Raw genomic sequence first — 57671 nt, 5'->3', positions numbered from 1 at the left:
CCACAGGCCGAGCGAGACCAGATCGACGACCCGGGCCGGAAAGCTGCGGTCGAGTTCCGACTGCTGCGGCAGATAGGCGGCGCGCACGCCAGGCGCCCGCGTCACAGCGCCGGCCATCGGCTTCAGCACGCCGACGATACCCTTCATCAACGTCGACTTGCCCGAACCATTGGCGCCAACGACGGCGGTCAGCGAGCCTTTGCGTATGATGCCGTCCAGATGATGGATCGCCGGATGGCTGTTATAGCCAAGCGTCAAGTCACGGAATGTCAGGCAGGTTTCGGTCATTTGACGGTCCGTGGGGCGGTAGTGCGGCTGCCGGGCAGCGCCGATTGGATATGTGATGTTATTACATTAGTCAACAAGCCAATCGAGCGGAATTGTGGCTGCCGGCTCAACTTGCCGTGACTCTCCGGCGCCGCTGGTCCAAGGGGATTTGGAACGCTCGGCCTTGCCCGAAGCCGGTGCCAACTTTAAAGAGGCGCGATCACAAAGGAAGGAAACTCCCATGAGCATTCGTCGCATCGATGTTGGCCCACGCATGAGCCAGATCGTCATTCACGGCAATACCGTCTATCTGGCCGGCCAGGTTGGGGAGCCGGGCGGTAATGTCGCCTCGCAGACCCGCGATATTCTGGCGACGATCGACGAATTGTTGGCCAAGGCCGGCACCGACAAGACCAAGATCGTCCAGGCGATCATCTGGCTGGCCGACATGGGTACTTTCGCCGAGATGAACTCGGAATGGGACAAGTGGGTGCCCCAGGGCCACACGCCCGCTCGCGCCACCGGCGAAGCCAAGCTCGCCGGTCCGGAATATCTGGTCGAGATCATTATCACCGCGGCGATCTGAGGCGCTGCGCTTTCCCTTCTCCCCTTCCTTGCGAGGCAAAAAGGGGAGAAGGGAAGAGATGCTATCCGTGTGACGGCGTGAATCTTGCCACCAACGTGTGGCTCTCGGCTGCATAGGTGAAGCGCACATGGGTGACCGGGTGCTCGGCACTCCATGTCCGGCGCTCGACCACAAGACAGGCCGCACCAAGGCCGATGTCGAGGGCATCGGCAACACGCTCGTCGGCGGCAACAGCACGAATGCGATGCTCGGCCTCGCTCCACGGCACACGGCCGATCAGCCACGGGCCCGGTGCAATGTCGAGGAACTCTTCCTCGCCGGCTTCCGTGACGGCGGAGAGATTGATCAGCCGCTCTTCGAGCGCGAACGGCCGCTCTCCGGCGAAATGCAGGCATTCCAGCGATAGTACCCAACCCGAGGCAGAAAGCCCGAGCAGCGACCGGTCTTGCGCGCTGCTGCGCCGCTTCAGGCGCGCCAGCCGCTCATAGCGATAGGGCAGGCCGAGCGCTTCGACCTCGATCCTGATGTCGTGGATTTCCAGCACCGCCGCTTGCGATTGCGGCTGACGCACGAAGCTGCCTGAGCGCCGGCGGCGTTCGATCAGTCCTGACTTGGCAAGCTGCGACAGCGCCTTGTTCACCGTCATGCGCGAGCAATCATATTCGGCCGTCAGCTCGTGCTCGAACGGGATGCGATGCCCCGGCGCCCAGGCGCCGGACAGGATTTTCTCGCTTATGTCCGACAGGATGCGCTGATGCAGCGACACCGTCTCGCCGCCCTCCGTCTCCGCTGTCGCCACCATGCTCATGGGCTGTCCCTGATCAGCCTGCCGAAAGCGCGGTCATGACATTGCGGAAACACGCCGCGATGGCGTCGCGCCTGGCGTGCCTGCCGCCGCTGACTTGCTTTTGGCCGTGCACCCAGACGCAATCGACCTTGGTGCCGTTGGCGAAGATCCAGGCGTCGAGGATCGCGTCTCCGGTCTTGCCGGCAAGCGAAGCCTGGCTGTGGTCGAGCGATACGAGGTCGGCGGATGCGCCAATGGCGATCCGCGAGGCGCCGGCGCCAAGGGCGACGCTGCCGCCGTCAAGCGCTGCGTCGAACAGCGCGCGGCCGGTCGAGCCGCCGGCGACCGCCAGCACGTTGCGGGCGCGGTGGGCAAGACGCTGCGAATATTCGAGTTGCCGAAGTTCGTCCGGCAGCCCGATCAGCACGTTGGAATCGGAGCCGACGCCGAAGCGGCCGCCATGTTGCGCGAACAGCGGCGCCGCAAAAATGCCATCGCCGAGATTGGCTTCGGTGATCGGGCACAGCCCCGCGATCGCGCCGCTTTTTGCCATCGCCATGGTCTCGGCATCGGTCATATGGGTGGCATGGATCAGGCACCAGCGCCGGTCGACATTGGCATGGCCAAGCAGAAACTCGACTGGACGCGCGCCCGACCAGGCGATGCAGTCCTCGACCTCCTTCACTTGTTCCGCGACGTGGATGTGGATCGGTCCCTCCGGCGTCATCGCAGCGACTTGTCGCAACTCCTCGACCGTCGCCGCACGCAAACTATGGGGGGCGACGCCGATGACCGCTTGATTCAAGGTGCGAACGCATTCGCGACTTTTCTCAACCAGGCGTGAGAACCGGTTAACATCATTGAGAAATCTGCGCTGACCTTCGTTGGGAGCCGCGCCGCCGAAAGAAGAGTGTGCATAGAAGACCGGCAGCAGCGTCAAGCCTATGCCGGTTTCTGCGGCGGCGGCCGCGATGCGCTCGGCCATTTCGGCAATGTTGGCGTAGGGCTTTCCGTCGCGGTCGTGATGCAGATAATGAAATTCGCCCACACGCGAAAAGCCGGCCTCCAGCATCTCGACATAGAGCTGGGCGGCTACCGCCTCGACCTGGTCGGGCGTCATCGACAGCGCGAAACGGTACATCACCTCGCGCCAACTCCAGAAACTGTCGGCCGACGGGCCGCGCAACTCGGCAAGTCCGGCCATGCCGCGCTGGAACGCGTGGCTATGCAGGTTGGGCATGCCCGGCAGGACGATGGCGTGGCGCTCGTCGCCGGTGTTCGGCGCAACCCCGGCGTCGATTGCCGCAACGCGGCCTCCGCCCAGGGCGATGCGCACATTGCTTCGCCAGCCTTCCGGCAGAAGCGCCTGTTCCGCAAAGATCGCCGTCACGTTGTTCTCCGAATCCTGGCTTATGATGACAATAGCACTTGCGGTGCTTTTTAATATGTATATACATAACCGCCATCCTTTCAAAGGGAAAATATGATGGCTGGAGAAAGCAGGAGCCGGGCGGCGGCGGTTCGCATATGGCGCAATGCGCGCCTGGCGACTTTTGCCGAAGGGGCAGGGCAGGGCGTCGTCGAAAAGGGCGCCGTCGCCGCGCGTGACGGCATCATCGTCTATGCCGGCGCCGAAGCCGATATTCCGGCGGCGTTCGAGCAGCGTGCCGAGATCGTCGATTGCGAGGGCCGCTGGATCACGCCCGGCCTGATCGACTGCCACACCCATCTCGTCCATGCCGGCGACCGCGCCAACGAGTTCGAGATGCGGCTGGCCGGCGCCACCTATGAGGAGGTCGCCAGGGCCGGCGGCGGCATCGTCTCGTCGGTTAGGGCCTTGCGTGCCGCGGGTGAGGACGAACTGGTCGCTCAGACACTGCCGCGTCTCGATGCGCTGATCGCCGAGGGCGCCACCACCGTCGAGGTCAAGTCCGGCTATGGCCTTGACCTGGAAAACGAGAAAAAGTCGCTGCGCGCGGCGCGCCGCCTGGGCGCCGAGCGCCCGGTGACGATCCGCACGACCTTTCTCGGCGCCCATGCCTTGCCGCCGGAAGCCAAGGGCGACAAGGACGCCTTCATCGATCTCATCACCGCCACGATCCTGCCGGCCATTGCTGCCGACGGGCTTGCCGACGCCGTCGATGGTTTCTGCGAAGGCATCGCGTTTTCGGTCGAGCAGATGGCACGGGTCTTCGAAGCCGCAAAGGCGCTTGGCCTGCCGGTAAAGCTCCATGCCGACCAATTGTCGAACCTGCATGGCGCCGAACTCGCCGCGCGCTATGGCGCGTTGTCGGCCGATCATCTCGAATACACCGATGAGGCAGGCGCGGCGGCAATGGCTGCATCGGGCAGCGTGGCGACGATCCTGCCCGGCGCCTACTATTTTATTCGCGAAACGAAGAAACCTCCGATCGAATTATTCCGCAGGCATGACGTCAGGATGGCCGTCGCCACCGACAACAATCCCGGCACCTCGCCGCTGACGTCGTTGCTGCTGACCATGAACATGGCGGCGACCTTGTTCGGCATGACGGTCGATGAATGCCTCGCGGGCGTGACCCGCGAAGCCGCCCGCGCACTGGGTCTGCTCGGACAGACCGGCACGCTGGAGGCGGGGAAATCCGCCGATCTAGCGATCTGGAGCATCGAGCGCCCTGCCGAACTCGTCTACCGCATGGGCTTCAACCCCTTGCACGCGCGCATCTGGAGAGGACAATGACCGAACTCGTACTGAAACCCGGCAACGTGACCCTGGCCGACTGGCGCGCCATCTATCGCGGCGCCGTGCCCAGGCTCGACGATGCCTGCCGGCCAAGGATCAAGGCGAGTGCGGAGGCTGTCGCACGCATCGTCGCCAAGGGCGAGCCGGTCTATGGCATCAACACCGGTTTCGGCAAACTGGCCAGCGTCCGCATTCCTGCCCAGGATCTCGAAACGCTCCAGCGCAACATCGTGCTCTCGCACGCCGCCGGCGTCGGCGAGCCGATGCCGGTCGCTGTTTGCAGGCTGATGATGGCCCTGAAGCTTGCCAGCCTGGCGCAAGGCGCCTCCGGTGTGCGGTCGCGCACCATCGAGCTGCTGGAAGCGATGCTGGCCAACGATGTCATCCCGGTGGTGCCGGCGCAAGGTTCGGTCGGCGCCTCCGGCGACCTCGCGCCGCTGTCACACATGACGGCCGTGATGATCGGCGTCGGCGAATGCTTCACGCCGCATGGCCGCTTCCCGGCCAAGGTCGCCTTCGTCTCGCATGGGCTGGAGCCTGTCATCCTTGGCGCCAAGGAAGGGCTGGCGCTGCTTAACGGCACGCAATTCTCGACCGCCTACGCGCTGGCGGGCTTGTTCGAGGCCGAAGTTCTCTACCAGTCGGCACTGGTCGCGGGTGCACTGTCCACCGACGCCGCCAGGGGCTCGGACGCCCCCTTCGATCCGCGCATCCATCTCTTGAGGAAGCATCGCGGCCAGATCGAGACGGCGAATGCGCTACGCAGTCTGATGGCCGGCAGCGCCATCCGCGAATCCCACCGCGTCGGCGACGAGCGCGTGCAGGATCCCTATTGCCTGCGCTGCCAGCCGCAGGTGATGGGGGCCGCTCTGGACGTGTTGCGCAAGGCGGCTGACACGCTCGGCACGGAAGCCAATGGCGTCACCGACAATCCCTTGATCTTCGCCGAGGACGACACCGCCTTGTCGGGCGGCAATTTCCATGCCGAGCCGGTGGCTTTCGCTGCCGACATGATCGCACTCGCCGTCTGCGAGATCGGCTCGCTGTCGGAGCGCCGCATCGCCATGCTGGTCGACCCTGCGCTGTCGGGCATGCCCGCCTTTTTGACGCCGAAGCCCGGCCTGAATTCCGGCTTCATGATCCCGCAGGTGACGGCGGCAGCGCTGGTTTCCGAAAACAAGCAGAAGGCCTATCCAGCAAGCGTCGATTCGATCCCGACCTCGGCCAACCAGGAGGATCACGTCTCGATGGCCGCACATGGTGCGCGCCGGCTGATCGGCATGGTCGAGAACGCCACGGCCGTCATCGGCATCGAGTTGCTGGCCGCGACCCAGGGCTGCGATTTCCACGCGCCGCTTGCTTCCAGCGCCGCACTCGAAGCGGTGCGCAAATTGGTCAGGGCCGAGGTGCCGCATCTCGACAACGACCGGCATTTCCATCCCGACATGGAGAAAGCCATCGCCATGGTGCGAAGCGGTGCGGCGGTGAAGGCGGCGAGCGCGGTGGCGCTGCCGGGGATTGCCTCATGAGAGTGCTTGGCATGATAGGTCTCGTTCCTTCGCATCCCAGCCGTAGAGCTCCAACTTGCGGAGATCTCGCATGACACCTCCTTGGCTGACGGTAAATCAAGGCACCGCACCGCTGCTGGTTTCCATGCCGCACACCGGCATCGATCTCGCCGGTCTCGACAACCGGCTGGTCTCGAGCTGGCTTGGCCAGCGCGACTGCGACTGGTGGATCGACAAGCTCTATGATTTTGCCGCAGGTCTTGGCGCCACCGTCGTGCACACCGCCATCTCGCGCACCGTCATCGACGTCAATCGCGATCCGTCCGGGGCCTCGCTCTACCCTGGTCAGGCGACGACCGGCCTCTGCCCGACCGAAACCTTCGATGGCGATCCGCTCTACCGTACAGGCGAGGAACCGGGACCGTCGGAAATCGACGAGCGCCGCCGAAAATTCTTCATGCCCTATCATGCCGCGCTCCAGGCCGAGATCGACCGGCTGCGCGGATTGCATGGCAAAATCGTCCTCTATGACTGCCACTCGATCCGCTCTGTGCTGCCGCGCCTGTTCGATGGCACGCTGCCGGTCTTCAATCTCGGCACCAATGACGGCAAGAGCACGGATCCGGCGCTGCAGGAAAAGGTCGCCGGGATCCTGGCCGAGACCGGCGAGACCTTCGTGGTCAATGGCCGCTTCAAGGGCGGGTGGATCACGCGCCATTTCGGCCAGCCGCAAAACGGCGTCCATGCGCTGCAGATGGAACTGTCCAACCGCGGCTACATGCGAGAGCCCGAAGGCAAGGGCGCGCCCGACAACTGGCCGGTGCCTTACGACGCCGCCTTCGCCGCGCCGATCCGCGCCACGCTGACATCCATCCTCGAGACCGCGATTTCGTGGGTCGAGAGCTGACGCCTCGCCGCACTCATCTGAAAGGGAAGTGACGACATGACCGATCCTCGCCACAACATCCGCGAAGTGCGCAGCCCCCGCGGCGACAAGCTCAATGCCAGGTATTGGACGACCGAAGCGCCGCTGCGCATGCTGATGAACAATCTCGATCCCGATGTCGCCGAAAATCCCAACGAACTGGTCGTCTATGGCGGCATCGGCCGGGCCGCGCGCACCTGGAACGATTTCGACCGCATCGCCGCTTCGCTGAAGACGCTTGGCGAGGACGAGACGCTGCTGGTGCAGTCCGGCAAGCCGGTCGGCGTCTTCCGCACCCATCCGGACGCGCCGCGCGTTTTGATCGCCAACTCCAATTTGGTGCCGCATTGGGCGACCTGGGAGAAATTCAACGAGCTCGATAGGAAAGGCCTGATGATGTACGGCCAGATGACGGCCGGCTCGTGGATCTATATCGGCACGCAAGGCATCGTGCAGGGCACCTACGAGACCTTCGTCGAAGCCGGACGCCAGCACTATGGCGGCGATCTCAGGGGCAAATGGATCCTGACTGGCGGCCTCGGCGGCATGGGCGGCGCGCAGCCTCTCGCCGCCGTCATGGCCGGCGCCTGCTGCCTGGCCGTCGAATGCGATCCCGACCGCATCGATTTCCGGCTGCGCACCCGCTATGTCGACGAGCGGGCGGACACGCTTGACGAGGCGCTGGAGAAGATCGAGCGCTGGACCAGGGCGGGCGAGGCGAAATCGGTCGGCCTGGTCGGCAACACCGCCGATATCGTGCCGGAACTGGTGCGGCGCGGCGTGCGCCCCGACATGGTCACCGACCAGACCTCGGCGCACGATCCGTTGAACGGCTATCTGCCCAAGGGCTGGACGCTCGCCGAGTGGCGCGAGAAGCGCACGTCCGACCCGAAAGCAGTCGAGAAAGCCGCCCGCGCCTCGATGCGCGAGCATGTCGAGGCGATGGTGGCCTTCTGGAACGCCGGCGTGCCGACGCTCGACTACGGCAACAACATCCGCCAGGTCGCCAAGGAAGAAGGCTTCGAGAACGCCTTTGCCTTTCCCGGTTTCGTGCCGGCCTATATCCGCCCGCTGTTCTGCCGCGGCATCGGCCCGTTCCGCTGGGCGGCCCTTTCCGGCGACCCGCAGGACATCTATAAGACCGATGCCAAGGTGCGCGAACTGACGCCCGGCAACACCCATTTGCACAACTGGCTGGACATGGCGCGCGAGCGCATCGCCTTCCAGGGCTTGCCGGCGCGCATCTGCTGGGTCGGCCTCGGCGACCGCCACCGGCTGGGCCTGGCCTTCAACGAGATGGTCGCCAGAGGCGAACTCAAGGCGCCTGTCGTCATTGGCCGCGACCATCTCGATTCCGGCTCGGTCGCGTCGCCAAACCGCGAGACGGAGGCGATGAAGGACGGCTCGGACGCGGTGTCCGACTGGCCGCTGCTCAACGCCTTGCTCAACACGGCGTCGGGCGCCACCTGGGTGTCGCTGCACCATGGCGGCGGCGTCGGGATGGGCTTTTCCCAGCATGCCGGCATGGTCATCGTCGCGGACGGCACGCCTGAGGCAGCCAGGCGCCTGGAGCGGGTGCTGTGGAATGATCCGGCGACCGGCGTCATGAGGCACGCCGACGCCGGCTACGACATCGCCATCGACTGCGCCAGGGAGCATCAGCTCAATTTGCCCGGCATTCTGGGATAACAGGCCGACCGATGCGCGTCCTGCGGGCAGCCGAATACAAATCGATGCCATGGAAGAACGGCGGCGGCGTGACGACGGAAATCGCCGTCTCGCCGGCCGATGCCGGGCCCGACACCTTCGATTGGCGTGTCTCCATGGCCCGCGTCGAAGGCAGCGGGCCGTTCTCCAGCTTTGCCGGCATTGACCGCACCCTGTCGGTATTGGAAGGCGAGGGGATCATTCTTGATGTCGCCGGCGAGCCGCCGGCGTGCCTGACCGCCGCTTCAGCGCCGTTTTCCTTTCCAGCCGACCGGCCGACCAGTGCCGAACTGATCGCCGGTCCGATCACCGATCTCAACGTGATGACCCGGCGTGGCCGCATGAGGCATTCCGTCGAACGCCTCGTAATGTCGAACCCTTTGGAAATCGGGATTGAAAGCAGAGCGACCCTCGTCCTGTGCCTGGGTGGGGAAGTCTTGGTTTCCGCCGCAGAGCCTATTCGCCTTAGCCACCTCGACGCACTCCTGACTGCCTCAGCCACAGCTGGCCTGCGCATCAAGCCCATCGACCACCCGACAGTATTCGTGGTCCGGATCGATGGCATTCGACCCAACGATTAACGCTTGTTTCCAAACATGATCGTGATGCCGGCGAAATATAGGGTAAGCTCCAGCCGGGATCACGAAAAAGCCTGAATCCTTTCCGTCGATCGGTCTCGGCGGGAGTGAGGGGCGTTCGTCTTTGAAACTGTCGAAAGACGATGCCTTGTCGTGGTGCGGAAACAATTTTCGGCAAAAGCTGGGCATGCAACCAATTGCATTTGAATCGGTTTTAGGGCCATTGCCGTGGCGGTGACGCCGCTGAGTGCCCGCTTACGGAATTTTCAATGAATATTCAGACGAATCCAGCACAAATCGAAAAGACTAGCGCGAGCTTCCCGCCCATCACGGAAGAACCGATAAGATCCATTTTCCTGCCGGAGGAACGCCTTCGGCTGCTCGGTGAAAGCCTGGCCAAGGGCGATCTCGCGGATCTGTTCGGCCTGACACCGTTCGATTTCCAGGCCCGCATCCGCGACAGCGCCAAGAAGATCCTCGAGGTCTACCGTTCGACCAACGCCGCGCAGGCGAGGGGCGAGACCATCACGCCCGCGGCGCAATGGCTGCTCGACAACAACTATCTGGTCGAGGAAACCATTTTCCAGGTCAAGCGCGACCTGCCGCGCCGCTTCTATCGTCAACTGCCGACGCTGAAGCTGCCGGACGGCGGCGGCGTGCCGCGCGCGCTGGCGCTGGCCTGGACTTATGTGGCGCATTCCGACAGTTCCGTCTCCGCGACCATGTTCAAGGCCATCGTCCAGGGCTTCCAGTCGGTCGAGCCGCTGAAGATCGGCGAACTCTGGGCGCTGCCGTCGCTGTTGCGCTTCGTTCTGATCGAAAATCTTCGCCGCCTTGCGGTCAGGGTCAACCGCACCCGGCAGATGCGCCAGATCGCCAATGATGTCGCGGACAAGGTGCTGGCGACCGACGATACCCGCGACCGGCAAGCGATCCTGGCCAATTTCAGCGCGCACGCCCAGGACACCACCTTTGCCACGCAACTGCTCTACCGCTTGCGCGACGGCTCGCAGAATGCAGGCAAGGCGCTGGAGTGGCTGGAAGGCGAACTCGAGAAGACCGGCTCGGACGCCGAGGAAATCATCATTTCCGAGCATCATACGCTGTCCAGCGGCAATGTGACGACCGGCAACATCATACGCGGCCTGCGTCTCATCAACGATATCGACTGGACGGTGTGGTTCGAGGGCGTCAGCCGTATCGACACGGTGCTGCGCGAGCGCACCGACTTCGCCGCGCTCGATTTCTTCTCGCGTGACCAGTACCGGACCGCGATCGAAGAGCTGGCCCGCCGCTCGAATCTGTCGGAATATCGCGTCGCCGAAAAGGCGATCGAACTGGCCGGCCAGATCACCAACGAAATTGCATCCGCCGCCGACGGCGCAGATGGCCTTGCGGCTCCTTTAGCGCACACGGATGTCGGTTTTTTCCTTGTCGGGCCACGCCGGCTGGAGCTGGAAAAGGCGATCGGCTACCGACCGACCGTCAGTCAGACCGTCAAGCGCACCTTTGCCAAGACCGGATGGCTGGGCATCGTCCTGCCGGTCTTTGCGCTGACCGTGCTGCTGCTGGTGGTTTCCGGCAATGCCCTTGCCAATCTCGGCCTGTCTGTGCCTTCGATCGTCTTGATGCTGGCGCTGTTTGCCGTGCCGGCCAGCGAAGGCGCGCTCGCTTTCTTCAATACCGTTGTCTCGCTGTTCCTCAAGCCGACGCGCCTTATCGGCTATGACTACAGGCACGGCGTGCCGTCCGAGGCACGCACGCTGGTGGTGGTGCCGTCGCTGATCGGCTCGCGCGACGACGTCGAGGAAAACATCCGCAACATCGAAGTGCACTACCTCGCCAATCTGGCGGACGAGATCCACTTCGCCCTGCTGTCGGACTGGCCCGACAGCAAGACCGAGATCGACGCAGCCGACACCGAGATCCTCGAATTCGCCCGTGACGAGATCGCCCGCCTCAACGCCCGCTATCCCGCCGAAGGCGCACCGCGCTTTTATCTCCTGCACCGGCGCCGGCTCTACAATGCCGCGCAGGGATGCTGGATGGGCTGGGAGCGCAAACGCGGCAAGCTGCACGAGCTTGACCTGCTGCTGCGCGGCGACAGCGACACCACCTTCCTGCCGCTCGATGTGCCGCTGCCGGAAAAAGTCGTTCACGTAATGACGCTCGACGCCGACACGCGCACCACCCGCGACGCGGTCGCTACGCTTGTCGGCAAGCTTTGCCACCCGCTCAACCGACCGCATTTCGATGCCACCAGGCGCATCGTCACCTCGGGCTACACGATCCTGCAGCCACGCATTACCGCCTCGCTGACCAGCGGCGACGAGGCGTCGTTCTTCCAACGGGTCTTCTCGGCCAATCGCGGCCTCGATCCTTATGTCTTTGCGGTGTCCGACCTGTACCAGGACGTCTTCGGCGACGGTTCCTTTACTGGCAAGGGCCTCTACCACGTGGACGCCTTCGAGGCCGCGTTGCAGGGCCGCATCGAGGAAAACACCATCCTCAGCCACGATCTGCTCGAAGGCGCGCTGGCGCGTTCGGCGCTCGTCACCGACGTCGAACTGGTCGAGGATTACCCGACCCGCTACTCGGTCGACGCCTCACGCCATCATCGCTGGGCGCGGGGCGACTGGCAACTCCTGGGCTTCATCCTCGATCCGCGCTCCGGCGTCCCGGCACTGTCGCGCTGGAAGATGGTCGACAATCTGCGCCGCTCCCTGACGCCGATCTTCTGGGTGATGGCGGCGATCGCCGGCTGGACGCTGCTGCCCTTCACGCAGGCAGCACAATGGCAGGCATTGCTGATCCTCAGCCTGTTCATGGCGCCCACTTTCGACGTCGTCAACGCCATACTGCCCAAGAGCGGTGACCAGACGCCGCGCGGCCATTTCTCCGCACTGGCGCGCGACGTCGCCTTCGGCACCGCCATGGTGGCATTGAAGATCGTGCTTATGGCGCATAACGCCTGGATGATGGGCGACGCCATCGTGCGCACGCTCTACCGGCTGTTCGTCTCCCGGCAGAACCTGCTGGAATGGCGCACCGCCTCGCAGGCGCACAAGGCCGGCGACAACGACATCGGCTCCTACTACGGCATGATGTACGGCGCCGTGATCATCGGCTTCGTCGGCCTCGCCATTCCGGTGCTGGCCGATTCCACCGGCGCCTTCGTCGCCTTTTTCTTCGCTCTGTTCTGGATTGGCTCCCCGGCGATCGCAAGCTGGATCAGCCGCTCGGCCGAGACCGAGGACCGGCTGCGCATCTCGCAGGCCGACATCCACGCGCTGCGCACCGTGGCGCGCCGCACCTGGCACTATTTCGAAACCTTCGTCACGGCCGAGCATCATCATCTGCCGCCGGACAATTTCCAGGAGAGCCCGGCGCCAGTCGTTGCGCCGCGCACCTCCCCGACCAATATCGGCGTCTATCTCCTGTCGGTCGTCTCGGCCCGCGATTTCGGCTGGATCAGCCTGTCCGACGCCATCACCCGCATCGATGCCACCATGACGACCATCGAGAGCATGCCGCGTAGCCGCGGCCATCTCTTCAACTGGTACGACACCACCACACTGAAGCCGCTCTATCCGCTCTACATCTCGGCTGTCGACAGCGGCAATCTCGCCGGCCATCTGGTGGCGGTGGCGGCGGCCTGCGCCGAATGGGCCGAGGCGCCGTCCGTTCATCTCCAGGGCGATTTCGAGGGCATCCTCGACACAGTGACCATCCTCGGCGAGAGCCTGGATGAGCTGCCCGACGACCGCCGTCAGCTGCGGCCGCTGCGCCAGCGCCTTGCCGACCGCCTCGACGGCATGCGGCGCGCCGTCGACACCATCAAGGCGCAGCCGGAAATGGCCTCGATCCGCACCATCAATTTGGCTGTGCTGGCCGGCGAGATCCGCAAGCTCGCCACCGCCATCCACACCGAGGCGGCATCGCCACAGAGCGATGTCATCGTCGACTGGGCGGCCAGGCTCGAAGCGACCTGCGAGGCGCATGTCCACGACGCTCACAGCGACGACAACGCGGTCGAGGCGCTGCGGGCCAAGCTGCTCACCCTGCGCGAGCGCACGCGCCGCTTCGCCTTCGAGATGGAGTTCTCGTTCCTGATGCGGCCGGAGCGCAAGCTGCTGTCGATCGGCTACCGGGTCGAGGAGCACCAGCTCGACGAGAGCTGCTACGATCTTCTGGCCTCCGAGGCGCGGCTGACCAGCCTGTTCGCCATCGCAAAGGGCGACCTGCCGACTGAGCACTGGTTCCGGCTTGGCCGGCCGATCGTCGAGATCGGCTTCCAGGGCGCGCTGATGTCCTGGTCCGGCTCGATGTTCGAGTATCTGATGCCGCCGCTGGTGATGAAGGAACCGCAAGGTTCGATTCTCAACCAGACCAGCAAGCTGATCATCAAGCGCCAGATCCAGTATGGCCGTCAGAAGAATGTGCCCTGGGGCATTTCGGAAGCGGCCTACAATGCCCGCGACCGCGAGCTGACCTACCAGTACACCAATTTCGGCGTGCCCGGTCTCGGGCTGAAGCGCGGTCTTGGCCAGAACACGGTGATCGCGCCTTACGCCACCGTGCTGGCCGCGCAGTTCAACCCGCGTGAAGCGGTGCAGAACCTAGCGCGCCTGCGGGAACTCGGCGCGCTTGGCCGCCATGGTTACTACGACGCGGTCGATTTCACGCCGCAGCGCGTGCCGGAAGGCACCGATCACGTCGTCGTGCAGAACTACATGGCCCACCATTCCGGCATGTCGATCGCGGCGGTGGCCGATGCCATTTTCGAGGGTCGCCTGCGCGACCGTTTCCACAGCGATCCGGTCATCGAGTCGGCCGAACTTCTGCTCCAGGAGAGGGCGCCGCGCGACATCCCGACCGCGACCGTCAGGACCGAGGCGGACGAACGGGCGAAGGACGAGACCGAAACCGAGAGTCCCGACACCCGCATCGTGCTCGATCCTGTGCGGGCGCTGCGTTCGACCAACGTGATGTCGAACGGCCGCTATTCGGTGATGGTCACCGCGACAGGCTCCGGCTACAGCCGGTGGGGCGATCTGTCCGTCACGCGCTGGCAGCCGGACCCGACCGAGGACCGGCTCGGCTCCTACATTTTCCTGCGCGACGCCGGCACTGGTGATTGGTGGTCGGCGACGGCGGAGCCCAAGCGCGCGGCCGAGGAGCGCACCCAGACGCTGTTCTCCGACGACAAGGCGAGCTTCGTCAAACTGGTCGGCACGCTGCGCTCCGAGGTCGAATGCATCGTCATCTCGGAAGGCAATGGCGAAGGCCGGCGCGTGACGCTGTTCAACGAGGGACCGACCGACCGCCACATCGAAGTGACCTCCTTCGCCGAGCTCGTGCTGGGCCTGGAGGTATCTGACAATGCCCATCCCGCCTTCTCGAAAATGTTCGTGGAGACCGAAATTGCCCCCAACAATGGGGCGATCTTCGCCACGCGGCGCAAGCGTGAGACTAGCGAGCCAGACGTGACGATGGTGCATTTCGTCACCGACCCGTCCGGTCCGGCGCGCGACGCCGAAGCCGAGACCGACAGGCGCGCCTTCATCGGCCGCGGCCGCACCATCGTCGACGCTGCGGCGTTCGATCCGGGCGCCCGGCTTGGCGGCCATTCCGGCTTCACCCTCGATCCCGTCGCCTCGCTGCGCCGCCAGGTTCGCGTGCCCGCCAACAAGAAGATATCGCTGACCTTCTGGACCGTCGTCGGTTCCAACCGCGCGGAGCTGGAGGAGGCCATTGCCCGGCTCGACCACCCGGAGAGCTTTGCCCGACAGGCAATGCTTGCCTGGACGCGCAGCCAGGTGCAGACCCGGCATCTCGGCCTCAGCCTGGCCGACGCCGCCAACGTACAGAAGCTGGCGCGCTATCTGATCTATCCCGATCCGTTCCTGCGCCTGCCGGCCGAATCCATCGCTTCGGGACTGGGCAAGCAGTCGAGCCTGTGGCCGACCAGCATCTCCGGCGATTTCCCGATCTTCCTGGTCAGGATCGGCGACGTCGCCGATCTCGAAATCGTCGCCCAGGCGCTGCGTTTCCAGGAGTACATGCGCACCCGTGGCATGATGATCGATTTCGTCGTCGTCAACGAACAGGCCTCGTCCTATGTGCAGGACCTGCAGCGAGCAGTCGAATCCCTGTGCGAGAACAGCCGCTTGCGCGGCAAGGAGCTCGGACCGCGCCAGCACATATTCGCCGTGCGCCGCGACCTGATGGACGAGACCACCTACAAGACGCTGCTTGCGGTTGCCCGCGTGGTTCTGCACACGCGCAACGGCACCATCTTCGATCAGATCGAGCGGGCCGAAGTGGCCGCCTTGCAGGCGCGCGATGCCCAGCAGCCGGCGGCATTGCCCGAATTGGGGTCTATGACGCATTCCTTTGGCTCGCAGGCCCTGGCGGCGGACGGGCACGGGCTCAGCCAATGGAACGGGTTCGGTGGTTTCGAGGGCGACGGGCGGCATTATGTCGTGCGCCTGGCCGGCCGCAGCACCACGCCCCAACCCTGGATCAATGTTATTTCCAACGCCTCGTTCGGCTTCCACGTCTCCGCCGAAGGCGCTGCCTTCACCTGGAGCCGCAACAGCCGCGATTACCAACTGACGCCGTGGTCGAACGATCCGGTTTCGAACCGGCCCGGTGAGGGCATCTATATCTATGATCACGCCAGTGGCCGGGCATTCTCGCCGCTCGCCGCCGTGGTGCGCGATCCGTCGATGACTTACGAGACGTGGCACGGCCAAGGGTTCTCCACCTTCCGGTCGAAGCGCGGCTCATTGTCGATGGACCTCACCCATGTCGTCGACCCGGTCGACCCGGTGAAGATTTCCCGCCTGCGCATCCAGAATGCCGGCCCGGCGCCGGCCAGGCTGCGCGTCTATGCCTATGCCGAATGGGTGCTGGGCGGACATCGCTCGCGCACGGCGGCGACCATCGTTCCGTCGCGCGATGCCGCCACCGGCGCCTTGCTGGCACAGAACCCCTACGGGCTCGATTTCGGGGAGCGCGTCGCCTTCCTCGCCGCCGATGACGGCGTGCATTCGGTGACAGCAGACCGGACTGAATTCCTGGGCCGGCACGGCACCAGCGAGTTTCCGCAGGCGGTGCTGAGCGGCGCGGGACTGTCAGGCCGCGTGGAGGCCGGCGACGATCCCTGCGCTGCAATCGCCCGCGACATCGATGTTCCGGCCGGCGGCGACGTCACGCTGTTCTGGCTGCTCGGGGACGCCGGCTCGGCCGCGGAAGCGAGCGCCCTGGTGCGCAAGCATCGGGGCAGGGATTTCGACCAGCGTCTGGCCGACAACGAGCGCGAGTGGCGCGGCTTCCTCGACACCATTCAGGTCGAAACGCCGGACAAGGCGCTCGACGCCATGGTCAACCACTGGCTGCCCTACCAGAGCCTCGCCTGCCGCATCCGCGCCCGCTCTGCCTTCTATCAGGCCAGTGGCGCCTTCGGCTTCCGCGACCAGTTGCAGGACACGCTGGCTCTGCTGGCGCACGATCCCAAACTGGCGCGAGACCAGATCCTCAACGCGGCGCGTCGGCAGTTCCCTGAAGGCGACGTGCAGCATTGGTGGCTGCCGCGCACCGGGGCGGGTGTGCGTACGCTGATCTCCGACGACGTGGTCTGGCTGGCCCATGCCACCGCGCGCTACCTGCTGGTGACGGGTGACGCCACCATCCTGAAGGAGCAGCTGCCCTTCATCGATGGACAGCCGCTGGGCGAGGGCGAGCACGATGCTTTCTTCACGCCCGAAATTTCGAAAAAGACGGCGTCCCTTTACGAGCATTGCGCGCGTGCGCTCGATCTTGCCATTGCGCGCAGCAGTCCCGCCGGGCTGCCGCTGATCCTCGGCGGCGACTGGAATGACGGCATGAACCGCGTCGGCGAGCAAGGCAAGGGCGAGAGCGTCTGGCTCGGATGGTTCCTGCTGCGGACGCTGGGCGACTTCGCCGCCGTGGCCAAGACGGAGGGTGATGCCAAGCACGCGCAGGCCTGGGCAAAGCATGCCGACGCGCTGAAACGCGCGCTGGAGAGCACGGCATGGGACGGCGAATGGTATCGGCGCGGCAGTTTTGACGATGGCACGCCGCTCGGTTCGCGCTCATCCCAGGAGTGCAGGATCGACTCCATCGCCCAGTCCTGGAGCGTGCTCTCGGGCGAGGGCGATCCGGCGCGTTCGACGACGGCGATGCAGCAGGCAACCAAGCTGCTCGTCGACGACGAACTCAAGATCCTCAAGCTGTTCACGCCGCCCTTTTCGAAGACGAAGAAGGACCCGGGCTACATCAAGAGCTACCCGCCGGGCGTTCGCGAGAATGGCGGCCAGTATACTCATGCCGCCACCTGGTTCGTCATCGCGCTGGCCGAAATGGGGCTGAACGACGAAGCCTATCGCTGCTTCTCGATGCTGAACCCGGTCAACCACGCATTGGACGAGGCCTCGGCAGAGCGCTACCGTGTCGAGCCCTACGTCGTTGCGGCCGATATCTACGCCGGCGACGGCAATGCCAGCGACAACAAGGGCGGTCGCGGTGGCTGGACGTGGTACACGGGCTCGGCGGGCTGGCTGTACCGGGCGGCGGTCGAAGGCATTCTCGGCATCGAGCGGCGTGGAAAGCAGATCACGTTTAGGCCGAAACTGCCCAGCCATTGGGATGGCTACGCCGCCACGCTCAAAATGCTGGGGGCCGAAGTCACGGTGCGTGTCGTCCGCGACAAAAAGACCAAGTCGATCTCGCTTGAAGTTGATGGTTCGAAGACGAAATCCGCGTCTTTCCAACCGAAGGCTGGTAGCAAGGTCGAAGTTGTCGTGAAGATACCCTCGTAAAATCAACAGCTTCAACCCTGTCCCGCGCATCCTCCGGAATGCGCGGGACAGTCTTTTGTCTATTTGCAGATCTCCACTTGGGCAGCCGGCGGATCCGGTCGGGCCATGCCGGGCAAGATCGCCGTGATTAAAAATGTGGCAGCGCTCAGCGGCTGCCATGATTTTGCCGCAAGGCTGACATTTCACCTTTTATCTCAACCCGTTAGGTGATCACGTGAGATTTCGCATCGTCGTCATCTTTTGTTCGCTAAACGGGAACGGAAGGGATAGACGGGCATTGTTTTGCGACGCGTTAACCGATACGTGTCAAGAAATGGTGCGGTGCACAATAAATGTTTTGGCGGAGTAGCTGAAGTGTCCCTTCTGCAAATCTACTGGCGAGCGCTCGGTTATTTGGCAGCTGACAGGAAACGCGTGGCGCTGATCTGCTCAGCCAATGTCGCGCTGGCCATCATCGCCATCCTGGAGCCGATCATGTTCGGTCGCGTGATCGACGCGATTTCCGCACACGGCTCCGTCTTTTCGACGCTCGCCCTCTGGGCCGGCCTCGGCGCCTTCAACATCATCGCGTTCGTTCTTGTGGCGCGCGGCGCCGACCGCTTCGCCCACGCCCGGCGCAGCGAAGTGCTCTGCGACTCCTTCGAGCGCGTCATCACCATGCCGCTCGCCTGGCATCATCAGCGCGGCACGTCCAATTCGCTGCACACGCTGCTGCGTGCCGTGGAGACCTTGTTCAGCCTCTGGCTCGAATTCATGCGCCAGCATCTGTCCACCGCCGTCGCGCTGTTCCTGTTGATCCCGACCGCGCTCAGCATGGACGTGCGCATGTCGATGGTGCTGCTGGCTCTCGGCGTGCTCTATGTCGGCATCGGCCGGCTGGTGATGAAGCGGACCAAGGCGGGCCAGGCCGCCGTGGAGCGCCACTATCATACCGTATTCGCCCATGTGACGGACTCGGTCAGCAACGTCGCCGTTTTGCAGAGCTACAACCGCCTCGGCCATGAGGCCGATACGCTGCGCCGCTACGTCAAGAACCTGCTCGATGCGCAGAACCCTGTGCTCGACTGGTGGGCCATGGCCAATGCGCTGCATCGCCTGTCGTCGACGATTTCGATGATGGTGGTGCTTTTGATCGGCGCCTATCTGGTCACCCACGGCCAGCTGCGCATCGGCGACGTCATCGCCTTCACCGGTTTTGCAACGCTGCTGATCGCCCGTCTCGACCAGATGTCGGCATTCGCCAACCAGATTTCGGAGGCCCGCGCCAAGCTCGAGGATTTCTACCATCTCGAGGACTCAGCGGCCGACGCCGCCGAACCGGACGGGCTGCGCGATCTCACGAACGTCACCGGCCATGTCCGTTTCGAGAATGTCGGCTTCGAATTCGCCAATTCGGGGCAGGGCATCCACGACGTCTCCTTCGAGGTCCAGGCGGGCCAGACCGTAGCCATCGTTGGGCCGACCGGCGCCGGCAAGACCACGCTCATCAATCTGTTGCAGCGCGTCTTCTCGCCGTCCACCGGCCGTATCCTGATCGACGGCATCGACACCCGCACCGTGACCCGCAAGTCGCTGCGCCATTCGATCGCCACCGTGTTCCAGGATGCAGGCCTGCTCAACCGCTCGATCGAGGACAACATCCGCGTCGGCCGCTCCGATGCGACCAACGACGAGATCCATGCCGCCGCCGACGCGGCTGCCGCACAGGACTTCATCCTGGCCAAGAGCAATGGCTACGACACGGTGGTCGGCGAACGCGGCGGCCAGTTGTCTGGCGGCGAGCGCCAGCGCATCGCCATTGCCCGCGCCGTGCTGAAGGATGCTCCGATCCTGGTGCTGGATGAGGCGACCAGCGCCCTCGACGTCGAGACAGAAGACCGCGTCAAGGAAGCGATCGACGAATTGCGCCGCGACCGCACCACCTTCATCATCGCCCACCGCCTGACTACCGTCCGCGACGCCGATCTGGTCGTGTTCATGGACAAGGGCAGGGTGGTCGAAATGGGTGGCTTCGCCGAGCTGTCGCTGCGCAACGGCCGTTTCGCCAGCCTGCTGCGCGCCGGCGGCCTGCTCAACGACGAAGAGGTCCGCCGCCTCAGCCGCTCGATACAGGGCGAGGCCGCCTGAGCGGGTTCTTTTACCTCCCCCCGTGGGAGGTCGGACCGAAGGTCCGGTCGGGGAGCGCCGCCGTCCTCACCCGCTGCTTCGCAGCGACCCTCCCCAAGGGGAGGTGACAAGGCCTGCGACACTCCCTCGATTGCCCCAGACGCATAGCCGGGCTATTTAAAGCGGCATGAGCGACAGCACTTCACGCCTGAGCGGCTGGACCGATCTTGCCAACCCGACACGGTTCGTGGCGCTTGCCGACCGGGTGGTGCCGTGGCTGGCGACGATTGCGGCGCTGACCCTTGCCGCCGGCCTCTATATGAGCTTCACCGCGCCCGAGGACTTCCAGCAAGGCATCACCGTCCGCATCATGTACATCCATGTGCCTTTCGCCTGGTTGGCCATGATGTGCTACACGCTGATGGCGCTCTCGGCGCTCGGCACATTGGTCTGGCGCCATCCGCTGGCCGATGTCGCACTGAAATCGGCGGCCCCCATAGGTGCCGTCTTCACCGCGCTGGCGCTGGTCACCGGTTCGATCTGGGGCAAGCCGATGTGGGGCACCTGGTGGGTGTGGGACGCGCGGCTGACTTCGGTTTTCGTGCTGTTCCTGATGTATCTCGGCATCATCGCGCTGACCCGCGCGCTCGATGATGCCGGCCGCGCCGCCTGGGCCGCCGCCATCATTACGCTGGTCGGCTTCATCAACATCCCGATCATAAAATTCTCGGTCGATTGGTGGAACACGCTGCATCAGCCGGCCTCGGTGTTCCGCATGGGCGGATCGACCATCGACCCCTCGATGCTATGGCCGCTGCTGGTGATGGCCATCGGCTTCACGGTGCTGTTCTTCGCGCTGCACCTGATGGCGATGCGTACCGAAATCCACCGGCGGCGGGTGATTGCGATGCGCAGGGTCGCGGCCCGGCAGGCTGAGCGTCAGCCGGCTTGAATCACCCGCGCCTGGCCAAAGAAGTCATCCCATCCGCCCACGTGCGGCCACCGGCAGGGTTTCCAGCACCGTCTCGCCGTCGATCAAATTGACCTCATTGAACAGGTTGGTGACGACGCAGCAATGGTCGGGCACCACGCGCACGCGCTCGCCGATGCGAAGCTTGCCATCGCCTGAGAGCGTGACCGTGCCGTGTTCCTCGCTCAGGCCCGTCACCCGCGCTCCCGCAACGCCGAGCAACTCGCCGAAATCGGCGAGCCCCAGCGTATCGCTCGACAGCGCCTTGCTGCCGGCGTCGAGGATGGCACGCGTCCGCGTCGGATGGCTGACCACGGTCGACAGCACGCTCAGCGCGCAATCGTCGAGGCTGCCGACGCCCTTGGCGACCTGGTAGCGGTCGAGATAGATGTAGGTGCCGGGGCGGTATTCCGTGACGACGCTGTCTTCGCCCGAGCGCCACATGTCGGGCGTGCCGCCGCTGGAGATGCGCGCGCAGGCGAGACCGCAGGCGGCCAGCGCCTGCCTGGCGCCGGCGAGCCAGGCCTCGGCCTCCGCCGCACGGCCCGCGGCCGGATAGGTCATCAACCCGCCGAAGACGAGGCCCTTGGCCGTGTCGATCTGTCTTGCCAGCCCAACCGCTTCACCAGCCGTCTGCACGCCGCAACGCCCCATGCCGGTGTCGCATTCGACCAGGACCGGCAGGGGATTGCCGGCATCGGTGAAGGTGGCGGCCAGCCCGTCGATCGTCTCCACGCTGTCCGCCGTCACCGACAGGGTTACGCGCATGTGCAGCGCCTTCAGCCGCTCCAGCTTGGCGCGGCCAAGAATGTTGTAGGGGAGAAAAATGTCGGTCAGCCCGGCATCGGCCATCACCTCGGCCTCCCCGATCTTCTGGCAGGTGATGCCGACCGCGCCCGCCGCCACCTGCTTCTTCGCCCAATAGGGCAGCTTATGCGTCTTGATGTGCGGCCTGAGCTTCAACCCGTGGCGGTCGGCATGCGCTTGCGCGCGGGCAATATTGGCTTCGGCGCGCGCTGCGTCGATCAGGATCGATGGCGTATCGAGGTCGTGAATGGTCGGCATCATCTGTCACCCTGTGGAATCCGCAGCGGTTATGGCCTTGAAACCGCCTTATGTCACGCGGCCAGCCGAGCGGACCCGTGGTTCCATGCGGCCACGCCGCAAGCCGGGGCGGGCAATACGGATCGACACCGCATCGGCGTTGGGCTATGCGACTTATCGGAAAAGTCGACACGAGGACCACGATCATGAAACGCTCCGCCATCAACGACATCATCCGCGAAGCCGACGCTTTCATCCGATCGTTCGGCTACATCATGCCGCCCTTCGCCTACTGGTCGCCGGAAGAGATGAAGGCGCGCCAGATCGATTCTTCGGCCATCTTCACCTCGCGGCTCGGCTGGGACATCACCGATTACGGCCAGGAAAAATTCAAGGAGCTCGGCCTGTTCCTGTTCACAGTGCGCAACGGCCGCTACGAGGACATGAAGAAGGGCATGGGCATGCTCTATGCCGAGAAGATCATGATCTCGCGCAAGGACCAGTTGTCGCCGATGCACCGCCACAACATCAAAGCCGAGGACATCATCAACCGTGGCGGCGGCAAGCTGGTGCTGGAACTGTTCATGCACGATCGCGACGGCGGCATCGATCCCAAGGCCGAGGTGTCGGTGCCTGTCGACGGCACCATCCACCGGTTGCCGGCGGGCGGGCTGCTGAAGCTTGATCCGGGCCAGAGCGTCACGCTGCTGCCCGGCGTCTGGCATGCCTTCTGGGCCGAAGGCAAGGACGTACTGATCGGCGAGGTGTCGACCGTCAATGACGATCTCACCGACAATGTATTTCGCGAGCCGATCGGTCGCTTCTCCAACATCGACGAGGACGTCGCCCCGCTGCACCTGCTGGTGTCCGACTATGAGAAGTGGCTGGGGTAACTTCGCAGTAAACTGAGGCGCCGGCCGGCTAACGGCCAAGGCCGGCAGCGCCTCAATGGCAGCAGCCAAGTGAAAGTGAGTCCCCCGGTTGCCTCTACGGCGATCCCTGGTCGATCGATCCCACCGCTTCGCCGGTGAAGATGACCTTCGTGCCCTCGTGCACTTCGGAGGCGACATCTTCGGCGTCCCAATTGGTCAGCCTGATGCAGCCATGCGAGAAGGTTTTCCCGATCTTGCTCGGGTCCGGAGTCCCGTGAATGCCGTAACTTTCGATGGACAAATCAATCCACACCGATCCCACCGGATTGTTTGGCCCGGCGGCGATCGTGAAGGGGCGCTTGGTCCTGACCCCCTTGAAGGCGAAGTCGGGATCGTAGTGATAGGTCGGGTTGTGCACCACGCGTTTGACCTCTGCCTGGCCGCTCGGCGCCGGCTTCTCCTGGCTGCCGATCGAGGCGGGGTACACCGCAAGCACTTTGCCGGACGGGTCGAGCACGCGAAGCTGGCGCGCGCCCTTGTCGACCTCGACCTCAGCAACACCCGCGGGCGGATCGCCTCGGGTGACGGCAGGCACCAGCACCTTTTGCCCGGCCTTCCTGAAGCCGACGCCAGGGTTGAGCCGTTGAAGCAACTGTTGGCTGACGTGGAAGCGCTCCGCTATTTTTTCCGCCGCGTTGTGGTAGCCGAGCCTGCGCAGGCGGGCCATTTTCTCCATGCGCGCCGGAATTCGCCTGGTAAACGGTCCGCGCACATCCTTGCGCGTCAGCTCGTACGTCTCGAGCGCCGGGCTCGGGGAGGTCGCGACCAGCTTGTCCCAGGTCTGGCGGGTGAGCTTACCATCGGCGGGCAGCCCGTTGGCCGCCTGAAACGCCCGGACCGCCTTGGCGAAGTTCTCTGCTGCGCGGCCGTCGATCAGGCCCGGCGAGAAGCGCGCGCGATCCAGAAGGATCTGTGCCTTCAGCACGGTCGCACTGACGCCTTTTGCTTCGCTGTCGTCGAATTGCACGTTGTTGACGGCTGCGACGTCCAGCTTTGCCGCCGCCGATACGTCACATGCCATGGCGAGCACGACAGCCGCGACGAGAAGGAGCCTGGTCATCGACGTCACACTCCTGCATGAGCACCTGCTTCTATGACGTTGCAGGGCCGATCTGGTTCCATCCCCCCTGCATTTGAGCCGCGATCACCGACCGCCAGTATGCGAATACGGATCGGGACGTCCGGCAGTCGCGCGGATGCATGTGATGATAGACTTAACGGCAAGAACTCGGCGCCGGCTGCACGCTCGTCCTGCACACAGGCATGACGAACTGATCGGTACATCCGCCTTGGCCATCGCCGTGGCGAGCTTTGCCAGCAGCACCGGCAACTCCTCGCTTCGCCGCGCCGTGTCAGGCATTCCACCAGCCCGTGCAGCGCCTATGGCAACGCCGGGCTCACACGCACCGGTGTCGAACGCCATTAACTGCCAGGCCTGGCCTTGCTTTGTTTGCGGGCATAGACGACGCATGCGTCGACGGCGCTGACACACAGCCCATCGCGGCGGTTTGGAAGGTTGTTATCGCCCGCATAGGCGACCTCAGCCACACGGCCATCGACGATGCGAACCTGTGTGTTGCAATAACCTCCCGGAGCGACATTCAACGACCCGCCGACGGAAGGGATGGGGCCTACCGCGAAGGTAGGAAGCACGACATTGACATTGCCCCGCTGCACCGCGCGCTCGTAGCTCCAGATTTGCCCCGATGCTCCTTCGTCGGCGGTGGCGGTGGGGAACCCCGCGCACATTCGCAGGTCCGCTTCGCTGAGACCGACCATTTCCTTTTGGGCGGCCGCCGTCGTGGGATCCTCTTTCGCAAGCTTGGACGTATCGTCGGGAACGACGCAGGACCAGAGCGTGACCGTGCCGGTGAGAAGAAACAGGATAGCCGGTAGTCGAATCCCGCAAGACGCCAAAACCGCTCTCCGATCTGCTGGATTGTTCGCCCGCCCTTCACCGAGGTAAGAGGCCGTCCCGATATTTCAACCCGTGATCGGGCTGCCTGTTCGATCGCGAGACGGGCGAATCAGGCCGGTTGGTCTGGTGCGGACGGTGAGAATGAAGCTGGCTGGGGAACCTGGATTCGAACCAGGACTAACGGAGTCAGAGTCCGTGGGTCTACCGTTAACCTATTCCCCAGCAGGCGTGACTATCACGACAAACGTGAAAACCGCGCGGGCCGAGCGGGCGAACCGCTGTGAGCGCTGCCTTGTAGCCGCCAGCAGAAAATAGTCAAGCCTGCCGGTGTTTCAATTGTGATGTTTCGGCGCGGCTTTTCAATTGCCTGTCCGCCCGAACTGCGAGCGCTCGAAATAGAGCACGATGCCCAGGCCCAGAAACAGCGGGACGATGAGATAAAACAGCCGGAATACCAGCAGGGCCGCCAGCACGCCCACGGGGTCCATGTCGGAGAGCCCGGCCAGGAACACCACCTCGAACACGCCCAGCCCACCCGGCGCGTGCGAGATCTGCGCGATCGAGAAGGAGACGAGGAACACGCCGAGCACCACGAAATAGCCGGGGTTATGGGTCCCGGGGAGGGCAAAGAAGATGATCGCGGCTGCCGCCAGGAGTTCGATCGGGCCGATCAGTAATTGTCGCGCCACGATCGGCAGGGCCGGATAGTGAATCTGAAAGCTGCCGATCTTCAGCGGCCGCAGATGCAGCCAGCTGCCGAAGATATAGGCGGCGACGACGGCAAGCATGACGATGCCCGCAGCCCGCGACAGGCCGTGATGGGCTATGCCGGAGAAGCGGTCGATGATCTGCGGTTCGAGCACCAGAACGAGGCCGGAGGCAAGTACCGTCGACAGCACGAAGGTAATCCAGCAGATCGCCACCAGCACGCCGACGTCCTGTCCGCTCAATCCCCTCGTGCCATAGGCGCGATAACGGATGACGGCGCCCGAAAACACCGAGCCGCCGATATTGTGCGACAGCGCGTAGGTGGTGAAGGAGCACAGCGTGACGAACAGCCACGACACGCGTTTGCCGATATGCAGGAGCGCGATGTGGTCGTAGCCGGCGAGCGAGGCATAGGCGACAACCGAGCTCAGCCCCGCGAGGATCCAGCCGCGGGCCGGGATCGCCGCAATACCGTCCCAGACATCGTCCAGCGAAATGCCGCGCAATTCGTGCCAGAGCAGCAGGAGCGAGAAAATCACCGCCCCGACGCCGACGACCGGCCAGAAATAGCGTCTCCAGTTCATTGCCTGACTGCCATGCGTTGCGGGCCCGTTGCCTTCGCTGTCATTGCGGGAAAGCGGTCGGCGATTCCGATCGCTTTGCCCCCTCTATTTCAGAGATGCCTCATCGAAGCCGGCTATTCAACCGCCGGCCCTTGCCGCCATGGCAAGCCGCAATCGTTATCGTCGTCGAGAGGCGGAAAATCGACAGCCGAGCGGGAATATCGGCCCGGCCATGCGACCGTCCCCACACGCATTTGTGCTGAAAGTCGCTGTTTACCCCCACTTTGCGTAAGACGCGGCAGCGGGCGGTTTGCGGACAGCCCGGCAAAATTCGTGCCACGCGGCACTTGGTGATCCGGGCCGGCGCTGTTAGTCTGGCGGCAACTTGAAACAAAGAAGCGCCTGCTGCGTCCGTTCGCCGGTTCGCGCGGCGCCGGAAGGAACGACAGTGGAAGACCGCGACACCGGCGCCGGCGCGCCGGAGGTGGGCGCGTCCAGCGCTTCCCCGAGGCCGGCAGGCCCGGGGACCGCCAAATGGCAGCAACGCCGCCCGACGGAGCCACGCTCCGCCGACGGGCAGGCGAGCGACGCGAACCACCACCAAAAGGGCAAGGCCAAGAAAAGGCGCAAACGCCGGCGCGGGCGCAAGGTTTTTGCGCGCGACGATATCCGTCCCGCGGCGAATGGGGCGCCGGCGCCACGCGCCGCCGCGGCTGGCGCGGCGCCTGCAGGCATAGCCACACCGCCCATCGCGGTGGCTCGGCCCGAACCGGGGGCCCGTCGCCCGACGATGCCGGAATTGCCGGTATTTGCCGCGCTCGATCTCGGCACCAACAATTGCCGGCTGCTGGTCGCCGTGCCGGCGCGTCATGGCCAGTTTCGTGTCATCGACGCCTTTTCGCGCATCGTGCGACTGGGCGAGGGGCTCACGGCCAGCGGCCGCCTCGGCCAACCGGCGATGGACCGCGCGGTCGAGGCCCTGAAGGTCTGCGGCGAGAAACTGCGCAACCGCAAGATCAGGAAGGCGCGGCTGATCGCCACCGAGGCCTGCCGCTCGGCGGCGAACGGCGTCGAGTTCCTGGAGCGCGTCGAGCGCGAGGCTGGCCTCAAGCTCGAAATCATCGACCGACAGACCGAAGCGCGGCTGGCGGTGTCCGGCTGCGGTTCGCTGGTCGAGCGCGACACGCAGGGCGTCGTGCTGTTCGACATCGGCGGCGGCTCCTCCGAGATCGCGCTGATCGATCTCACCGGCCGCCGCTCGCCGCGGCTCGCCAACCATATCGTGTCGTGGACGTCGCTGCCGGTCGGCGTCGTCTCGCTGGCCGAGCGTTTCGGCGGCCGCACGGTGACGCGCGAGATTTTTGGCGCCATGGTCGACGACGTCGCCGCCCGGCTCGCCGCCTTCGATGGCCGCGATCGGCTTAGCCACCTCAAGGCCAGCCCGAAATTTCATCTGCTGGGCACTTCCGGAACGGTGACGACGCTGGCTGGCGTCCATCTCGATCTCGAGCGCTACGACCGCCGCCGCGTCGACGGCCTGTGGATGGACAGGGACAGCGTCGACCGCATGGTCGAAAAGCTGGTCGGCTGGGATTTCCAGCAGCGTGTCGCCAATCCCTGCATCGGCGCGGACCGCGCCGACCTGGTGCTGGCCGGCTGCGCCATTCTGGAAGCGATCCGCGCCGTGTGGCCGTCGGAGCGGCTGCGCGTTGCCGACCGTGGCTTGCGCGAGGGCATATTGAGCGAGCTGATGGCCGATGACGGCGTCTGGCGCAACGATGGGCGCGGCAGAACATGATCCCGAACCGCAGGACCGCGTCAGCGAAAAGTGGCGACCGGTTTTCGCGGACAAACGGTTCCGTTTGTCCAGAAGTCACGCTCGGGCAAGCTGGCGCAAGCGTTGCTCCGGTGAGCAGTCGACCCCCACTCCGTCGAGCTTCGCTCGACACCTCTCCCCCGATCGACGGGGGAGAGGATTGGCGCGAGCTAGCCAATCTTGGCGCCCTTCCTCTCCCTCCGGAGGGGGGAGAGGTGGCGCTGCGAAGCAGCGACGGAGTGGGGGAAGCCGTTTGCCAAACGCGCTGCCGCCGAAAAACGGCCACAACCCGGCAAGCGAGAAAACTTGGACAAGAAGTCAACCAATGACCAAGAAACCGGAAAAGCCGGGCTCGGCCGGCATTCGCGTGCTGAAGACGCGGATCAAGAAGAAAAGCGGGCTGAAGGAATCGTCGCGCCGCTGGCTGCAGCGTCACATCAACGATCCCTACGTCCAGCGCTCCAAGGCTGACGGCTACCGCTCGCGCGCGGCCTACAAGCTGATCGAGATCGACGACAAGCACCATCTGCTGAAACCCGGCATGAAGGTGATCGACCTTGGTGCGGCCCCCGGCGGCTGGTGCCAGGTCGCGGCCGCGCGGACCAAATCGACCGCGGAAAATCCGCATGTCGTAGGCATCGACTATCTCGAGATGGACGCGGTGCCCGGCGCGCCGGTGCTGTTGATGGATTTCCTCGATCCCGAGGCGCCGCGGAAGCTGGCCGAGGCGCTTGGCGGCGATCCCGATGTCGTGCTGTCCGACATGGCGGCGCCCACCACCGGCCACAAGCGGACCGACCACATCCGCACCATGCATCTGTGCGAGGTGGCCGCCGATTTCGCGCTGTCGGTGCTGAAGCCGGGCGGCCACTTCCTGGCCAAGACGTTCCAGGGCGGCGCCGAAAACGAGCTGCTCTCGATGCTGAAGAAGAATTTCCGGTCCGTCCACCACGTCAAGCCGCCTGCGTCGCGCGATGAGTCGGTGGAGCTGTATCTACTGGCGAAGGATTTCAAAGGGCGAGAATCCGGTCCGCCATCAGGCGGATCGGAACGTCCAGTGGATGTCTCGAAGAACTTGAGCGCACGGAGCCATGGCGAAGGGCCGGCGGACGGCGACGGCTGAACCGTCTCACTCCCCCGGCGACCTCACCGGTTCCAGCGGCTTGGGCATGGTCAGGCGGCCGTGGCCCGATACGGCGTTGCCGGCATCGGGCGCCAGCCGCATGAACGACAGCGATGCGGCGGCGGAAATTGCCGCGACGATGAAGAAGGCGGTATGGAAGTCCGGCAATGTCAACGGGCCGCCGTGGATACCCGTCGATACTTCCAGGATGCCGCCGGCAACCGCCACGCCCAGCGCGATCGACAGTTGCTGGAACACGGCGGCGATCGGTGTTGCCTTGCTCGTGTCCTCGGCTGAAACCTCGGCGTAGGCGAGGGCGTTGATGCCGGTAAAGAACATCGAGCGGATGAAGCCGCCCACCAGCAGCATGGCCAGCATCAAGAGATAGGGCGTATCGGGCGTGAACAGGCCGTTGACGGCGATCGACGCGGCGGCCACCAGCGAGCCGACGATCAGCACGCGACGAAAGCCGACGACGCGGAAGATCAGCGCTGTGACGAATTTCATGCCGATGGCGCCGATCGCGGAGACGAAGGTAATCATGCCGGACTGGAACGGCGTCAGCCCGAAACCGATCTGGAACATCAGCGGCAGCAGGAACGGCACGGCGCCGATGCCGATGCGGAAAAGTCCGCCGCCAAGCACGGAGGAGCGGAATACCTGGTTGCGGAACAAGTCGAGCGCCAGCAGGGGGTTCCTGGCACGGCGCGCATGCATGAGGTAGAGAGCGCCCGACACCAGCCCGACGCCCACGGTGATGAAGCCGGTCGCCGGCGGCAGATAGGGCAAGCTGATCACTGACAGGCCGAACACGACGCCGGACGCCGCCAGCCCGCTCAGCACGAAGCCGACGAAATCGAGCGGCGGCGTCTCCATCGATTCGGTTTCCGGCAGGAAGCGGGTGGCCAGCCAGATGCCGATCAGGCCGATCGGCACATTGATCAGGAAGATCCAGTGCCAGGTGAAGTAGGTGGTGATGAAGCCGCCGATCGGCGGTCCGACCAGCGGGCCCACCAATGCCGGCACGGTCAGCCAGGACATCGCCGCGACAAGTTCGCTCTTGGGCGTGGCGCGCACCAGCACCAGGCGCCCGACCGGCGTCATCATGGCGCCGCCTATGCCTTGCAGAAAGCGCGACACCACGAAGGCCGGCAGCGAGCCCGAAACGGCGCAGGCGACCGAACCGACGATGAACACCGCGATCGCGGCGCGGAAAACGTTCTTGGCGCCGAAGCGATCCGCCATCCAGCCGCTGATGGGAATGAAGATCGCCAGCGACACAAGATAGGAGGTCAACGCCAGCTTGAGCGCGATCGGGCTGGTGTGGATGTCGAGGGCGATCGCCGGCAGCGATGTGGCGATGACGGTCGAATCCATGTTTTCCATGAAAAGAGCGACCGCCAATATGAGCGGAATGGTTCGGTTCAAAGGAACGCGTCCGGGCTTGATTCCAGATGTTGCCGACCGGGAGTTTGCCGGCAGGCAGGGCGGTTATCACGGCTGGACACCAATGTCGTGTTAAATTGCTGTCACTTTTATGCGACCGCAACCTCCGGTGGCGGCTGCGATACACGATTGCTTGCAAAAAGCGGACACTATCCCTATTGTAGTGAAAATAACTACAGGACGTTATGATCATGGAAGAGGCCGTTTCGGCAGCCGATGCCAATCGCAGATTTTCTCGCATCCTGCGTGAGGTACGCGAGGGCCAGAGCTACGTCGTGACAAGCCATGGTCGGCCGGTGGCACGGATCGTGCCTGCGGAGAGGCACGAGGGTGTGGCCTCCCGCTCGCGCGCGGCATTGCTGTCGCGACTCGAACGGCAGCCAGTTGCCGATGCAGGACGCTGGACCCGCGATGAGCTCTACGAGGATGACCTGTGAGGGTCGCGCTCGACACCAACATTCTTGCCTACGCAGAGGGCGTTAACAACGTAGACAAACGCGACCACGTTCTCGAACTGCTGCGCAAGGTTCCACAAGACGCTGCCATTGTTCCGGTCCAGGTGCTGGGTGAACTGTTCAATGTCCTCGTCCGCAAAGCCGGAAGGTCGCGCCAGGAGGCTCGGGATGCGCTGCTTAGCTGGCGCGACGCGTTCCCGGTTGCTGGGACGACGCCGGAGGTGATGACGATGGCTGTCGATCTTGCGGCGGACCATCGCTTCGGCATCTGGGATGCCGTCATTCTTTCGGCTGCATCCCAAACGGGTTGCCGGCTGCTTCTGTCGGAAGACCTGCAGGACGGCTTCACCTGGGGCGGTGTAACCGTCGTCAACCCCTTTGCATCGCCGCGTCACGCTTTGCTGGATGCTTTCCTTGGTTCGCAATAGAAGCTGAAGCGTCCGCAACGATCGGCTTTTCTTCCGTGCTGGGACGTGGTACCAGCCACCGCCAATCCTGAAAGGGAAGAAGAGAGTCGCGCTGTCCATCCCGGTCCAGCGCTTTTCCCGCATTCAAAGGGCTGGCCATGGCAAAAATCATCGAAACGTCCACCGGCGCGCTGGCGCTGACCTTTGACGACGTGCTTTTGCAGCCCGGCCATTCCGAAGTCATGCCCGGCCAGACCGACATCCGCACCCGGATTGCCGGCGACATCGACCTCAACGTGCCGATCCTGTCGGCGGCCATGGATACCGTCACGGAGGCAAGGCTTGCCATCGCCATGGCGCAGGCCGGCGGCATCGGCGTCATCCACCGCAATTTCTCGCCGGCCGAGCAGGCCGAGCAGGTGCGGCAGGTGAAGAAATTCGAATCCGGCATGGTGGTCAACCCGGTCACCATCGGTCCCGACGCGACGCTGGCCGACGCGTTGTCGCTGATGCGCACCTACTCGATCTCGGGTATTCCGGTGGTCGAGAATGGCGGCTCCGGCGGCCACAAGAGCGGCCGGCTGGTCGGCATCCTGACCAATCGCGACGTGCGCTTCGCCTCCGATCCGGCGCAGAAGGTCTACGAATTGATGACCCGTGAGAACCTGATCACGGTCAAGGAGAATGTCGACCAGGACGAGGCCAAGCGGCTTCTGCATCAGCACCGCATCGAAAAGCTCGTCGTCGTCGACAAGCAGGGCAATTGCGTGGGGCTGATCACCGTCAAGGACATCGAGAAATCGCAGCTCAACCCGCACGCCACCAAGGACGCGCAGGGGCGTCTGCGCGCCGCGGCCGCCACCAGCGTCGGCGACGACGGTTTCGAGCGCGCCGAGCGCCTGATCGAGGCGGGCGTCGACCTTCTGGTCATCGACACCGCGCATGGCCATTCGCAGCGTGTCCTCGATGCCGTCACGCGGGCGAAAAAACTCTCCAATTCGGTGCGCATCCTGGCCGGCAACGTCGCCACCGCCGAGGGCACCCAGGCGCTGATCGATGCCGGCGCCGATGCCGTCAAGGTCGGCATCGGCCCCGGCTCCATCTGCACCACCCGCATCGTCGCCGGCGTCGGCGTGCCGCAGCTGTCGGCCATCATGTCGGCGGTGGAAACTGCGCACAAATCGGGCGCCTCGGTGATCGCCGATGGCGGCATCAAATATTCCGGCGATCTGGCCAAGGCGCTTGCCGCCGGCGCCAGTGCCGCCATGATCGGCTCGCTGCTTGCCGGCACCGACGAAAGCCCGGGCGAGGTCTATCTGCACCAGGGCCGCTCCTTCAAGGCCTATCGCGGCATGGGTTCGGTCGGCGCCATGGCGCGCGGCTCGGCCGACCGATACTTCCAGGCGGAGGTTCGCGACACGCTGAAACTGGTGCCGGAAGGCATCGAGGGGCAGGTCCCCTACAAAGGACCTGTGTCTGGCGTGCTGCACCAGCTTGCAGGCGGCCTGAAAGCCGCTATGGGTTATGTTGGTGGCCGCGACCTTGCCGATTTCCGCGAACGCGCCACCTTTGTGCGCATATCCAACGCCGGACTTCGTGAAAGCCACGCCCATGACGTCACGATCACCCGCGAAAGCCCCAACTATCCCGGCGGAGCCTGATCGGCCCGACCAGTACACGTTCTGGCGCAATCTGGCCGCGACCATCTTGCGGCTATCGCGCCACGCTGCCGCCCTTTGCACCGCATCGGTGGCGGTTTTCATCGCCATGACGCTCATGGAATTCTTCTATTTCCGCCAGTTGAGTGGCGGTTTGCCGTCGCTCGACATGCGCGTTTTTGGCTTCACGCCGGATGAAGGCATGGCCTGGCTGACGGCGCTCGGCCGGCGCGGCGGCGAGATCATCCTGGTCTGGCACTATCTGACCTTCGATCTTCTGTTCCCCGCGCTGTTGTCGGTGACGCTGGTCAGCCTGATCCTGGCAACGGGAAGGCGGTTGAGGAATTTCCGCGTGCTTCCGGGCCAGATGCAATCGATCTTCGCACTGATCCTGGTGCTGCCCTACACGATCGCCAACTACGCCCAGAACATCGCCGTGGCCCGCCTTCTGTCGGATTTCCTGTCGGCCAATCCCGATTCCCTGGGTCTCGCCTCGGCGCTGATCGTCACCAAATTCGCGCTGCTCGCAATTCCGGTGATCGTCATCGCCGTCTTCTGGCTGGCGGGTCAGAAACAGAATTGATCTGACCCGGCACCGGGCGGGGAGGATTCATGAACCAGACATCGATTTTCTGGCCTGTTCTGGCGCACGTGTTGCTGGTCTACATCGTCTATGGCGCCATGGCCCGGCGCAGGTATGTCGCCATCCAGTCGGGCGAAGCCAAAGTCAGCCAGTACAAGGCGCGCTCGACCGAGCCGGCCTCCTGCGTGACAGTTGCCAGCAACCTCAGCAACCAGTTCGAACTGCCGGTGCTTTTCTATGTGCTGTGCCTGATGTTGCACCTGACCAACGGCGTCAACTATCTGACCTTGGCCCTGATGTGGATCTTTGTCGCGACCCGCTATTTTCATGCCTGGGTTCACCTGACCAGCAACAATCTGCTCCTGCGCAGCCGGTCTTTCTCCCTGGGGGCAGTGATTCTTTTGCTGGGCTGGATCTGGTTCGCGCTGCACCTGCTCCGGGTGGTTTGAGCAGTACTCCCCTTCGTTGGGGCGCTCCGCCTACAAATCGAACACCGCTATTTTGCGCTTGTCGAACTTGATGCCGATCTCGCCGCGCACCAGCTTCAGCGCCGCCTCGCCGAAAACGGCGCGGCGCCAGCCCTGCAGCGCCGGCACGTCGGCGGCTTCGCCTTCGGCAGCGATGCGGTCGATGTCGTCGCTGGAAGCCAGGACCTTCGATGCGACGCCTTGCTTTTCGGCCACGATCCTGAGCAGCACCTTCAACAGCTCCGCGGCGGCGCTCGATCCCTCGGGCGGCTGAAAACTCTTTGGCAGCTTCGGCAATTGCTCCTTGGGCAGAGCTAGTGCGGTGTTGACCGCGCCAAGCAGCGCCGCCGCGGTCGAGGAGCGCTCCCAGCCCTTCGGTATCGTGCGCAGCTTGGCCAGCGCGGCCGCGTCGCGCGGCGCCTGCTGCGCCACCTCGTAGATGGCGTCGTCCTTGAGCACGCGGCCGCGGGGTACGTCGCGTTCGCGCGCCTCGCGCTCGCGCCATGCCGCCACGGCCTGCACGATCGCCAGCTCCTGCGGCTTGCGCAGCCGCATCTTCAGCCGCTTCCAGGCATCCTCGGGGTGCGGATCGTAGGTTTCGCGCGAGGTCAGGACGTCCATCTCCTCGTTCAGCCAGTGGGCGCGGTTCTCCCGCTCCAGTTCGGCGCTGAGATGCTGGTAGACCTCGATAAGATGGGTGACGTCGGCAAGCGCATAGTCGAGCTGCTTTTCGGACAGCGGCCGGTGGCGCCAGTCGGTGAAGCGCGAGGACTTGTCGAGCCGCGCGCCGGTGACGCGCTGCACGAGCTGATCGTAGGAAACGCTGTCGCCGAACCCGCAGACCATCGCCGCAACCTGGGTATCGAACACCGGATGGGGAACGAGATCGCCCAGATGGACGATGATTTCGATGTCCTGCCGCGCGGCATGGAAGACTTTGACGACAGATTCATTGGCCATCAGCCTGAAAAACGGCTTCAGGTCGATGTCTGGCGACAGCGGATCGATCAGCGCCGTTATTCCGGGCGCCGCCATCTGGATCAGGCACAGGATCGGCCAGAAGGTCGTTTCCCGGATGAATTCGGTGTCGACGGTGACGAAGTCCGATTTTTCGAAAGCGGCGAGAACGGTCTCGAGTTCTTTTTGGGTGGTGATGACGTGCATCAAATCGCTTTTGGCAGGAGTAGGGTCTTCCTAGATTTCAGCCGGGAAGGCTTTCGTCAAGCGTTGGCGCTCGCATCACGGCCCGTCCGGCCCGTCCGGATCGCCGTTTCTTCTCGCCAGCCGGGCGAAAACCGTCGAGGTGCGCAACAGCGCGGTGAAGCGGCTGCGCTTGCCAGCCGGCACGCCCGATCGTGCCCGCATCCGATAGAGGATGACGGCGATGAAGATTGCATAGACCAGCGCGCTGAACACGAACAGCGCGCTTGGGCCAAAATACTGCATCGCCGTCGATGCGGCGAAAGGGCCGCCAATGGCGCCGAAGGAATAAAACAGCATCAAGGCGGCGTTGATCAGAACGAACTCGCCCGCGCCGGCGCGGTCGTTGGAGTGCGCCGCCGACAGCGAGTAGAGCGGCATGGCGAAACAGCCGAAGATGAAGATGATGAGGAAGTTGAGAAACGGGTCGGCTCCCGCCACGAACGCAAGCGCCAGCGCTGCCAGCATGGCGCAGCATGTCGTCGCCAGCAGCACCGAGCGCCGGTCCCAGCGATCGGAGAGATAGCCTAGCGGGTATTGGATGAGTGCGCCGCCGAAGATACCGACGCTGACGAAGGTGACGACATCGGCGACAGACATGCCGATCTGCTCGGCATAGACCGGCGACAGCGTGCGGAACGCGCTGTTGGTGACGCCGACGGCGATGCAGCCGAAACAGCCGAGCGGCGAGATGCGCCAGACCCGCGCCAGGTCGAGCTTGACGTCTTCCGGCGGCGTCGGGTTGGAGCGATCGCCCAGCGATACCGGCACCAGCGACAGCGTGATCATCATCGATATGATGGCGAATATGGCGAAGCCGCCCGCTCCGAAGATCGGGATGAGGAACTGCGCGCCGGTGACCGAGCCGATGTCGACCATGCGGTAGATGGCAAGCACGCGGGCGCGGTCCTTGTTGCTGACCCCGGAGTTGAGCCAGGCCTCCATCACCGTGAACAGGCCGGCGAAGCAGAAACCGCCGGCAAAACGCACCGCGCACCACATCACCGGGTCGATGACCAGAACCAGGAGCAATGTGCCGGCCGAGGCGGCCGCGGCCAGCGCCGAGAAGGTCCTGACATGGCCGACCGCCTTCAGGATGCGGGTGACGGCCAGGCAGCCGAGCAGGAAGCCGGCGAAATAGAACGTGCCCATCAGGCCGATGTCGGAAGCCGAAAAACCTTCCTGCGCGCCGCGCAGCGCGATCAGCGTGCTTTGCAGCCCATTGCCGCCGAGCAGGATGCCTGCGGCGATGAGGAGCGGGATCAGCGGACGGATGGAGGACATTAAGAGGCGATCACATGTCTGTGATCCCTTCTTGAACCATCGCTTCCGTCAATACCAGCGGCAATTCCCCGCGCCAACAGGATGTGTCCGCCTTTCCGTTCAAGGAAGTCGGCGCCTGCCTCCTCGACGTCCCACGGCGAACCGCCCGGCTGCTCCCGACGCGATGGCTATTCCCGCGAGGACAGCGATGAGCCCGACAATTAGGTTTGCATTGATTTGCTCACCGAGAAAGACGGCGCCGAAGATCGATGCCGTCACGGGGTTCACGGCAACTGAAACGGCAACCAGCGTTGGCGGCGCACGTTCAAGCGCGAACGCCCAGAGGAAGAAGATCAGGGCGCCGCAAATTACGGCCAGGTATCCGCTGGCAACCCATTGCGACGCCTCAAGCGCGGCAAGTCGCGTCAGGCCTCCAGTCAAAGTCGACAGCGCCAACAGGCAGGCCGTGCCGACGGCCATGCCAAACGCGGCGAATGATGTCGGCGCGCAGCGGGTGAGAAAAGGTCGCGACCAGACATTGTAGAGCGCCATGCAGAATGCCGCCGCGATCATCAGGAGGTCTCCGCGCCAGGCGCCCTGGGGAGCTGTCGTCAGGCTGCTGCCAAGCGCGACAGCCACTCCGGCCATCGCGACCAGGACGCCGACGATCTTGCGCGTCGTCGGCGGTTCGATCCCTAGAACCGCGCCTGCGAGCATTGTGAGCACAGGCAGCGTCGAAAGCGCCAGAGCTCCTCGCGCCGCCGTCGTGTAGACAAGGGCTCCGTTGAAGAGCACCGGGAATAGGCCGAAGAACAGCAGGCCCAATGCGGCGGCGCCCGGCCAATCGCTTTTCGCAGGCCACTTGTCCCGCCGCAGAAGCGCTAGGGCGGCGAGCACTAGAAAACCACCCCCGAACCGGATCGCGCCGATGGTGAGCGGATCCAGCGAACGCGCGAGATAGCGCGTTGCACCGACAGCGGTGCCGCCAAAGGCGCTGGAGAGAATCGCCGCGAGCACGCCTCCAGTTTCCATCGCTTCCCCTCTGCCAGTTCGGAGTCCAGCGGTATCGGGCAAACCGGGTAAAAGGAATCGAATAAATGCAATGAGCTTGATAAGCTTGCGCAATGAGCAGTCGGAGTCTCGATCCGGAATTGTTGCGGACTTTCGTCGTCGTTGCCGAGCGGCTCTCTTTCACGCGAGCCGCCGAGCAGCTCAATCGAACGCAAGCCACCGTCAGCTTGCAGGTGAAGCGCCTTGAAGAGCGCCTTGACATTTCGCTGTTCCGTCGATCGACGGCCCATGTCGAGCTTACGGCCGCCGGCGAGGGGTTTCTGATCGACGCACGCCGCATTCTTGCACTTAACGAGCAGGCGATTGCCCGTGTCTCCAACCAACGGGTAGCGGGACGCATCCGGATAGGCGTCATGGAGGACTACGGCACCAAGATCCTGCCACGCCTCCTCGCCGATATCGCCGTGCGATTTCCGCTCATGCAGGTCGAAATGGAGATCGGCCTCACGGCGCGGCTGCTGAAACGGCTCGGCTCATCATTTGACGCGGTCATCGCCATGCATCCGGAAGGTGTGGCCGAGGGCGATCTGATATGCCGCGAAAGAGCGATATGGGCGGCGGCGAGGACCCACTCTGTCGAAGAACTCGATCCGCTGCCCGTCGCGTTGTCGGACCCTGATTGCTTGTTTCGCGCATGGGCGACTGACGCGCTCGACAGAGCGGGCCGGCCGTGGCGACTGGCCTATGTCAGCCCGAGCCTTGGCGCGACGGAGGCGATCGTCGAGCAGGGCCTTGCGGTTACCGTGGTCAAGGGCAGCATGCTCGCGCCCGGCCTGCGCGATGTCCATCCTGGCCCTTATGTGCCGCCGCTGCCCGGGGCGGAGATCCGCCTTCATCGGGCCACAACGTCTTCCGCAAGCGCCGCATTGGTCGTCGATCACCTCGCGCATCGCCTGCGGTTGTCAAGCCTTGGTTCATAGGGCGACCTGCGCGCCGGCGAATGCTCCGAAAGAACCCGTCAACCCGGGTTCGTTGCCCTGGCCCTCCGCCCACTCGCCTTGACAAACCGGGCCTCCCATGCGCTTTTCGCGCAAATTTTTCAGGCCGGGCCGCGATGCTTCGGCCGGCAACCCAACATCCCGGACTTTTGCCCATGACAATGCACCGTTACCGCAGCCATACCTGTGCCCAGTTGAGAAAGAGCGACGTCGGCGCTTCCGTTCGCCTGTCGGGCTGGGTGCATCGCGTGCGCGACCATGGCGGCCTGCTGTTCATCGACCTGCGCGACCACTATGGCATGACCCAAATCGTCGCCGATCCCGATTCGCCGGCCTTCAAGATCGCCGAAACAGTGCGCGGCGAATGGGTGATCCGCGTCGACGGCGAGGTCAAGGCGCGCCTGCCTGAAACCACCAATGCCAACCTGCCGACCGGCGAGATCGAGATTTTCGCGCGCGAGATCGAAGTGCTTTCGGCGGCCAAGGAATTGCCGCTGCCGGTCTTCGGCGAGCCGGACTATCCCGAGGACATCAGGCTGAAATACCGCTTCCTCGACCTGCGCCGCGAGACGCTGCACAGGAACATCGTGGCGCGCACGAAGATCATCGCCGAGATGCGCAAGCGCATGGGCGAGGTCGGCTTCACCGAATTCTCGACGCCGATCCTCACAGCATCGTCGCCCGAAGGCGCGCGCGACTTCCTGGTGCCGTCGCGCATTCACCCCGGCACTTTCTATGCGCTGCCGCAGGCGCCGCAGCAATACAAGCAGCTGATCATGGTCTCGGGTTTCGATCGTTATTTCCAGATCGCGCCCTGCTTCCGCGACGAGGATCCGCGCGCCGACCGCCTGCCCGGCGAATTCTACCAGCTCGACCTCGAAATGAGCTTTGTCGAGCAGGATGACGTGCTTTCCACCATGGCGCCGGTGATGACATCGGTCTTCGAGGCCTTTGCCAACGGCAAGCCCGTCACGAAGGACTGGCCGCGCATTCCCTATGATGTTGCGATGCGCAAATACGGTACCGACAAGCCGGATCTGCGCAACCCGATCGAGATGCAGGCGGTCTCCGACCATTTTCGTGATTCCGGCTTCAAGGTCTTCGCCAACATCCTGGCCAACGATCCCAAGGCCGAGGTCTGGGCCATTCCGGCCAAGACCGGGGGCAGCCGTGCCTTCTGCGACCGCATGAACAGCTGGGCGCAAGGCGAGGGGCAGCCCGGATTGGGCTACATCTTCTGGCGCAAGGAAGGCGAGAAACTCGAAGGCGCGGGTCCGCTTGCCAAGAACATCGGCGAGGAGCGCACCGAGGCGATCCGCCTTCAGCTGGGCCTTGCCGATGGCGATGCCGCCTTCTTCGTCGCCGGCGATCCCAAGAAATTCGTCTCCTTCGCGGGTGCTGCGCGCACCCGCGCCGGCGAGGAACTGAACCTGGTCGACCGCGACCGTTTCGAGCTGTGCTGGATCGTCGACTTTCCGTTCTTCGAGTGGAACGAGGACGAGAAGAAGATCGATTTCGCCCACAATCCGTTTTCGATGCCGCAGGGCGGCATCGACGCCCTCAACAACCAGGAGCCGCTCGGCATCAAGGCATTCCAGTACGACGCCGTGTGCAACGGCTTCGAGATCGCCTCGGGCGGCATCCGCAACCATTTGCCCGAAACCATGGTCAGGGCCTTCGAGATGGTCGGACTGGATCGCCAGACCGTCGAGGAGCGCTTTGGCGGCCTTTACCGTGCGTTTCAGTACGGCGCCCCGCCGCACGGCGGAGCGGCATTCGGCATCGACCGCGTCGTGATGTTGCTGGTGGGCGCCAAGAACCTGCGCGAGATCACCATGTTCCCGATGAACCAGCAGGCTTACGACCTGTTGATGAATGCGCCGTCGGAAGCCACGCCGCAGCAGCTTCGCGACTTGTCGCTGCGTGTCGCACCGATCAAGAAAGAGGCATGATGGCGCTTCGGACGGCGCTTTAAAGAAGCCTCCGAAGTGACTCGTTCGATTGAGAATCGCAGACAAAAGCCCGGCATCGCTGCCGGGCTTTTCGTATCTTGAAGCAAGTCGAGGTCGCTTCGATCAGTCTTCGTTGGCCTTGACGGTGACGCCGAGCGTCTTCGGCAGGTCGGTCGGATTGGACATGGCGCCCGCCATGATCAGTGCGAACGGCACCGACGCCGGCGGCTTAGCCGAGATTTCGAGGCTCTTCGGATCGTCGAGATATTTGCCGACCGCCGCCGTTACCTGCGCCGTCAGCTCGGGATTGTTGAGCTGCGCCATGCCGAACGGCACGATCGCCTTGGCCTGGTTGGCGATATCCTTGCCCGACATGCCTTGCTGCTTGCCGACATAGTCCAGCACCTTGCCCGTCAGCGAATCGTCGTCGAAACGGATCGAGGCGCTGTTGAAGGAAAGCTGCTGCAACAGGCCGAGCATGGCCATGCCTTGCGCCGAGTTGTCGGCCCCTTCGGGCTGCGCGGCCATCTTCTTCTGCATTTCCTGCAGCGACTTGATGAAGTCGAGCGTGTAGCCGCCGAGATCGAAGGTCATGCCGAGCGTGCCGGCATTCTCGACCGAAATGTTGTATTTCGACAGCTCCATCTTGCCGTCAGTGGGCTGCCAGGTGCCGGCCATCTCGAAATTGCCCGCAATGTTCTGGTAGCCGAGTGCGTTGATGACTTCCTTCGACTTGGGATCCTCGACCAGCGTCAGGTCGGCATTGAACTTCTCGGTGGTGCCGGTGAATTTCATCGCTTGGCCGTCGGCCGGCGGCGTGATTTCGATGGCAAGCCCGTCCATCGAGAAAGCGGTCTTGTCGGCGATCTTGACCCTCATGTTCGAGAGTTCGGCGGACTTGTACATCATCAGCGAGCCCAGCGGGCCGCTGGCGCCGCTGGCCGGAACCATCATGTCGTGGATGACGAGGGGGCTTAAATTGAGGGTGACGCCGTCCTTGCTATGTTCGAATGCCGAGGTCGACACGGTTGCGATATCATAGCCGCCATTGGCTTCGGTCACGCCCTCGAGTTTGACGTCGCCGATCGCAAGGGCTTCTTTTTCCGCGCCCGGTTTGATGGATACGCCCTGCAACACCATGCTGGCGTTGTCGCCGGTCACGCCGGTCCAGGAGATGTTGACGCCCTGCGCGGCAAGTGCCGCCTTCAGCCGGTCGGCGACCGCGGTGTCCTGGGCGAGCGCCGCGTTCAGCGGCAATGTGAGCAAGAAGGTCGAAAAGGCGAATTTCCTGAGAGTCGAGCGTTTGATTGTCATCGCGAATGCCCCTGCGAGTGTCCTGAAAATTATTTTTCAATTTTTGGCGCCATCACCCTTCAGTGACGAACTGGACGGGAAAAAGGCGCATCCCGCCACAATGGTCAAAAATCGCGGCGAAAGGCAAACTCGATCCGAACATGCTGGAGACCGGGCCGCCGAGCGTCGTCGCGCTTCGCAATAGAGACGGCATGTAACGGATTGATGTTGGCTGGCGGGCTTGCCTGCGACTTCGTATTGCAGGGCAGGGCATGCACCCACTTCAAGGCTTGCCCTCTTGCCGCGAATCACCCGCTCGGCTAGTTCCAGCCCATGGGAAAAAGGCTTTTGCCGCCTGACAATGGTGGCGGCGATCACATCGAACCGGTCGATCTGAAGAAGGCGCTCGAAGAGCGCTATCTTGCCTATGCGCTGTCGACCATCATGCACCGGGCGCTGCCCGATGTCCGCGACGGGCTGAAGCCGGTCCATCGCCGCATCATGCACGCCATGCGCCTGCTGCGCCTGAACCCCGACCAGGGCTTCGCCAAATGCGCTCGTATCGTCGGCGAGGTGATGGGCAAGTTCCACCCGCATGGCGACCAGTCGATCTACGATGCGCTGGTGCGGCTGGCGCAGGATTTCTCGATGCGCTACCCCTTGGTCGACGGCCAGGGCAATTTCGGCAACATTGACGGCGATAACGCCGCCGCCATGCGCTACACCGAAGCGCGCATGACCGATGTGGCGACCGAGCTGCTCGCGGGCATCACCGAGGATGCCGTCGACTACCGGCCGACCTACAATGAGGAGGACGAGGAGCCGGTGGTGCTCCCGGGCGCCTTCCCCAATCTGCTGGCCAATGGCTCGTCCGGCATCGCTGTCGGCATGGCGACATCGATCCCGCCGCACAACGCGGCCGAACTTTGCGACGCCGCCCTTCACCTGATCGAGCATCGGGACGCGCCGGTGGCCAAGCTGATGGATTTCGTCCAGGGCCCGGATTTCCCGACCGGCGGCATCATCGTCGATAGCCGAGCCTCCATCCTCGAATCCTATGAAACCGGCCGTGGCGGCTTTCGCGTGCGGGCAAAATGGAGCCAGGAAGACCAGGGCAGGGGCACCTGGAGCATCGTCGTCACCGAAATCCCCTATGGCGTGCAGAAGGCGCGCCTGATCGAGAAGATCGCCGAGCTCCTGATGGCGCGCAAATTGCCGCTGCTCGAGGACATCAGGGACGAGAGCGCCGAGGACATCCGCGTCGTGCTGGTGCCCAAGAGCCGTTCCGTCGATCCCGGCATCCTGATGGAGTCGCTGTTCAAGCTCACCGAGCTTGAAAGCCGTTTCCCGCTCAACATGAACGTGCTGTCGCGCGGCAAGGTGCCTAACGTCCTGTCACTGAAAGGCGTGCTGCAGGAATGGCTCGAGCATCGTCGCGACGTGCTGATCCGCCGCTCGAAACACCGCCTCGGCGAGATCGAAAGACGGCTGGAGATCCTTGCCGGCTACCTGATCGCCTATCTCAATATCGACGAGGTGATCAAGATCATCCGTGAGGAGGATGAGCCAAAGCAGGTCATGATGGCCCGCTGGTCGCTCACCGACACCCAGGCCGAAGCCATTCTCAACATGCGCCTGCGCGCCCTGCGCAAGCTGGAAGAATTCGAGATCCGCAAGGAATTCGACGGCCTCACTGCCGAAAAGAAGCAGATCGAGGCGCTGCTTGCGTCCGAAGCCAAGCAATGGGGGACGATCAAGTGGGAGGTTGCGAGCCTGCGGGACAAATTCGGCCCCGAGACCGAGCTCGGTAAGCGCCGCACCCAGTTCGCCGATGCGCCCGAGCATGACCTGACCGACATCGCACATGCCATGATCGAGCGCGAGCCGGTCACCGTGGTGGTCTCGGAAAAGGGCTGGCTGCGTGCGATGAAGGGTCATCTGACCGATCATTCGCAGCTTGCGTTCAAGGAAGGCGACAGCCTGAAACTCGCCTTCCATGCGCAGACGACCGACAAGATCCTGGTGTTCACCACCGGCGGCAAATTTTACACCATCGGCGCCGATCGGCTGCCGGGCGGGCGCGGCCATGGCGAGCCGATCCGCATCATCGTCGACATGGACAATGACCAGGACATCGTCACCGCCTTCGTCCACGATCCGAAGCGCAAGCTGCTGCTGGTCTCGCATGACGCCAACGGTTTCATCGTGCCGGAGGAAGAGGTCGTCGCCAACACCCGCAAGGGCAAGCAGGTGATGAACGTCAAGGCGCCCGACGAAGCCAAGCGCTGCGTGCCGGTCGGCGGCGATCATCTGGCCATCGTTGGCGAGAACCGAAAGATGCTGGTGTTTCCGCTGTCCGACATTCCGGAAATGAGCCGCGGCAAGGGCGTGCGGCTGCAGAAATACAAGGATGGCGGGCTTCTCGATCTCAAGCCGTTTACGCTGGAGACCGGCCTTTCCTGGCAGGATTCGGCCGACCGCACCTTTACAAGGTCGCGCGAGGAATTGGCCGAATGGATCGGCGCCCGCGCGTCGGCTGGCCGCATGGTGCCGAAGGGTTTCCCGAGGACCGGGAAATTTGGGTAATCTCCCCCCTCGAGGGGGAGATGCCGCCGAAGGCGACAGAGGGGGTCGGTTCGACTGGACGCAACCTCATTACTTTGAACAAAGAATGCTAGCGCCTTACGCGCGGCTACCCCCTCTAGCCTGCCGGCCATCTCCCCCTCGAGGGGGGAGATCCGCAGCTTCACCATCACCTTTTGAACTATCGTCACGATTGCTGCACTATATCAGAGCATAAGCAGCGGGATGGCCGGGAGAGACGAGCGTTTGAAGGAAGCGAAGATCCAGAAACCGGGGCAACGCCTGTTCGGCCTGTCGACGCCGCTCAGAGCCGCCGTCATCCCCCCGCTCTCGGCGGCGCGCTGGCTGCTGGTGCTGATCGTTGCCGCCGGCGTCTATTTCTTCCACGGCTTCCTGTTCCCGGTGCTGGCCGCGCTGGTCATCGCCTTCGCGAGCTGGCCGCTCTACCGGCGGCTTTTGGCCGGTGTCGGCGGCAACCGCACCATCGCCGCCACCTTCGCCATATTGTTCATCCTTGCCTTCCTGGTCATACCGATCGCGCTCGCGGGCACCTACGCCATCAACGAGGTGCGCGAATGGGTCGGCTGGGCGATCGAGACCAACCGGCACGGCGCCCCGACACCGCACTGGATCGCCACGCTGCCTATCGTAGGAGAATGGCTGAACCAGCAATGGACGACCAATCTCGGCCATCCCGGCGGCATCGGCGAACTGATCCAACTGGTCAGCGGCGCCAATATCGGCAGCATCTATCGCGGCGTCCTTGCCGCTGGCGGCAGCGCCTTCGGCCTGCTTTTGACGCTTTTGTTCATGATGATCGCGCTGTTCTTCGCCTATCGCGACGGCGAGCATTTCGCGGGCCAGGTCGATCGCCTGGGCGAGCGCATACTGCCGACGAGGTGGGAGCGCATCTCGCGGGTCGTGCCGGCGACCATTTCCTCGACCGTGACCGGCATGACCGTCATCGCCATCGGCGAGGGATTGGTGCTCGGCATCGCCTACTGGCTGGCCGGCGTGCCGTCGCCGGTGACGCTTGGCGCCCTGACCGGCGTCATGGCGCTGATTCCCGGCGGGGCACCGCTCTCCTTCACGCTGGTTTCGATCTATCTCGCCGCCAGCGGCTCACCGGTGGCCGGCCTGGCTTTGTTCATCTGGGGGACGGTCGAACTGTTCATCGTCGACAAGACCTTGCGACCGAAGCTCGTCGGCGGGCCGATAAAACTGCCCTTCCTGCCGACCTTTTTCGGCCTGATCGGCGGCGTCAAGACGATGGGCTTTCTCGGCCTGTTCATCGGCCCGGTGCTGATGGCACTGCTGGTGGCGATCTGGCGCGAATGGCTGCGCGAGGTGGAAATGATGGACGAGATGCCTGCTTCCCCTGAACAGGAAGGCTCGCCGTCGCTGATCGAGATCGACGGCGAGGCGAAGAAGATTCAGGCCGGATGACGCACCGCAAGGGCGGCGCGGCGCCTGCGTCCGTCATGCAACTGCCACACCGAATGGACCACCAATGTGACGATCAGGATCGCGCCGCCGATCAGGCTGTTGCGTGACGGCGTTTCGGAAAAGATCAGCCATACCCACACCGGTGCCAGCACGGTCTCCAGAAGGTAGAACATCGCCACTTCCGGTCCGGAGATGTATTTGGGGCCGGCCGCCAGGCAGAAGAACGAAATCGGCATGATCACGGCGCCATTAAAGATGATCCACCAGGGCGCGCTCACATGGATGCCTTCACCTGACACCATGAAGGCCGCCAGCACGAGCGACGGAACCACCCCGACGAGCGCCGTGAAGCCCATGTCCTTGCCGCTGGCCCGCGAAATGGTGATGGCCACGGAAATGAAGAAGGCCGAACACAGCGCCATGAAATTGCCGAACAGGTGTCCGGTGCCGACAGATCCGCCGACGATTACCAGCACGCCGAGGATCATGACCAGCATCGCCGCGAGCGTCACCGCCCGCGGCTTTTCCTGGAGAAACAACCAGGACAAGAGCGCGGCGAACACTGTGTTGAAGGCCAGGATGAACACCAGGTCGGCGGTCGAGGTGTAGAAGACGGCGGTGACGAAGGTGATCGAGGTCAGCCCGTAGCATATCGCGGCCGCCAGTCCCGACCAGCCTGGAATGAGCTGAGGCGCGTTTCGGCTGAGCGCCCGCCAGACAGCCCAGATGATCATTGCGGCGATGAAGGTGGCGGCCCCGCGCAAGAGCAGGATCGTCCATGCGCCGCCATCGGCGAGGCGGATCAGCGGAATGTCGAGGGTCAGCGTCAGGCCGCCAATGGCGGTTATCAGAAGGCCCTTCTGGTGGTCGCTGTGGGACGTCATTTGCAAACTTTCGTAATGAAATACAGATGGGACAGCCGATCGGCGCAATGACGCACTCTCCCGCCAAGCGGCTGAAAGACCAGCATCCCCTGCGTTGAAACAGTTAAACGTGGATCTTGGAAAAACTCAGCGTGAGACCGCTTCGTTGGTGTAGCGCTCCCAGCCCTTCGGGCCGAGATGCTCCTGCGGCATGAAGCGCATCTTATAATTCATCTTGCGCGAGCCGTTGACCCAGTATCCCAGGTAGACATGGGGCAGCCCCATCGCCCTGGCGCGAGCGATGTGATCGAGGATCATGAACGTGCCGAGAGACCGCTCCTCGAAGTCGGGATTGAAGTAGGAATACACCATCGACAGGCCGTCGGCCATCTTGTCGGTGAGCGCCACCGCGATCAGCTCGCCCTGTCCCTTGCCGGTGATGAAAGTATCGGGCCCGCGCCGGCGATATTCGATGACCTTGGTGTCGACATGGGTGTCCTCGACCATCATGGCGTAGTCCAGAACCGTCATGTCCGACATGCCGCCGCGGCGGTGGCGGGCATCGAGATAGCTGCGGAACAGCGAATATTGTTCGGTCGAGGGCTCGGCATTGTGCATGGCGCCGACGAGATCGGAATTGTGCTGCAGCACGCGCTTCATGTTGCGGCTGGCGACGAATTCCTGCGCCAGGATGCGCACGGAGACGCAGGCGCGGCAGGTTTCGCAGGCCGGCCTGTAGGCGATGTTCTGGGAGCGGCGGAACCCGCCTTGGGTCAGGAGATCATTCATCTCTGACGCCTTGTCGCCGACCAGATGCGTGAACACCTTGCGCTCGAACTGGCCGTCGAGATAGGGGCACGGCGACGGCGCGGTCAGGAAGAACTGCGGCGACTGGGTCGGGTGCTGCGTCATCGAGTCTCGGAAACACTCCTTCGAATCGCTCTACCTTTGGCGCGGAAAGCGAAAAATTCAACAGGATTGTGAAGGCGTGGCCATGCGGACGCCTTCACATTTGTGCCGACGCCGCGGCGATGCTTGCGAAAATGCGCCTCAGCGGCCGGTGCGGCTGACCACCGTGCCGAGCAGCAGGTCGTGCAGCGTGCGCTTGCGATCGGAAAACAGCGTCACCAGCAGCACCAGCGGCGACAGGATGACGTTGCCGGCCCAGAACAGCACCGAATGGACCACTGCCGTGAGCCCGTCGATCGGCCTGCCGTCGAGCCGATCGAGCCGGATGCCCATCATCTTCATGCCCGCGGTCGCCTGGTCGGCGCTGCCAAGCGTGTTCCAGATGTAGAGGATCGCGACGGCCGGGACCAGGACGCCAAACAGCATCCAGCCAAGGCCGAGGGTCAAAAGTCCGAGGAAGAACACCAGGATGGCGACCGGGATGGTGAGCAGCGCGACAATGACATAGTCGATCATGACCGCCAGGACACGCCGCGTGCGTACCCCTTCATAGGCCCTCACGTCGTCGAGCCTGGTATTGATGATTTCACCGTCGAGAACGCGAGCGTTCATGTCATTTCCTCGTAACAGGGGCCTGCTTAGCCTGCGCCCCACCTGCTGGGAAAATGGTAAAGGCTGATGGCGGAATCAAGATCGAGCCTTTCCCGGTGCGCAAGGCGGGCGAAGCGGCCGGTGGGCCGGTTGAATTCGCGCCTGACATGGCGTTAGCTTGTTGCGGCGCACCAAAAGTGCCAAGGGGCAGGGACGGGCAGGATGGATTACGACATGCTGGTCATTGGCAGCGGCCCTTCCGGCCGTCGTGCCGCTGTACAATCGGCCAAACTCGGCAAAACGGTACTGGTCGTCGACAGGGGGCGGCGCCTGGGCGGCGTTTCCGTGCACACCGGCACCATTCCGTCGAAGACGCTGCGCGAAACCGTGCTCAATCTCTCGGGCTGGCGTGAGCGCGGCTTCTATGGGCGCGGCTACCGGGTCAAACAGGACATCTCGGTCGGAGACCTGGTCGAGCGCCTGCACAAGACGCTCGACCACGAGGTCGAGGTGCTGCAGCACCAGTTCATGCGCAACACGGTCAAGAGCGCCCGCGCCGAGGTGAAATTTCTCGGGCCCAACAGGGTCAGCCTGACATCGGACAATGGCGATTACAGCGAGGTCGGCTTCGCCAATGCGCTGATCGCCGTCGGCACGAGGCCGCACCGGCCGGGCGACGTGCCGTTCGACAAGAGCCGCGTGTTCGACAGTGACGAAATGCTCGAGCTCGACCGCTTGCCGCGCACGCTGACGGTCATCGGCGCCGGGGTCATCGGGGTCGAATACGCGACGATCTTTTCGGCACTCGACGTGCCGGTGACGCTGGTCGAGCCGCGCAACACGATCCTCGATTTCGTCGACCGCGAGATCGTCGACGATTTCATCCACCAGATGCGCGACCGCGGCATGACCATCCGGCTGGGAAGCGCCGTGAAGGAGATTGCCTCCAGGCCCGACCATGCAGAGGTCACGCTGGCGGACGGGCGCACCATACGTTCCGAGATCGTGCTCTACGCCGCGGGCCGCACCGGCAATGTCGGTAGCCTCGGCCTCGACGCGGTCGGCATCGAGGCTGACTCCAGGGGACGCATCAAGGTCGATCCGCATACCTTCCAGACCAGCGTGCCCAACATTTACGCCGCCGGCGACGTGATCGGCTTTCCGAGCCTGGCCTCCACCTCGATGGAGCAGGGCCGGGTAGCCGCGTGCCATGCTTTCGGCGTGACCTTGCCGCCGCCGCCGGAAACCTTTCCTTATGGCATTTACGCGGTGCCCGAGATCTCCACCGTCGGCCAATCCGAGGAACAGGTGCGCGAGAGCGGCGCCGCCTACGAGGTTGGCGTTGCGCGTTTCCGCGAGACCTCGCGCGGTCACATCATGGGCGTCAACACCGGCTTCCTTAAGCTTCTGTTCTCGATCGAGACGCGCCGCCTGCTCGGCGCGCACATCGTCGGCGAAGGCGCCACCGAACTGATCCACATCGGCCAGGCGGTGATCAATCTGGGCGGCACCGTCGACTTCTTCGTCAACAACACCTTCAACTATCCAACGCTGGCCGAAGCCTACAAGATCGCCGGGCTGGACGCTTGGAACAGGATGGGGCAGGGATAGTCCCGCCGCCGGCGCACTATTGTCCGATCACTCCGCCGCCTCCCGTTTGGCCGTGGGCGATCCGGTTGCGAGGAGCAGGGGCAGGCATAGGACATAGAGGGTCGCGCCCGCGACCCACACCATGCCTGGGAAGACCATTCGAGTGCGAAAATAGAGGGTGGCGATGACGAGTGGTCCGAACACCGAGACCAGGCTCGTCATGCTAGAGAGCACACCTTGCAATCGCCCCTGGTGATCTGCCGCGACACGTGACGTCAGCAACGATTGCAGCGCCGGGGCTCCGATGCCGCCGAGACAGAAAAGCGGCAACAGCGCGAACGCCATCCAGCCTTGCCAGGCCAGCGCGATCGACACATAGGCCGTGCTGTCGGCAAGGACGGCGACCATGAGCGCTCGCCTTTCGCCCCAGCGCTCGGCGATCGGTCCGGCGACGAAACCCTGGGCCCCGGCATGGAAGAGGCCGAACAATGCCAGCGAGATGCCCACGGTGAAAAGGCTCCAGCCGAATTTGTCCTGCACGTAGAGAACCCAGACCGTGCCGCCGACTTCGCCGACAAGGCCGAGCACGGCAAAGGCGCCGAGCAGCGGCAGGAGGGCCGGAAAAGTCAAGGCCCAACGCAGCGGCGCCAGAGGGTTGAACGACAGCGGCTCGCCTGTGCCGCCGACCCGCTCCGGCTCCGGCAGCAGAAGGAAGGCCAGCACCAGATTGATGCCGGTGAACCCTGCCGCCGCCAGGAACGGCGCGCGCAGCCAGATGTCGCCGAGCAGGCCGCCGAGCGCCGGACCGGCGATGAACCCGACGCCAAAAGCGGCACTCAGATGGCCGAAGGCGCGGGCGCGCCGCTCTTCGCTGCTGATGTCGACCATATAGGCGGAGGCCACCGCCATGCTGGCGCCCGTTAGGCCGGCGATCAGTCGGCCGACGAACAGCAGCGGCAGCGACGGCGCGAAGGTCATGAACAGATAATCCAGCATCGACCCGGCAAGCGACAGAAGCAGCACCGGCCGGCGGCCGTAGCGGTCGGACAACGCGCCGAGCAGGGGCGAAAACAGCACCTGCATCGCGGCATAGGCGGCGAGGAACGCGCCGAAAATCCAGCCGATGTCCTCGACATGGCCAACCTCGCGCAACAGCCCCGGCAGCACCGGCATGATCAGCCCGATGCCGGCCGCGTCCAGCGCCATTGCCGTCAGCACGACAAGATAGGCCCTTTTCATCGAGATGCTTCTTTCCTAAAATTTATCGGTGATAAGGTGGCGTTTATCACCGATAAATTGGCTGGGCAAGCGAGGTGCATATGAAGCTGGACAAGGCGCTGATCGTCGCGCAGGCGCTCGAGCTGTTGAACGACGTCGGCATCGATGCGCTCTCGACCCGGCTGCTGGCGCAGCGGCTCAAGGTCCAGCAGCCGGCACTCTACTGGCATTTCAGGACCAAGCGCGCCCTGCTCGACGCAATGAACGAGGAGATCCTGCGGCGCGGCCATGGACATCAGGTACCGCTGCCGGGCGAGAGCTGGCAGGAATTCGTACGCAACAACGCCCGCAGCTTCCGCGGCGCCTTGATGGCCTATCGCGACGGTGCGCGCGTCCATGCCGGTACCGAGGCCGATCCGGGCGATCTCGAACATGTCGAACGGTTGCTCACTTTTCTGCGCGAGGCCGGCATGCCTTCCGTCATGGCCATGCGGTTGCTGATGATCGTCGGGCGCTACACGGTGGGCTGCGTCCTCGAGGAACAGGCAGAATATCCGGCCGGCCCGGGTCGAGGTGCGGCGCTCGATGCCAAGGCAAGCGGTTACCCGCTGCTCAGCCAGGCCCTGGCCGATTATCGTGCGGGCGGTCACGAGGCGCTGTTCGAAAGCGGCCTCGACTTGCTGATTGCCGGGGCGCAGGCCGGCATCGCTGAAGGAGGCTGAGCGCGGCGATCCGCGTCTTGCCCGTCAGGCGGCAGGAGCGGGCGGGGCAAGCCATTGCCGCACGATCGTGGCATCGGGGTCGCCGATTTCATGGCCCGAAGCGACGATACGCGCGTCGACCTCGGCGCCGCGCTGGCTGAGCAGCGTTACCAGGGCCGGCGCGAAGGGTCCGTAGGTCAGGTCGGCGGCGCCGGCGACAATCAGCGCCTTGATGCCGGTCAGATCGGTTGCCGGCGTCTCGTCCAGCACCGGCATCGGCCGCAGCAGTGCCGCCCGTCCGACAAGGCCGGGATGGAGCAGCATCAGGCTGGAAACCAGATTGGCGCCGTTGGAATAGCCGAGGAAAGCCGCGCGCTTCGGATCGATCCGGTGCCGCTTCATGGCCTCGGCCATGAAGCGTGCGAAAGCGGCCGTCTCGCGGCGGATGCTGGCCTGCTCGAAGCTGGTCGGCGTGATCCGCTCGAACCAGCGGAAGCCGTCGTCCTGGACGATGCGGCCACGCACGGCGACCAGGCAGGCATGCGGTGCGATCTGCCTCGCCAGCGGCACCAGGGTCGTCTCGTCGACACCTGATCCATGCAGCAGGAACAGGCATTCGTCGCTGGCCCCGCCGGATCCGAAGAAGCGATAGGGAAAGGCCAGATCCAGCCGCGGCAGGCTGTTTTCGACGCTTGTATCGCTCATGCCGTATCCTTTTGATTACATTTCGTTTCACTCAATTTGCCGGCTTCAAAACGCAATATTTTCATGCTCCGCGAAAGTTGATTGAACCGGGCGCATTTCAGTCCGTTTCTGCGCCGATATACTCCATCGCGGAGGAATCGAAGCGGTGCGCCGGGGGTCGCATTGCTGGGCATGAACAACCAGCTTTGAGGCCTTTTGTCGATGACCACCCCAGTTCCAACCGAGCGCGATACGCGCATCGATGTGCTGCGTGCGCTCGCGCTGCTGACGATCTTCGTCGACCATGTGCCGGGCACGGCTTTTGAGACCCTGACCTACAAGAATTTCGGCTTTTCGGATGCGGCCGAGGCTTTCGTGCTGATATCGGGCATTTCGGTCGCGCTTGCCTATGGCACGAAGTTCCGCCCGGGAGGCCGGCTGCTCGCGACGCTGAAAATGTGGCGGCGGGCAGGCGTGCTCTATATCGCCCATATCGTCACCACGATGGCGGTGATGGCATTGTTCTGTGCCGCGGCGGTGTTCGGCCGGCGGCCGGAACTGCTGAAGCTGATCAACATCGAACCGCTGATGAAGGACACGCCCGAGGTGCTGGTCGGCATCGTCACGCTCGGCCACCAACTCGGCTACAACAACATCCTGCCGGTCTACGCGGTGCTGCTTTTGCTGGCGCCGGCCTTCTTGCTGTTCATCAGCTACAGGCCGCTTGCAGCGCTGACAGTGTCCGGCTTGCTATGGCTTGTTGCCGGCATCTGGCAGATCGCCCCGCCGAACTATCCCGAGCCCGGCCTCTGGTTCCTCAACCCGCTGTCTTGGCAATTCCTGTTCAATATCGGCCTTGCCGCCATGCTGCATGTCAGGCGCGGCGGCGTCATTCCAGCCAACCGCTGGCTGATCGGTGCCGCCGCGGCCTATGTGCTGGCCGCGTTGGCATGGGTGCATAGTCCGCTTTGGGGCCAGGTGACCTGGTTCGACCTGCCGGTGGTGCTGACCGGCTTCGACAAGACATTCCTGTCGCTCCCGCGGCTGCTGCACATCCTGGCGGTCAGCTATCTGGTGGTGGCACTGCCTGCGGTCTCGAACCTGTTCCGCACCGGCCCCGACCATCCGCTGGCGATACTCGGCAAGCGTTCGCTTCCGGTGTTCATCGCCGGCACGCTGATCGCCATGGTTGCCCAGGTGATGAAACTGATCAATCCCGGCGGCCTCGCTTATGACAGCCTGTTGCTCGCCGCCGGCATTGCCATGCAGTTCGCGCTCGCTTTCTATCTCGAATGGTTGTCGACCATCGGCGGTTCGGGGAAAGCCAGGACGACGCAAAAGGACGCCAAGCCCGTCCAGCCGTCTTTCGGTATCTCGGCCGTAGCAAGAGCCAACCGCTGAGGGTCAGCGAGCCCGGTTTCAGCGGCGCGGTGGAGCCGAGGAGGCGCGCACGATCAGTTCGACCGGCAGCAACTGCCGGCTGACCTTGCCGTCGCTTTCCAGGATTGCCTTGACGGCAAGCCGGCCCATCTCGGCGATCGGCTGTGCGACCGTGGTCAACGGTGGCTCGGACAACTCTGCTTCGGGAACGCCGTCGAAACCGATGACCGAAACATCATCGGGGACATTCAGCCCGCGCGCGCTCAGCCATTCAAGCGTTGCCAAGGCCATCCTGTCCGACATCGCCAGGATGGCCGTGGGTGGTTCGCCGGAAGCAAAGATCGTTTCCAGCCCCGCCTTTGTGGTGGCGGCATCGTTGGCGGTTTCGTAGACGGGCACTTTGGATGTATCGATGCCAACCCGCGAAAGCTCCCGGAAGTAGCCGGTGAGGCGATCGCGTGTCCCCGCATAGGCCGCGGCGCGAAGCTCCTCGGGCGAAATGATGCCTGTCCTGCCGTCGGCGAAAGGCAGCGCCAGCACGGCAAAGCGGCGATGCCCGAGTTCCGTCAGATGGCGCGCCGCCAGGCTGGCGCCGGCGATGTTGTCGACGCCGATCGCCGCGACGGATCCATCCTCCGAATCCAGGTCCAGCGCCACGAAGGGCAGTTTGCGCTCGCGGGCCAATTCGACAAGGCGCGAGCCGCCTTCGATACAGAAGACGATGAAGCCGTCGACCAGGGCGCTCTGGATGTTCCAGGCAAGCTGTTCGTTGTTGGCGGCCGAGACTAACGAGATACCGGCCCCGGTCGCATCGCAGGCCTGCGAGATACCGGCCATCATCACGCGCGCGAAGGGATCCTCGAAGAAATAGGAAAGGGGCTCTGCGGTGGCCACGCCGATGGCGTTGACCTTGCCGGCCCGCAGCAGGCGGCCCTTGGGATCGGGGCCGGCATAGCCCATCGCCTCGGCCGCCGCACGGACCCGTTCGCGGACTTCTTCGCGCACGATCTCAGGGCGGCTGAAGACATTGGAGGCGGTACCATGCGAAACACCGGCCGCCTTGGCGATGTCGGCCAGCCGGACGGGTCGTCGATTGCCTGCGGTGAGTGACGCCATTTGCGCGTGCCTCCTGATATGCATTTAGCACGTTCCCGACTTGCATCTAGCACTTTCGTTGGATCGATTCAAATTTTGCTTGACCGGCGGCTTCCATAGGCCTATCTTTGAATCGATCCAACTAAGATCTGCCTGCTGGATTAAACCTGGATGGGAGGTGCGCCATGCATCCTGTTAACTATCTGTTCGAAGACATCTACCGCAACGACTGGAGCATCGGGTCGGCCGCCAACAAGTCCAAGCGCCGCGGCGGAACAAGCCCGTGGATTCGCGATCTGCGCTTCCTGGTGGCGCGCAAGCGGAGCTGACTGGCGTGAATTTTTTGCGTCGGCCTATTGGATCGATTCAATTCAAATCAAGAGGAGAAGAGCCATGCATCCCATGAAGCATCTGTTCGACGACATTTATCGCAATTATTGGGGCATCGGCACGGCCGCGGAGCGGCCAGAGGCGCCGCGCCGCGCGACGCTCTCGGCGCGCAACCGCGATCTTTGGATCCGACTTGAACGTCGCCGGGATTGAAACCGGCCGCGCATCTCAGGGTCGCCGACGCACCACGGCGGAGACAGCTATGGTCAGCCAGCCTGCGATGAGCAGGGTGCCTCCGATCGGCGCCGACATCGGAAACAGCCTCGATCCGAGAAAATCGCGGGCGAGAAGATCGCCCGTGAAAAGCACGAGCCCGACGAGCAGCACCATGCTGGCTATCCGCAGCGGGCGATTCGCGTCGAGGAGACCGACGGCCAGAAACGCCGGTGCGTGCATCAGCAGGAACGATGCCGCCGTACCGGTGAAGGCGCCGCCGAGATGTGCGGCGGCCGCCGACAGCGCCACGCCCGCCGCGCCCACGATGCCGGCGGCGAGCACAAGCAGACGGCTGCCGGTCGTTTCGGCCAGGTTCATGTCGACGCTCCTTCGGTTGATTGGCTGGGCAGCTTGTCAGGGCTTGCTCGCTTCCATCAACATATGCCGCGTCCGCCGCGCCTGGACAATCCAGTTGTAGACCGCGCCGAGCGCCATCAGCACCGACGTGCCGAGAAACACCGCCCGCATGCCGAAATGGCCGCCGACGAAACCGCCGGCAAGCGGTCCGGCGACTTGGCCGACATATTGGGCCGAGATCGAAAGGCCGAGCACGTTGCCGCCGACGCCGTCGGGAATGTTGTGGCGGATGACGCTGGTGATGCAAGGCAGCAAACCGCCGAGCGCCAGGCCCATCAGGAAGCGCAGCCCGATCAGTTGCCAGCCGTCGGTGACGAAGGCCTGCGGAATGAGCAGCAGTGCCGACACGGCCAGCGCGCCGACGACGACGTTCCAATGACCGACGCGGTCGGCGAGCCTGCCAAGCCACGACGCCGACAGGATGGCGCCGAGGGCGGCCGCCGACATCACCACGCCGGCAACGAGCGTCACCCGGCTCTGGTCCTCGATCAGCTGCTGCACATAGACGGTGATGATCGGCTCGATCGACATGGTGGCGAAGGCCAGCAGCATGCCGGTCGTCAGCATGGCCACGACCGGACGCTTGTCGGCAATTTGCGACCAGCCGCTCTTCGGCTTTGCCGCCGTCGCGGCTTTGCTTGCTTGCGGGTGCTGGTTCTCCTTGATCAGGAATGTCGTCGCCAGAAAGGCAAGGAAGATGACGCCGCCGGACAACAGAAAGGTCGCGCGGATGCCGATTACCGGCGGCAGCGCGCCGCCGAGCAGGGGGCCGACCAGCGAACCTGCCGTGATGCCAGCGGACAAGACACCGAGCGCCCAGCCGGAGCGGTCCTTCGGCGTCTGCATGGCCACCAATATGGTCGAGCCGGAGGAATAGCCGCCGGCAAAGCCGATCAGCAGGCGCAGCAGCACCAATTGCCAGACCGTCTCGACCATTCCGGTCAGCGACATGCAGATCGCCATGCCGAAGGAGGCGCGCACCAGCATCAGCTTGCGGCCGTAGCGGTCGCCGAGCCGTCCCCATAACGGCGCAACGAGCGCCGCCGCGAAGAAGGTCGCCCCATAGGCGATGCCCGACCATTGCACGATCGCCGCATGGCCCTCGACGCCCAGTTGCTCGACATAGAGCGGCAGGAACGGCAAGAGCAGGGTCATGGCGATGAGCGTGCTGAACGAACCCGCGAAGCAGACGGCGAGATTGCGCCGCCAGTGGATATTGTAGCCGCCCTGTTCCGTATCGTTCTGCGTCATGCCGTGCCTGCGTGTGCCAGGGATTGTTGTGGATACCATTTTGGGATACCAAGTCGGTATCCGTCATGGACCCACAGCCCGACCGCTGTCAATGCGGGCACGTGAAAAGGCAACAACGATGTCGCAGATGCACAACGTCGAACGGCAGCTCCGCGAGATGATCCTTGGACTTGAGATCGGCCCGGGTGAGAAACTCACCGAGCGCTGGATCGAAAGCCGCTTCGGCGCCTCGCGCACGCCGGTCAGGGCTGCGCTGCTGCGGCTCGAAACCGAAGGGCTGGTCGGCAGGGACGGGCGCGGCTGGACGGTCTCGCCCATCAACCTGGCCGAACTCGAGCAGATCGCGGTCTACCGCGAAGCGGTCGAGGTCGCGGCCTTGCGGCTGACATGCGGGCTTGCCGACAGAAGTGCCGTCGATGTCATCGAGGCTATGCTCGTCTCCTGCGACGACGACACTCCGCGCGAGGAATGGCATCGCGTCGGCATGGATTTCCACATCGAGCTGGCGCGACTGTCCGGCAATGAATTCCTGTTTCGGGCCGTCCGCGACGCGATGAC

General features: G+C 64.0%; 47 protein-coding genes and 1 tRNA gene (2 of these 48 running past the window's edge). 27 read left to right on the top strand and 21 right to left on the bottom strand.

Annotated elements, in window-relative coordinates:
* Positions 1–288 carry the 5' portion of a zinc ABC transporter ATP-binding protein AztA gene (gene aztA, locus FJ940_RS08725; protein ID WP_140494152.1) on the bottom strand. 546 nt of this gene lie to the left of the window's left edge, so the window shows 288 of its 834 coding nt (coding positions 1–288); the start codon lies at positions 286–288; the stop codon falls past the left edge of the window.
* A gap of 220 nt (positions 289–508) precedes the next feature.
* Here aztA and FJ940_RS08720 point away from each other — a divergent pair, with 220 nt between their 5' ends.
* Positions 509–853 carry a RidA family protein gene (locus FJ940_RS08720; protein ID WP_056562755.1) on the top strand — a complete coding sequence of 115 codons (345 nt, stop codon included), beginning with the start codon at positions 509–511 and terminating at the stop codon, positions 851–853.
* A gap of 61 nt (positions 854–914) precedes the next feature.
* Here FJ940_RS08720 and hutC read toward each other — a convergent pair whose 3' ends face one another.
* Both hutC and FJ940_RS08710 read right to left on the bottom strand, forming a co-directional pair.
* Positions 915–1661 carry a histidine utilization repressor gene (gene hutC / locus FJ940_RS08715; protein WP_140557053.1) on the bottom strand — a complete coding sequence of 249 codons (747 nt, stop codon included), beginning with the start codon at positions 1659–1661 and terminating at the stop codon, positions 915–917.
* Positions 1662–1674: 13 nt separating this feature from the next.
* Positions 1675–3030 carry a formimidoylglutamate deiminase gene (locus tag FJ940_RS08710; RefSeq protein ID WP_140656159.1) on the bottom strand — a complete coding sequence of 452 codons (1356 nt, stop codon included), beginning with the start codon at positions 3028–3030 and terminating at the stop codon, positions 1675–1677.
* A 96-nt stretch (positions 3031–3126) separates the two neighbouring features.
* On the opposite strand from FJ940_RS08710, the gene hutI reads away from it, so the two are divergent.
* The 8 genes from hutI (at position 3127) to FJ940_RS08670 (ending at position 20984) form a co-directional block, all read left to right on the top strand.
* Positions 3127–4359: an imidazolonepropionase gene (gene hutI / locus FJ940_RS08705; RefSeq protein ID WP_140494145.1), complete on the top strand. Its 1233-nt coding sequence runs from the start codon at positions 3127–3129 to the stop codon at positions 4357–4359.
* Entirely contained in the window at positions 4356–5891 is a 1536-nt protein-coding gene (hutH, locus tag FJ940_RS08700; RefSeq protein ID WP_140656156.1) for a histidine ammonia-lyase, read from the top strand. Before hutI ends, hutH begins: the two co-directional genes overlap by 4 nt.
* A gap of 70 nt (positions 5892–5961) precedes the next feature.
* Positions 5962–6777 carry an N-formylglutamate deformylase gene (hutG, locus tag FJ940_RS08695; protein ID WP_140583764.1) on the top strand — a complete coding sequence of 272 codons (816 nt, stop codon included), beginning with the start codon at positions 5962–5964 and terminating at the stop codon, positions 6775–6777.
* Positions 6778–6813: 36 nt separating this feature from the next.
* Positions 6814–8484, top strand: a complete 1671-nt coding sequence (hutU, locus tag FJ940_RS08690) for a urocanate hydratase (RefSeq protein ID WP_140656154.1) — start codon at positions 6814–6816, stop codon at positions 8482–8484.
* A gap of 11 nt (positions 8485–8495) precedes the next feature.
* Entirely contained in the window at positions 8496–9083 is a 588-nt protein-coding gene (locus FJ940_RS08685) for a HutD family protein (protein ID WP_140656152.1), read from the top strand.
* Positions 9084–9349: 266 nt separating this feature from the next.
* On the top strand, positions 9350–17926 hold the full coding sequence (locus FJ940_RS08680) for a glucoamylase family protein (RefSeq protein WP_140656149.1): 8577 nt from the start codon (positions 9350–9352) through the stop codon (positions 17924–17926).
* Positions 17927–18280: 354 nt separating this feature from the next.
* Positions 18281–20053 (top strand): glucan ABC transporter ATP-binding protein/ permease, encoded by a 1773-nt coding sequence (locus tag FJ940_RS08675; protein WP_140521731.1) that lies wholly within the window; start codon positions 18281–18283, stop codon positions 20051–20053.
* A gap of 166 nt (positions 20054–20219) precedes the next feature.
* Entirely contained in the window at positions 20220–20984 is a 765-nt protein-coding gene (locus tag FJ940_RS08670) for a heme ABC transporter permease (RefSeq protein ID WP_140521733.1), read from the top strand.
* A 24-nt stretch (positions 20985–21008) separates the two neighbouring features.
* Here the strand turns inward: FJ940_RS08670 and FJ940_RS08665 are convergent, their stop codons facing one another.
* Entirely contained in the window at positions 21009–22067 is a 1059-nt protein-coding gene (locus tag FJ940_RS08665; RefSeq protein WP_181171754.1) for a D-TA family PLP-dependent enzyme, read from the bottom strand.
* Positions 22068–22252: 185 nt separating this feature from the next.
* On the opposite strand from FJ940_RS08665, the gene FJ940_RS08660 reads away from it, so the two are divergent.
* The gene (locus FJ940_RS08660; protein WP_140515633.1) at positions 22253–22939 is read left to right on the top strand and encodes a D-lyxose/D-mannose family sugar isomerase; all 687 of its coding nucleotides are present in this window, start codon (positions 22253–22255) and stop codon (positions 22937–22939) included.
* Between the two features lie 94 nt (positions 22940–23033).
* On the opposite strand, the gene FJ940_RS08655 is transcribed toward FJ940_RS08660, so the two are convergent.
* The 4 genes from FJ940_RS08655 to FJ940_RS08640 form a co-directional block, all read right to left on the bottom strand.
* Positions 23034–24038: a L,D-transpeptidase gene (locus FJ940_RS08655; RefSeq protein WP_140656298.1), complete on the bottom strand. Its 1005-nt coding sequence runs from the start codon at positions 24036–24038 to the stop codon at positions 23034–23036.
* 362 nt (positions 24039–24400) lie between these two features.
* Positions 24401–24895, bottom strand: coding sequence for a hypothetical protein (locus FJ940_RS08650; protein WP_246670990.1), 495 nt, complete (start codon positions 24893–24895; stop codon positions 24401–24403).
* Between the two features lie 149 nt (positions 24896–25044).
* A tRNA-Gln gene (locus FJ940_RS08645) sits at positions 25045–25118 on the bottom strand.
* A gap of 137 nt (positions 25119–25255) precedes the next feature.
* Entirely contained in the window at positions 25256–26188 is a 933-nt protein-coding gene (locus FJ940_RS08640; protein ID WP_140494126.1) for a lysylphosphatidylglycerol synthase domain-containing protein, read from the bottom strand.
* A 427-nt stretch (positions 26189–26615) separates the two neighbouring features.
* Here FJ940_RS08640 and FJ940_RS08635 point away from each other — a divergent pair, with 427 nt between their 5' ends.
* Both FJ940_RS08635 and FJ940_RS08625 read left to right on the top strand, forming a co-directional pair.
* Positions 26616–27965 carry a Ppx/GppA phosphatase family protein gene (locus FJ940_RS08635; RefSeq protein ID WP_140656146.1) on the top strand — a complete coding sequence of 450 codons (1350 nt, stop codon included), beginning with the start codon at positions 26616–26618 and terminating at the stop codon, positions 27963–27965.
* A gap of 343 nt (positions 27966–28308) precedes the next feature.
* Entirely contained in the window at positions 28309–29106 is a 798-nt protein-coding gene (locus FJ940_RS08625; RefSeq protein ID WP_140494122.1) for an RlmE family RNA methyltransferase, read from the top strand.
* A gap of 6 nt (positions 29107–29112) precedes the next feature.
* Here FJ940_RS08625 and FJ940_RS08620 read toward each other — a convergent pair whose 3' ends face one another.
* A complete protein-coding gene (locus tag FJ940_RS08620; RefSeq protein ID WP_140494120.1) occupies positions 29113–30534 on the bottom strand; it encodes an MFS transporter in 1422 nt (473 codons plus the stop codon).
* Positions 30535–30743: 209 nt separating this feature from the next.
* On the opposite strand from FJ940_RS08620, the gene FJ940_RS08615 reads away from it, so the two are divergent.
* The 5 genes from FJ940_RS08615 (at position 30744) to FJ940_RS08595 (ending at position 34104) form a co-directional block, all read left to right on the top strand.
* Positions 30744–30989 carry a type II toxin-antitoxin system prevent-host-death family antitoxin gene (locus tag FJ940_RS08615; protein ID WP_140521745.1) on the top strand — a complete coding sequence of 82 codons (246 nt, stop codon included), beginning with the start codon at positions 30744–30746 and terminating at the stop codon, positions 30987–30989.
* The gene (locus tag FJ940_RS08610) at positions 30986–31435 is read left to right on the top strand and encodes a PIN domain-containing protein (RefSeq protein WP_140515645.1); all 450 of its coding nucleotides are present in this window, start codon (positions 30986–30988) and stop codon (positions 31433–31435) included. Before FJ940_RS08615 ends, FJ940_RS08610 begins: the two co-directional genes overlap by 4 nt.
* Positions 31436–31572: 137 nt before the next feature.
* Positions 31573–33075 (top strand): IMP dehydrogenase, encoded by a 1503-nt coding sequence (gene guaB / locus FJ940_RS08605; RefSeq protein ID WP_140494114.1) that lies wholly within the window; start codon positions 31573–31575, stop codon positions 33073–33075.
* Positions 33026–33655: a hypothetical protein gene (locus tag FJ940_RS08600; RefSeq protein ID WP_140494112.1), complete on the top strand. Its 630-nt coding sequence runs from the start codon at positions 33026–33028 to the stop codon at positions 33653–33655. Before guaB ends, FJ940_RS08600 begins: the two co-directional genes overlap by 50 nt.
* Positions 33656–33684: 29 nt before the next feature.
* Positions 33685–34104: an MAPEG family protein gene (locus FJ940_RS08595; protein WP_140656143.1), complete on the top strand. Its 420-nt coding sequence runs from the start codon at positions 33685–33687 to the stop codon at positions 34102–34104.
* Between the two features lie 30 nt (positions 34105–34134).
* On the opposite strand, the gene rnd is transcribed toward FJ940_RS08595, so the two are convergent.
* The 3 genes from rnd to FJ940_RS08580 all read right to left on the bottom strand — a co-directional run bounded on the left by rnd (position 34135) and on the right by FJ940_RS08580 (position 37710).
* Positions 34135–35286 (bottom strand): ribonuclease D, encoded by a 1152-nt coding sequence (gene rnd, locus FJ940_RS08590; RefSeq protein ID WP_140494108.1) that lies wholly within the window; start codon positions 35284–35286, stop codon positions 34135–34137.
* A gap of 75 nt (positions 35287–35361) precedes the next feature.
* A complete protein-coding gene (locus tag FJ940_RS08585) occupies positions 35362–36606 on the bottom strand; it encodes an MFS transporter (RefSeq protein ID WP_140557032.1) in 1245 nt (414 codons plus the stop codon).
* Positions 36607–36705: 99 nt separating this feature from the next.
* Positions 36706–37710, bottom strand: a complete 1005-nt coding sequence (locus tag FJ940_RS08580) for a DMT family transporter (RefSeq protein ID WP_348640493.1) — start codon at positions 37708–37710, stop codon at positions 36706–36708.
* A gap of 26 nt (positions 37711–37736) precedes the next feature.
* Here FJ940_RS08580 and FJ940_RS08575 point away from each other — a divergent pair, with 26 nt between their 5' ends.
* Together FJ940_RS08575 and aspS are read left to right on the top strand one after the other, a co-directional pair.
* Positions 37737–38576, top strand: coding sequence for a LysR substrate-binding domain-containing protein (locus FJ940_RS08575; protein ID WP_348641150.1), 840 nt, complete (start codon positions 37737–37739; stop codon positions 38574–38576).
* A 179-nt stretch (positions 38577–38755) separates the two neighbouring features.
* Entirely contained in the window at positions 38756–40546 is a 1791-nt protein-coding gene (aspS, locus tag FJ940_RS08570) for an aspartate--tRNA ligase (protein WP_181167583.1), read from the top strand.
* A gap of 123 nt (positions 40547–40669) precedes the next feature.
* Here the strand turns inward: aspS and FJ940_RS08565 are convergent, their stop codons facing one another.
* Positions 40670–41860 (bottom strand): hypothetical protein, encoded by a 1191-nt coding sequence (locus FJ940_RS08565; RefSeq protein WP_140557026.1) that lies wholly within the window; start codon positions 41858–41860, stop codon positions 40670–40672.
* 312 nt (positions 41861–42172) lie between these two features.
* On the opposite strand from FJ940_RS08565, the gene parC reads away from it, so the two are divergent.
* Positions 42173–44425, top strand: coding sequence for a DNA topoisomerase IV subunit A (gene parC, locus FJ940_RS08560; RefSeq protein WP_140557024.1), 2253 nt, complete (start codon positions 42173–42175; stop codon positions 44423–44425).
* Positions 44426–44668: 243 nt separating this feature from the next.
* Positions 44669–45868, top strand: a complete 1200-nt coding sequence (locus FJ940_RS08555) for an AI-2E family transporter (RefSeq protein WP_140515657.1) — start codon at positions 44669–44671, stop codon at positions 45866–45868.
* Here FJ940_RS08555 and FJ940_RS08550 read toward each other — a convergent pair.
* From FJ940_RS08550 to FJ940_RS08540, 3 genes are all read right to left on the bottom strand, one after another.
* The gene (locus tag FJ940_RS08550; RefSeq protein WP_140565175.1) at positions 45856–46752 is read right to left on the bottom strand and encodes a DMT family transporter; all 897 of its coding nucleotides are present in this window, start codon (positions 46750–46752) and stop codon (positions 45856–45858) included. The two genes, FJ940_RS08555 and FJ940_RS08550, sit on opposite strands and share 13 nt — an antisense overlap.
* Positions 46753–46878: 126 nt before the next feature.
* Complete coding sequence (locus tag FJ940_RS08545; RefSeq protein ID WP_140494092.1) at positions 46879–47643, bottom strand: arginyltransferase; 765 nt, start codon at positions 47641–47643, stop codon at positions 46879–46881.
* Positions 47644–47781: 138 nt separating this feature from the next.
* Positions 47782–48252: an RDD family protein gene (locus FJ940_RS08540; RefSeq protein WP_140656136.1), complete on the bottom strand. Its 471-nt coding sequence runs from the start codon at positions 48250–48252 to the stop codon at positions 47782–47784.
* A gap of 201 nt (positions 48253–48453) precedes the next feature.
* Between FJ940_RS08540 and sthA the strand changes: the two genes are divergently transcribed.
* Positions 48454–49842, top strand: coding sequence for a Si-specific NAD(P)(+) transhydrogenase (gene sthA, locus FJ940_RS08535; RefSeq protein ID WP_140565176.1), 1389 nt, complete (start codon positions 48454–48456; stop codon positions 49840–49842).
* Positions 49843–49869: 27 nt separating this feature from the next.
* Here the strand turns inward: sthA and FJ940_RS08530 are convergent, their stop codons facing one another.
* Positions 49870–51060, bottom strand: coding sequence for a TCR/Tet family MFS transporter (locus FJ940_RS08530; protein ID WP_140656133.1), 1191 nt, complete (start codon positions 51058–51060; stop codon positions 49870–49872).
* An 80-nt stretch (positions 51061–51140) separates the two neighbouring features.
* Between FJ940_RS08530 and FJ940_RS08525 the strand changes: the two genes are divergently transcribed.
* A complete protein-coding gene (locus FJ940_RS08525) occupies positions 51141–51761 on the top strand; it encodes a TetR/AcrR family transcriptional regulator C-terminal domain-containing protein (protein ID WP_140583742.1) in 621 nt (206 codons plus the stop codon).
* 24 nt (positions 51762–51785) lie between these two features.
* Here the strand turns inward: FJ940_RS08525 and FJ940_RS08520 are convergent, their stop codons facing one another.
* Positions 51786–52445 (bottom strand): alpha/beta hydrolase, encoded by a 660-nt coding sequence (locus tag FJ940_RS08520; RefSeq protein ID WP_140656130.1) that lies wholly within the window; start codon positions 52443–52445, stop codon positions 51786–51788.
* Positions 52446–52646: 201 nt separating this feature from the next.
* Here FJ940_RS08520 and FJ940_RS08515 point away from each other — a divergent pair, with 201 nt between their 5' ends.
* Positions 52647–53825, top strand: coding sequence for an OpgC family protein (locus FJ940_RS08515; RefSeq protein WP_140515669.1), 1179 nt, complete (start codon positions 52647–52649; stop codon positions 53823–53825).
* Between the two features lie 18 nt (positions 53826–53843).
* Here FJ940_RS08515 and FJ940_RS08510 read toward each other — a convergent pair whose 3' ends face one another.
* Complete coding sequence (locus FJ940_RS08510; RefSeq protein ID WP_140515671.1) at positions 53844–54920, bottom strand: substrate-binding domain-containing protein; 1077 nt, start codon at positions 54918–54920, stop codon at positions 53844–53846.
* A 164-nt stretch (positions 54921–55084) separates the two neighbouring features.
* On the opposite strand from FJ940_RS08510, the gene FJ940_RS08505 reads away from it, so the two are divergent.
* Both FJ940_RS08505 and FJ940_RS28420 read left to right on the top strand, forming a co-directional pair.
* Positions 55085–55228, top strand: coding sequence for a hypothetical protein (locus tag FJ940_RS08505; RefSeq protein ID WP_140494076.1), 144 nt, complete (start codon positions 55085–55087; stop codon positions 55226–55228).
* A 64-nt stretch (positions 55229–55292) separates the two neighbouring features.
* Positions 55293–55442: a hypothetical protein gene (locus FJ940_RS28420; RefSeq protein ID WP_181165119.1), complete on the top strand. Its 150-nt coding sequence runs from the start codon at positions 55293–55295 to the stop codon at positions 55440–55442.
* Positions 55443–55457: 15 nt separating this feature from the next.
* Here the strand turns inward: FJ940_RS28420 and FJ940_RS08500 are convergent, their stop codons facing one another.
* Complete coding sequence (locus FJ940_RS08500) at positions 55458–55823, bottom strand: DUF423 domain-containing protein (protein WP_140515673.1); 366 nt, start codon at positions 55821–55823, stop codon at positions 55458–55460.
* 36 nt (positions 55824–55859) lie between these two features.
* Entirely contained in the window at positions 55860–57113 is a 1254-nt protein-coding gene (locus FJ940_RS08495) for a multidrug efflux MFS transporter (protein WP_140656128.1), read from the bottom strand.
* A 118-nt stretch (positions 57114–57231) separates the two neighbouring features.
* Between FJ940_RS08495 and FJ940_RS08490 the strand changes: the two genes are divergently transcribed.
* Positions 57232–57671 carry the 5' portion of a GntR family transcriptional regulator gene (locus FJ940_RS08490; RefSeq protein WP_140547575.1) on the top strand. The gene runs 226 nt beyond the window's last position, so 440 of the gene's 666 nt are visible here — the first part of the coding sequence; its start codon is at positions 57232–57234; its stop codon lies beyond the right edge, outside the window.

This window comes from Mesorhizobium sp. B2-3-7, assembly GCF_006442695.1.
Lineage (GTDB): Bacteria > Pseudomonadota > Alphaproteobacteria > Rhizobiales > Rhizobiaceae > Mesorhizobium.
Note: the sequence above shows the minus strand (reverse complement) of the source record. Positions and strands in the feature narration are given on the sequence as shown.

Coding starts and splice junctions, on each gene's coding strand:
- FJ940_RS08720 (WP_056562755.1), top strand. CDS start 509: ATGAGCATTCGTCGCATCGATGTTGGCCCACGCATGAGCCAGATCGTC.
- hutC (WP_140557053.1), bottom strand. CDS start 1,661: ATGAGCATGGTGGCGACAGCGGAGACGGAGGGCGGCGAGACGGTGTCG.
- hutI (WP_140494145.1), top strand. CDS start 3,127: ATGGCTGGAGAAAGCAGGAGCCGGGCGGCGGCGGTTCGCATATGGCGC.
- hutH (WP_140656156.1), top strand. CDS start 4,356: ATGACCGAACTCGTACTGAAACCCGGCAACGTGACCCTGGCCGACTGG.
- hutG (WP_140583764.1), top strand. CDS start 5,962: ATGACACCTCCTTGGCTGACGGTAAATCAAGGCACCGCACCGCTGCTG.
- hutU (WP_140656154.1), top strand. CDS start 6,814: ATGACCGATCCTCGCCACAACATCCGCGAAGTGCGCAGCCCCCGCGGC.
- FJ940_RS08685 (WP_140656152.1), top strand. CDS start 8,496: ATGCGCGTCCTGCGGGCAGCCGAATACAAATCGATGCCATGGAAGAAC.
- FJ940_RS08680 (WP_140656149.1), top strand. CDS start 9,350: ATGAATATTCAGACGAATCCAGCACAAATCGAAAAGACTAGCGCGAGC.
- FJ940_RS08670 (WP_140521733.1), top strand. CDS start 20,220: ATGAGCGACAGCACTTCACGCCTGAGCGGCTGGACCGATCTTGCCAAC.
- FJ940_RS08665 (WP_181171754.1), bottom strand. CDS start 22,067: ATGCCGACCATTCACGACCTCGATACGCCATCGATCCTGATCGACGCA.
- FJ940_RS08660 (WP_140515633.1), top strand. CDS start 22,253: ATGAAACGCTCCGCCATCAACGACATCATCCGCGAAGCCGACGCTTTC.
- FJ940_RS08655 (WP_140656298.1), bottom strand. CDS start 24,038: ATGACCAGGCTCCTTCTCGTCGCGGCTGTCGTGCTCGCCATGGCATGT.
- FJ940_RS08640 (WP_140494126.1), bottom strand. CDS start 26,188: ATGAACTGGAGACGCTATTTCTGGCCGGTCGTCGGCGTCGGGGCGGTG.
- FJ940_RS08625 (WP_140494122.1), top strand. CDS start 28,309: ATGACCAAGAAACCGGAAAAGCCGGGCTCGGCCGGCATTCGCGTGCTG.
- FJ940_RS08615 (WP_140521745.1), top strand. CDS start 30,744: ATGGAAGAGGCCGTTTCGGCAGCCGATGCCAATCGCAGATTTTCTCGC.
- guaB (WP_140494114.1), top strand. CDS start 31,573: ATGGCAAAAATCATCGAAACGTCCACCGGCGCGCTGGCGCTGACCTTT.
- FJ940_RS08600 (WP_140494112.1), top strand. CDS start 33,026: ATGACGTCACGATCACCCGCGAAAGCCCCAACTATCCCGGCGGAGCCT.
- FJ940_RS08595 (WP_140656143.1), top strand. CDS start 33,685: ATGAACCAGACATCGATTTTCTGGCCTGTTCTGGCGCACGTGTTGCTG.
- rnd (WP_140494108.1), bottom strand. CDS start 35,286: ATGCACGTCATCACCACCCAAAAAGAACTCGAGACCGTTCTCGCCGCT.
- FJ940_RS08585 (WP_140557032.1), bottom strand. CDS start 36,606: ATGTCCTCCATCCGTCCGCTGATCCCGCTCCTCATCGCCGCAGGCATC.
- aspS (WP_181167583.1), top strand. CDS start 38,756: ATGCACCGTTACCGCAGCCATACCTGTGCCCAGTTGAGAAAGAGCGAC.
- FJ940_RS08565 (WP_140557026.1), bottom strand. CDS start 41,860: ATGACAATCAAACGCTCGACTCTCAGGAAATTCGCCTTTTCGACCTTC.
- parC (WP_140557024.1), top strand. CDS start 42,173: ATGGGAAAAAGGCTTTTGCCGCCTGACAATGGTGGCGGCGATCACATC.
- FJ940_RS08550 (WP_140565175.1), bottom strand. CDS start 46,752: ATGACGTCCCACAGCGACCACCAGAAGGGCCTTCTGATAACCGCCATT.
- FJ940_RS08545 (WP_140494092.1), bottom strand. CDS start 47,643: ATGACGCAGCACCCGACCCAGTCGCCGCAGTTCTTCCTGACCGCGCCG.
- FJ940_RS08540 (WP_140656136.1), bottom strand. CDS start 48,252: ATGAACGCTCGCGTTCTCGACGGTGAAATCATCAATACCAGGCTCGAC.
- sthA (WP_140565176.1), top strand. CDS start 48,454: ATGGATTACGACATGCTGGTCATTGGCAGCGGCCCTTCCGGCCGTCGT.
- FJ940_RS08530 (WP_140656133.1), bottom strand. CDS start 51,060: ATGAAAAGGGCCTATCTTGTCGTGCTGACGGCAATGGCGCTGGACGCG.
- FJ940_RS08525 (WP_140583742.1), top strand. CDS start 51,141: ATGAAGCTGGACAAGGCGCTGATCGTCGCGCAGGCGCTCGAGCTGTTG.
- FJ940_RS08520 (WP_140656130.1), bottom strand. CDS start 52,445: ATGAGCGATACAAGCGTCGAAAACAGCCTGCCGCGGCTGGATCTGGCC.
- FJ940_RS08515 (WP_140515669.1), top strand. CDS start 52,647: ATGACCACCCCAGTTCCAACCGAGCGCGATACGCGCATCGATGTGCTG.
- FJ940_RS08510 (WP_140515671.1), bottom strand. CDS start 54,920: ATGGCGTCACTCACCGCAGGCAATCGACGACCCGTCCGGCTGGCCGAC.
- FJ940_RS08505 (WP_140494076.1), top strand. CDS start 55,085: ATGCATCCTGTTAACTATCTGTTCGAAGACATCTACCGCAACGACTGG.
- FJ940_RS28420 (WP_181165119.1), top strand. CDS start 55,293: ATGCATCCCATGAAGCATCTGTTCGACGACATTTATCGCAATTATTGG.
- FJ940_RS08500 (WP_140515673.1), bottom strand. CDS start 55,823: ATGAACCTGGCCGAAACGACCGGCAGCCGTCTGCTTGTGCTCGCCGCC.
- FJ940_RS08495 (WP_140656128.1), bottom strand. CDS start 57,113: ATGACGCAGAACGATACGGAACAGGGCGGCTACAATATCCACTGGCGG.